The 57671-nt window shown below is 39.4% G+C and carries 53 protein-coding genes (2 of these 53 cut by a window edge); 32 read left to right on the plus strand and 21 right to left on the minus strand.

Annotated elements, in window-relative coordinates:
* The 5 genes in view from FBF61_RS29725 to FBF61_RS29740 are tightly spaced (at most 59 nt apart) and all read left to right on the plus strand, a layout consistent with a single transcriptional unit that may run on beyond the window.
* Window positions 1-92, plus strand: the final stretch of a protein-coding gene (locus tag FBF61_RS29725) for a beta-barrel fold lipoprotein (protein WP_138484415.1). Its footprint begins 340 nt before the window's first position; 92 of the gene's 432 nt are visible here — the last part of the coding sequence; its start codon lies beyond the left edge, outside the window; its stop codon occupies window positions 90-92.
* A gap of 31 nt (window positions 93-123) precedes the next feature.
* Window positions 124-261, plus strand: a complete 138-nt coding sequence (locus FBF61_RS34770; protein WP_166444646.1) for a hypothetical protein — start codon at window positions 124-126, stop codon at window positions 259-261.
* Entirely contained in the window at window positions 258-665 is a 408-nt protein-coding gene (locus FBF61_RS29730; protein ID WP_138484417.1) for a helix-turn-helix domain-containing protein, read from the plus strand. The genes FBF61_RS34770 and FBF61_RS29730 overlap by 4 nt, the downstream gene beginning before the upstream one ends.
* A 59-nt stretch (window positions 666-724) precedes the next feature.
* Entirely contained in the window at window positions 725-997 is a 273-nt protein-coding gene (locus FBF61_RS29735) for a hypothetical protein (protein WP_138484419.1), read from the plus strand.
* The gene (locus tag FBF61_RS29740; RefSeq protein WP_138484421.1) at window positions 994-2133 is read left to right on the plus strand and encodes a hypothetical protein; all 1140 of its coding nucleotides are present in this window, start codon (window positions 994-996) and stop codon (window positions 2131-2133) included. Before FBF61_RS29735 ends, FBF61_RS29740 begins: the two co-directional genes overlap by 4 nt.
* 1758 nt (window positions 2134-3891) lie before the next feature.
* Here the strand turns inward: FBF61_RS29740 and FBF61_RS29745 are convergent.
* From FBF61_RS29745 to FBF61_RS29820, 16 genes are all read right to left on the minus strand, one after another.
* Window positions 3892-4386: a hypothetical protein gene (locus FBF61_RS29745; protein WP_138484423.1), complete on the minus strand. Its 495-nt coding sequence runs from the start codon at window positions 4384-4386 to the stop codon at window positions 3892-3894.
* 20 nt (window positions 4387-4406) lie between these two features.
* On the minus strand, window positions 4407-4979 hold the full coding sequence (locus FBF61_RS29750; protein ID WP_166444647.1) for a conjugal transfer protein TraO: 573 nt from the start codon (window positions 4977-4979) through the stop codon (window positions 4407-4409).
* Between the two features lie 2 nt (window positions 4980-4981).
* Window positions 4982-5974: a conjugative transposon protein TraN gene (gene traN, locus FBF61_RS29755; protein ID WP_138484428.1), complete on the minus strand. Its 993-nt coding sequence runs from the start codon at window positions 5972-5974 to the stop codon at window positions 4982-4984.
* Window positions 5975-6013: 39 nt separating this feature from the next.
* Window positions 6014-7450, minus strand: coding sequence for a conjugative transposon protein TraM (gene traM, locus FBF61_RS29760; RefSeq protein ID WP_138484430.1), 1437 nt, complete (start codon window positions 7448-7450; stop codon window positions 6014-6016).
* Between the two features lie 281 nt (window positions 7451-7731).
* Entirely contained in the window at window positions 7732-8358 is a 627-nt protein-coding gene (traK, locus tag FBF61_RS29765) for a conjugative transposon protein TraK (protein WP_138484432.1), read from the minus strand.
* A gap of 229 nt (window positions 8359-8587) precedes the next feature.
* Window positions 8588-9805, minus strand: coding sequence for a TraJ family protein (locus tag FBF61_RS29770; RefSeq protein WP_138484434.1), 1218 nt, complete (start codon window positions 9803-9805; stop codon window positions 8588-8590).
* A gap of 35 nt (window positions 9806-9840) precedes the next feature.
* A complete protein-coding gene (locus tag FBF61_RS29775; RefSeq protein ID WP_138484436.1) occupies window positions 9841-11022 on the minus strand; it encodes a hypothetical protein in 1182 nt (393 codons plus the stop codon).
* A 30-nt stretch (window positions 11023-11052) separates the two neighbouring features.
* Window positions 11053-13575: a TraG family conjugative transposon ATPase gene (locus FBF61_RS29780; RefSeq protein ID WP_229215282.1), complete on the minus strand. Its 2523-nt coding sequence runs from the start codon at window positions 13573-13575 to the stop codon at window positions 11053-11055.
* A gap of 8 nt (window positions 13576-13583) precedes the next feature.
* The gene (locus FBF61_RS29785; RefSeq protein ID WP_138484440.1) at window positions 13584-13913 is read right to left on the minus strand and encodes a DUF4133 domain-containing protein; all 330 of its coding nucleotides are present in this window, start codon (window positions 13911-13913) and stop codon (window positions 13584-13586) included.
* Window positions 13914-14005: 92 nt separating this feature from the next.
* Window positions 14006-14437, minus strand: a complete 432-nt coding sequence (locus tag FBF61_RS29790) for a DUF4134 family protein (RefSeq protein WP_166444648.1) — start codon at window positions 14435-14437, stop codon at window positions 14006-14008.
* 8 nt (window positions 14438-14445) lie between these two features.
* Window positions 14446-14796, minus strand: coding sequence for a DUF4134 family protein (locus tag FBF61_RS29795; RefSeq protein WP_138484444.1), 351 nt, complete (start codon window positions 14794-14796; stop codon window positions 14446-14448).
* A gap of 91 nt (window positions 14797-14887) precedes the next feature.
* Window positions 14888-15214: a DUF4134 family protein gene (locus FBF61_RS29800; protein ID WP_229214182.1), complete on the minus strand. Its 327-nt coding sequence runs from the start codon at window positions 15212-15214 to the stop codon at window positions 14888-14890.
* Window positions 15215-15457: 243 nt separating this feature from the next.
* Window positions 15458-16240 (minus strand): hypothetical protein, encoded by a 783-nt coding sequence (locus FBF61_RS29805; protein ID WP_138484446.1) that lies wholly within the window; start codon window positions 16238-16240, stop codon window positions 15458-15460.
* A 97-nt stretch (window positions 16241-16337) separates the two neighbouring features.
* Entirely contained in the window at window positions 16338-16883 is a 546-nt protein-coding gene (locus FBF61_RS29810) for a hypothetical protein (RefSeq protein WP_138484448.1), read from the minus strand.
* A complete protein-coding gene (locus FBF61_RS29815; protein WP_138484450.1) occupies window positions 16883-17596 on the minus strand; it encodes a P-loop NTPase family protein in 714 nt (237 codons plus the stop codon). Before FBF61_RS29815 ends, FBF61_RS29810 begins: the two co-directional genes overlap by 1 nt.
* A 29-nt stretch (window positions 17597-17625) precedes the next feature.
* The gene (locus tag FBF61_RS29820) at window positions 17626-18033 is read right to left on the minus strand and encodes a hypothetical protein (RefSeq protein WP_138484452.1); all 408 of its coding nucleotides are present in this window, start codon (window positions 18031-18033) and stop codon (window positions 17626-17628) included.
* A gap of 513 nt (window positions 18034-18546) precedes the next feature.
* Between FBF61_RS29820 and FBF61_RS29825 the strand changes: the two genes are divergently transcribed.
* The 5 genes from FBF61_RS29825 (at window position 18547) to FBF61_RS29845 (ending at window position 23141) form a co-directional block, all read left to right on the plus strand.
* Window positions 18547-19095, plus strand: a complete 549-nt coding sequence (locus tag FBF61_RS29825; RefSeq protein WP_138484454.1) for a hypothetical protein — start codon at window positions 18547-18549, stop codon at window positions 19093-19095.
* Window positions 19092-20525, plus strand: coding sequence for a relaxase/mobilization nuclease domain-containing protein (locus FBF61_RS29830; RefSeq protein ID WP_138484456.1), 1434 nt, complete (start codon window positions 19092-19094; stop codon window positions 20523-20525). The genes FBF61_RS29825 and FBF61_RS29830 overlap by 4 nt, the downstream gene beginning before the upstream one ends.
* Window positions 20526-20672: 147 nt before the next feature.
* Complete coding sequence (locus tag FBF61_RS29835) at window positions 20673-21623, plus strand: AAA family ATPase (RefSeq protein ID WP_138484458.1); 951 nt, start codon at window positions 20673-20675, stop codon at window positions 21621-21623.
* Window positions 21624-21633: 10 nt separating this feature from the next.
* Window positions 21634-22740 (plus strand): ParB N-terminal domain-containing protein, encoded by a 1107-nt coding sequence (locus tag FBF61_RS29840; RefSeq protein ID WP_138484460.1) that lies wholly within the window; start codon window positions 21634-21636, stop codon window positions 22738-22740.
* 95 nt (window positions 22741-22835) lie between these two features.
* Window positions 22836-23141 (plus strand): hypothetical protein, encoded by a 306-nt coding sequence (locus FBF61_RS29845; protein WP_138484462.1) that lies wholly within the window; start codon window positions 22836-22838, stop codon window positions 23139-23141.
* Window positions 23142-23203: 62 nt separating this feature from the next.
* Here the strand turns inward: FBF61_RS29845 and FBF61_RS29850 are convergent, their stop codons facing one another.
* Window positions 23204-23683 (minus strand): hypothetical protein, encoded by a 480-nt coding sequence (locus tag FBF61_RS29850; protein ID WP_138484464.1) that lies wholly within the window; start codon window positions 23681-23683, stop codon window positions 23204-23206.
* A 108-nt stretch (window positions 23684-23791) separates the two neighbouring features.
* Here FBF61_RS29850 and FBF61_RS29855 point away from each other — a divergent pair, with 108 nt between their 5' ends.
* Both FBF61_RS29855 and FBF61_RS29860 read left to right on the plus strand, forming a co-directional pair.
* On the plus strand, window positions 23792-25960 hold the full coding sequence (locus tag FBF61_RS29855) for a YWFCY domain-containing protein (RefSeq protein ID WP_138484466.1): 2169 nt from the start codon (window positions 23792-23794) through the stop codon (window positions 25958-25960).
* A gap of 182 nt (window positions 25961-26142) precedes the next feature.
* Window positions 26143-26652 (plus strand): hypothetical protein, encoded by a 510-nt coding sequence (locus tag FBF61_RS29860; protein ID WP_138484468.1) that lies wholly within the window; start codon window positions 26143-26145, stop codon window positions 26650-26652.
* 2 nt (window positions 26653-26654) lie between these two features.
* On the opposite strand, the gene FBF61_RS29865 is transcribed toward FBF61_RS29860, so the two are convergent.
* Window positions 26655-27356 (minus strand): M23 family metallopeptidase, encoded by a 702-nt coding sequence (locus tag FBF61_RS29865; protein WP_138484470.1) that lies wholly within the window; start codon window positions 27354-27356, stop codon window positions 26655-26657.
* A gap of 81 nt (window positions 27357-27437) precedes the next feature.
* Here FBF61_RS29865 and FBF61_RS29870 point away from each other — a divergent pair, with 81 nt between their 5' ends.
* The 4 genes from FBF61_RS29870 to FBF61_RS29885 all read left to right on the plus strand — a co-directional run bounded on the left by FBF61_RS29870 (window position 27438) and on the right by FBF61_RS29885 (window position 34382).
* On the plus strand, window positions 27438-28583 hold the full coding sequence (locus FBF61_RS29870; protein WP_138484472.1) for a hypothetical protein: 1146 nt from the start codon (window positions 27438-27440) through the stop codon (window positions 28581-28583).
* A gap of 240 nt (window positions 28584-28823) precedes the next feature.
* On the plus strand, window positions 28824-31772 hold the full coding sequence (locus tag FBF61_RS29875) for a toprim domain-containing protein (RefSeq protein ID WP_138484474.1): 2949 nt from the start codon (window positions 28824-28826) through the stop codon (window positions 31770-31772).
* A 26-nt stretch (window positions 31773-31798) separates the two neighbouring features.
* On the plus strand, window positions 31799-33931 hold the full coding sequence (locus FBF61_RS29880; RefSeq protein ID WP_138484476.1) for a type IA DNA topoisomerase: 2133 nt from the start codon (window positions 31799-31801) through the stop codon (window positions 33929-33931).
* Window positions 33932-34088: 157 nt separating this feature from the next.
* Window positions 34089-34382 (plus strand): single-stranded DNA-binding protein, encoded by a 294-nt coding sequence (locus tag FBF61_RS29885; RefSeq protein ID WP_138484479.1) that lies wholly within the window; start codon window positions 34089-34091, stop codon window positions 34380-34382.
* 654 nt (window positions 34383-35036) lie between these two features.
* Here the strand turns inward: FBF61_RS29885 and FBF61_RS29890 are convergent.
* Together FBF61_RS29890 and FBF61_RS29895 are read right to left on the minus strand one after the other, a co-directional pair.
* A complete protein-coding gene (locus FBF61_RS29890; RefSeq protein WP_138484481.1) occupies window positions 35037-35678 on the minus strand; it encodes a DoxX family membrane protein in 642 nt (213 codons plus the stop codon).
* 61 nt (window positions 35679-35739) lie between these two features.
* Window positions 35740-36354 (minus strand): hypothetical protein, encoded by a 615-nt coding sequence (locus tag FBF61_RS29895; RefSeq protein WP_138484483.1) that lies wholly within the window; start codon window positions 36352-36354, stop codon window positions 35740-35742.
* A 472-nt stretch (window positions 36355-36826) separates the two neighbouring features.
* Here FBF61_RS29895 and FBF61_RS29900 point away from each other — a divergent pair, with 472 nt between their 5' ends.
* From FBF61_RS29900 to FBF61_RS29935, 8 genes are all read left to right on the plus strand, one after another.
* A complete protein-coding gene (locus FBF61_RS29900) occupies window positions 36827-37690 on the plus strand; it encodes a DUF932 domain-containing protein (protein ID WP_138484485.1) in 864 nt (287 codons plus the stop codon).
* 242 nt (window positions 37691-37932) lie between these two features.
* Complete coding sequence (locus tag FBF61_RS29905; protein WP_138484487.1) at window positions 37933-38394, plus strand: hypothetical protein; 462 nt, start codon at window positions 37933-37935, stop codon at window positions 38392-38394.
* 25 nt (window positions 38395-38419) lie between these two features.
* Entirely contained in the window at window positions 38420-43549 is a 5130-nt protein-coding gene (locus FBF61_RS29910) for a helicase-like domain-containing protein (protein ID WP_138484489.1), read from the plus strand.
* Between the two features lie 152 nt (window positions 43550-43701).
* A complete protein-coding gene (locus FBF61_RS29915) occupies window positions 43702-44016 on the plus strand; it encodes a hypothetical protein (RefSeq protein WP_138484491.1) in 315 nt (104 codons plus the stop codon).
* A 256-nt stretch (window positions 44017-44272) separates the two neighbouring features.
* Complete coding sequence (locus tag FBF61_RS29920; RefSeq protein WP_138484493.1) at window positions 44273-44857, plus strand: GNAT family N-acetyltransferase; 585 nt, start codon at window positions 44273-44275, stop codon at window positions 44855-44857.
* Complete coding sequence (locus FBF61_RS29925; protein WP_138484495.1) at window positions 44844-45857, plus strand: helix-turn-helix transcriptional regulator; 1014 nt, start codon at window positions 44844-44846, stop codon at window positions 45855-45857. Before FBF61_RS29920 ends, FBF61_RS29925 begins: the two co-directional genes overlap by 14 nt.
* Before the next feature lie 857 nt (window positions 45858-46714).
* A complete protein-coding gene (locus FBF61_RS29930) occupies window positions 46715-47272 on the plus strand; it encodes a hypothetical protein (RefSeq protein ID WP_138484497.1) in 558 nt (185 codons plus the stop codon).
* A 2-nt stretch (window positions 47273-47274) separates the two neighbouring features.
* Window positions 47275-47646, plus strand: coding sequence for a hypothetical protein (locus FBF61_RS29935; RefSeq protein WP_138484499.1), 372 nt, complete (start codon window positions 47275-47277; stop codon window positions 47644-47646).
* Window positions 47647-48044: 398 nt separating this feature from the next.
* On the opposite strand, the gene FBF61_RS29940 is transcribed toward FBF61_RS29935, so the two are convergent.
* Window positions 48045-48869, minus strand: coding sequence for an XRE family transcriptional regulator (locus tag FBF61_RS29940; protein ID WP_138484501.1), 825 nt, complete (start codon window positions 48867-48869; stop codon window positions 48045-48047).
* Between the two features lie 70 nt (window positions 48870-48939).
* Here FBF61_RS29940 and FBF61_RS29945 point away from each other — a divergent pair, with 70 nt between their 5' ends.
* From FBF61_RS29945 to FBF61_RS29980, 8 genes are all read left to right on the plus strand, one after another.
* Entirely contained in the window at window positions 48940-49677 is a 738-nt protein-coding gene (locus FBF61_RS29945; RefSeq protein ID WP_138484503.1) for an ImuA family protein, read from the plus strand.
* Between the two features lie 2 nt (window positions 49678-49679).
* Complete coding sequence (locus FBF61_RS29950) at window positions 49680-51179, plus strand: Y-family DNA polymerase (RefSeq protein ID WP_138484505.1); 1500 nt, start codon at window positions 49680-49682, stop codon at window positions 51177-51179.
* 19 nt (window positions 51180-51198) lie between these two features.
* Window positions 51199-54432 carry an error-prone DNA polymerase gene (locus FBF61_RS29955; RefSeq protein WP_138484507.1) on the plus strand — a complete coding sequence of 1078 codons (3234 nt, stop codon included), beginning with the start codon at window positions 51199-51201 and terminating at the stop codon, window positions 54430-54432.
* A 12-nt stretch (window positions 54433-54444) separates the two neighbouring features.
* On the plus strand, window positions 54445-54921 hold the full coding sequence (locus tag FBF61_RS29960) for a hypothetical protein (RefSeq protein ID WP_138484509.1): 477 nt from the start codon (window positions 54445-54447) through the stop codon (window positions 54919-54921).
* Between the two features lie 562 nt (window positions 54922-55483).
* Complete coding sequence (locus FBF61_RS29965) at window positions 55484-56023, plus strand: YciE/YciF ferroxidase family protein (RefSeq protein ID WP_138484512.1); 540 nt, start codon at window positions 55484-55486, stop codon at window positions 56021-56023.
* 381 nt (window positions 56024-56404) lie between these two features.
* Entirely contained in the window at window positions 56405-56767 is a 363-nt protein-coding gene (locus tag FBF61_RS29970; protein ID WP_166444649.1) for a YtxH domain-containing protein, read from the plus strand.
* Entirely contained in the window at window positions 56767-57198 is a 432-nt protein-coding gene (locus FBF61_RS29975) for a YsnF/AvaK domain-containing protein (protein WP_138484516.1), read from the plus strand. The genes FBF61_RS29970 and FBF61_RS29975 overlap by 1 nt, the downstream gene beginning before the upstream one ends.
* Window positions 57199-57244: 46 nt before the next feature.
* Window positions 57245-57671: the 5' portion of a YsnF/AvaK domain-containing protein gene (locus tag FBF61_RS29980; RefSeq protein WP_138484518.1), read on the plus strand. 455 nt of this gene lie beyond the right edge of the window; 427 of the gene's 882 nt are visible here — the first part of the coding sequence; it begins with the start codon at window positions 57245-57247; its stop codon lies beyond the right edge, outside the window.

The raw sequence follows: 57671 nt of genomic DNA on the forward strand, positions 1-57671 counted from the left end.
ACGGTAAACGAATTGATAACAAATCTTTTAAAGTAGCAGGGAGCGGAGTAATGAATCATTCATGGGAGTACAAAGGAGGTTTGATGCTATAGTAAAATTCATCATAATTAATTAGGTTTTGATATGAGAGACTGGAATGAAATAATACAAAATGCAATCTTAATAGCGATGGGATCTGCTGTTTTAGGTTTTATTGCTATGCTCATGAGAGATATTGTTCTTTCTTTTTTTAAGCGTTCTGCTAAAAAAGATCTAAAATGAGTAACATAGACGAACTGGACTTAAATAAGCTTATTGCTAGTCTTCCTGAGGAAGAACAGAAAAAGATTAAAATTAAGCTTTTAAGGTCGCTTAGGGAATTCTACGCAAGTTTAGAAACTGAAAGTCCTACTGTCGAGAATAACGAATTACAAATTGAGGATATAGCTGCAAAAGCTCAAAAGGATCTTTCAGAGGTGCTTAAAGGTATTCGAGAGGATTTTGGTTGGACGGTATATGCGGCTTCTAAAAAGGCAAAAATTCGTCCTGAACAGGTTAGCTCGATAGAAGGTGATCCGAAGGTAAATAATAATTATACGTCCAAATTTCTGTTCAGATACTTAGCTGCTTTGGGTGTTCAGCTGACGGTAGCAGATGTGTCTACAAAAAATGTCGATAGTATATAAAAATATATATACATATATAGAAAAATGTATATCTTTAAAGGATTTTTAGAATTATACTCATGAAGGATATCACAAAAGTTTCACATTTGATAAGTCACGGGAAGATCAATAATCTCAATGATCTTTACGAGCAGGTATCAAAAGCTGATATCGCGCGGGCTTTAAATCAAAATCCCACAAGCTTTACTAATTACAAGTCTAATAATCCTGAGTCTTTTAAACTTAGCGAGTTTATAGCCTTGTCTAAATTCTTAAATGTTAGCCTTGAATCTATTACCACGATTTTTGCAAACTCGATTGATACCTATTCACAACTATCTGATAAGCAATGAACGAACAATCTTTAGCTTTGACGCTGCCTCTTACTGATACTCGTGTCATAAGTAGAATCGACAGAGCAATAGCGGATAACCTTGATGCGCTTAAAAAGACCTACGGAAGGGATCATGAAATCGCCAGGGACTTTATCATATTTATTAGTACTAGTCTGAAAACTGATATGTTTGGATTCACAAGATTCACGATGTCAGACTTCATTAAAGTTGTCGGTCGAGATAGACGTGAGCTATCTTCAAAGCATTCTTATCTTACTGACAAGAGTGCGGAAATTATTGAATACAAAGGCCACCAGTTCATTTCTGTATTTGATTACGTATTGCACCTCTTACAGAGTCGAAATCTCATCTTTTCCAAAGCATATTCCTACCTTAACCAAGGTAGGACAGTTGAAATGGAAGGTATCCAAATTATTAAACAATTAAAGATCACAACGGATACTAAAAATGGTAATAGCAAAGTCTATGATATCAGATTAAGTGAAGACTTTTTAAATGGATTTATAAGTAGATACTACACCTTCGAGGTAACGGGATATCCAAAAGTTGGAAAAGGGAAGGGGGGAGATGGCCGGAAGACATTGTACCTCATGCTATCCAAGGCAATGCATCAAAATATCAGTGATAGGGTAAAATATTCATGGTATTCTGTGGATTTTCTTTGTAAGATCTGCGATGTTCATTTTTCGGAACCTGCTGAACGTAAGCGCCTAATCACAAAGTATCTCAATAATTTGATTGAAAAGGGAGGATTGAAGATTGCCTATGAATTTGTGATAAAACACGGAAGTGACGATAAGCATATACGTGGGTTTTGGATTAAAGTGGACTTTATGCCAGAAGGTGTAGTCCAATTAAGAGAAACCAAGGCCGATCATCATTTTCATAGCATACTGTCCGCTGATTTAAAAACAGAATTCTCAAACCTTTATGGGAAAAGAGTCTTGAATTTCAACGAGGACGAATCAGATCCTTTCCAAAGATGGGTAACAAATCCTCGTGCTGATTGGGCCATAAAAAGAAGTGTATTCATGAATTGTTATTTATTAGCTTATAAAAAGCATATTTCCATTTGGGATGCTGACTTAAAAATGTCAAATACTTCAATTAAGGCTCATAGCATCTTAAATTAAGTGCATCGTCATTCTTAGTAGGGAGATGTAACTAGTTTACACCTCCCTTTTTGTTTAAAATGCCTTTACCCCTGGACTGAGGTCTGCATTCGCCTGAAATCGCGCTTTCGTCTTAGGTTGTCGGGTATACTACATGTAAGTGCTTATTTTTCAAAGTTATCCACAAAAAAGCGAAAATCGGTTGTCAGAAATACTACATGTAGAGTAAGTAGGTTGTCGGGAATGCTACGTGTAATCAATTTTGGCTGTCGAGAATAGTACATGTAAATTTTGCCGGCTGTCGAGAATGCTACATGTAAGGTAAAATCGCAGATCCGTTGTCGAGAATACTACATGTAAGAAACCTCAATTTATTGCGTTTCCAGCGAATTGAGCGGGGGGTATGTCCAGAATACTACATCAATATTATATTAAAATTATAAAAATTATAAAAAGAAAGAAGAAAAGCGGTATTCGCTAACGCTCATGATTTAATTATTTGAACAAATGGGGAAAAGAAATGTGAAACCTTTCGAACTAATAACATAGTTGGTTGATTTTTTTTTCAGCAGCAAAACTTACCAAAGAGTATAATTTTAAAATAAGCTAAAATTCGGTAATACAATATATTGTATATTACGTTTCATTGTATTAGATTTAGTTGAATTTTAAAACTTGTATCATGGAAAGGAAAATAGACGCCGGAGGCCGATGCATTTTTGTTTTAAGTTGGATATCAGCCGGATTTTTAAGTTGCATGTGGATCAGTTTGCTAATACTGGATCTGTCTTACGATCCTATGTTGTTTTTAAAGGCTCATATTGTCGCTCTGGTGACATTTGCAATCAAATATGATATAGATTTCAACCTTAAACACGTAAAGCCCGGTGCAGACGATAAAATCGGCTGTAAATATTAAGATGATAATTGAGATCTCTGACTTTTAGAAGTTTTTAATGCTAAGCAGATTTCAATAAAATATTTTTCTAAAGCATGATCCTTCTGTACGCAAATCTTAGCGTTATGTTTGGATGGGTTTTAGACGGAAATGCAGTGTATAGGTTGTCCGAAATACTACATGTAAGCTTTTAAGAAGATGATGTCCATTGCTCCTAAGCGAGCATCGGCTCCTGATGTGATCCATACTAACCACAATGTTAGAAGAAGAATGGGTTGTCCGAAATACTACATGTAACCCGTTTTATAAGATGCTAACCTTTGATCCTTAGCGAGAAACGTTTCATTGTTTTTACTTGAAAAATTTCAATCTGGTTATTGATCCGGTTCAGCTGTTTCATATTAATTTATTACCTATCCTAATTTTAGGAGGGTTGTCGCAAATACTACATGTAATTCATTTTCAAAGTCTGATTCTGGCGGCTTTTGGAAGGTTAATACATGATGATCGCCGTGATATAGCTGTTTATAGAGGTAAAACTTCATTTTTTTGCAGCACTTGGTCCGAAGCCCTGCAACGCAATACCCGTTGTCGGGAATACTACATGTAACCTTTCTTAAAAAGCCTAAGCTTTTGCTAATCAACTTCCCTAGCTCCCGGCCTGATCAGTGAATCAGCGCCTAAGAAAATTCTAATCCTGCTCAAAAATCTTGTCAATTTCTCTAAGGTTTTCAGCTGGCCACACCTGGTGCCGGCGCACAAAACACTAGCAAATTAAGTAGGGTAGGGGAGATTATAAAGTGCCCCAAACCTGACAGGGTATTGGGGCGCGAAAAATTAAACCTCTTAAAATTTAACATTCGTAAGTCAAAATTAGGTCTTTATTTGACTATAAAAAAGCTCTTTTTAAAGGTCTTTGACTTCTTTGCATCGTCAGTACAGGTAATGCTTGCTGATGTCTGCCCAAGGGTTATGGGAATGAATCGAATATATAGTTTGTCTTTGGCAAAATTCGATGTTGTCACGTTGAGCCAGTCATTCGCTCTTATTTCTTGCGACCTGTATACCAAGCTAGCGTCAGTACCTTCATCGACTTGATAGGTTATTTTATAATTTACATTTTTGCTGAAAGTAAGCTGTTTTAAGTACAGTTCAAGGAAGGTAACTCTACTTTTGCTAATTGTATCTGTTGGTATTACGACATAGCTTGTATCCCGGCCCAGCTTCGCATCCATTGCCCGAAAAGAAAAGTTGTATTCAGGAAAGCCTGGCGTTGCACCGTAATCTTCCATAGGCGTTAGGCTTAATTGTCCTTCGCATCCTGTCAGTATCGCTATTCCGAAGAACATTGCGAACATATATTTTAAATTTTTCATAGCTCTAATTATTGTTTACACTATCTATTGAAACGGTAACCGATTCCCAGCTGGGTGTGGAATATCTTTGTACTTGACTTAGGGAGCCAGCGCTGTTTTGCCTTGATTGTGAAGTGTTCTATTTCAATTTCTATTCCGACCATTCCACCAATCAGAAATTTATTCTTGTTGTTTATGTGGTAATTACCGGCTACGCTAACATTGTTATTAATACTTTCATAACCAGCAAGTAACTGTGGAATGGCATTGAGATAAAAGACTCTTCTTTTGCTTTTGATAAGCTTGAAGCCATGTCCAAATTGAACACTGTAATGACGTACCGGGATTGTTCCTGTATTAAGTCCATCAGGGCTGAACAGATACGTCTTCTGCAAGTAGTCTAAGTTCCACCTCCAAGAATTTTCAAATTTGTTATATCTACCTGTGCCAAGTGATACCCAAAAACCTGAGTTGTCATTTTTAAGGTTATGATCAATGCCATCAACAGTACCAGCTGCAATGTCAAAGAATCTACTGCCTTTAACATGTACCTGGGAAAAAGAATAAGTAACCGAAAGGCACAAAAATAATATTGTGAATTTTATCAATTTCATGATCATAGATTTTTTACCTGAAGTAATGTCTGATTGTCCAACTGGAACTTTACATGGCGGCCACCGGCTTTTTCATAGACTTCAATTTCTAGTATTTTACCATCCGCGAGTGTGTAATAGGGGAATGAGATCACTTTATCAATGTCTGAGTAGCCGTTTAGCTGGTCAGGAGTAATTGGATAAGACATTAAAGTTTTAATTTCTTCCTCTTGTACAGCCATTCTCTTGACGTAGTTTTTATCTCTGACAAACACCTTGATAAAATCAATTTTATAAGGCATATAGCTTTTGTTCCGGAGTTGAAGCTTCATGAACAGGACATTATTATTGTCTAGGTATAAACCCTTTACGAGAGCTTCAAAATTGTCCTTTTTGGCCCCCACATGCCGGATGAAATTCTTCTTATCTACAACTTTTTGAGAGGAAGCCTTCAATGCTTCTTCTACATAATTGCCTTCCGCAAGTACATAAGTGTTTGGAGAACTATTCGAACCAGCACCTATTCCTAATGCCTTCGTTGCTTCATAATCAGCGATTATATTGTTTGAAATATTAATGTTGAACACCGCTGGGTTTTCATTATAACGCACTAAAAAACTGTAAAGTCCTCCATCCTCTGTTAGAACAGTCATATTTGTTTCTTCCACAAAGCCCTTTACATCACTTTTAACACGAAGAACATTGAGCACAGCTTCCGGAACAGTAGCAATTACAACGTCACTTCCGGCATCGAAATCTTTTATTTTACTAGGAAACACTATGTGAGTGGTTTTGTTAAATGATAGCTCGACAGGGTAGCTCCCTCTTACCGATGCTTTTGCAATCGGCAAGATGAAAGGGTGGGGGTCAATTACTATTGGTTTTAAGTTACTCTTTTTTGATAAACTGTTTGGTATCAGTGAATCTAGTGAATCGCTCACTATCTGCGCATTATCCTGAGCAACTACGCTTTTACTCAAAACTAGCATTAGTACAATTGAAAGTATTTTTTTCATGACTATTGATTTCTATTTTGGTAAATTTTTGATGTTTTTTTATTCAATGATCTCAGAATCAGTTTCTTCTTCTGTCTCAGATTCTTCGTTATTTTTACCCGCTCTTAACAGAATCTGGTAGTTGGGTCTTACCTGAGCCTTTGGCTGCTGCATCTTTCTTTGAAGCACATTTCTACCTGTTTGCATCACCATATTAACGCCCTGACTGGCGAGCTGACCTCCAACTTGTTGTGCGACCGACCCGCCCATTACATATGAAGGAGACATCATCTGCGTCGAGCTTTGTGCAAGTGAGTTATTTACTTGTTGCTTAATTCTCATATCAGGAACGTACAAACCCTTGCGGCCATCCAAATCATAAGCTACAAGGCTTACATTGTAGATGAAGTTATTCACTCTAATTGTGCTAACGGATATATCTATACGATCTCCGGTAATTCGGGCAATTCCGTATACCAAAGTATTTTGTGGCAGGATTAGTGGTTCTCCTTCTATCATAATTTTGGTTTCATCCTGCATCCGGATAGAAACTGATGAACCATTTGTTACTATAATCCCATCTCCGTCACCATGTACTACGGCCCGGATAGATCCTTTAACTTTTGATGGTCGATTGTTTTTCACCTTACTGCCGTTCAATCCGTAAAATCCATTCCCACCTTCTCTCCCATTTGTTCCGATTGAAGAAGTGTTAACTTCTACGCTATATTCATCACTGCTTTGAGTATTCTGTCCTTTATTTCTTCCAGGAGAATAATTTCTTGGAACTGCGTTTTGGGAAACATTCATAGGCCGCTGCACCGGCTGGTTTTGTTGGTTCATTTGCTTATCTAGCATGGCCAGCAGTTTGTCATTTGCTTTAAGTCGTTGTTCTTCTTCTCTGATCGCTCGTGCCTTCTCAGCTCTTTCTTCTCGCTCAGCAGCAGGATTATTATACATATTGTTAACTGTCCGGTTAACATCTCGATTGTAGGCATTTTGCTGCGCGATACTGCTTTGTCTCACCTTGTTTTTTCTTTGCTGGCTGGTCAATTTCATATCCTCTGAACTCAAAGTGCCAGTCCCTTTATTTGCTGCCCCAATTGATTTTGCAAAATTTTCGACATCACTTTTGGTATTCGGTTCCAATCCACTAACGTTATTATTATCACCTGCCATCATGCGGGAATTGATGTTCGCATTGTCATCTAGCGTTATTCCCAGGCCAGAAACCGGCTGCATATCTCCCGGTAAACTGGCTGCTGCATCATACTTCTGGTCTTTCTTCAACTCTTTAACTTTTGCATCCGGTATGGCCAGATCCAGACCTACTTCTTTGTTTACTTCTTGTTTAGGGCCTCCAATCCATCCTTGCTGGTTGCCGACAATACCTATTCCAACTAGAAAAGGAAGGGGTAGGAGTATCATGAATAAGTGCTTCGATGGCTTCGAAAGAGCCTTAGCTTTTTCAGCCTTTATTTCGGTAGTTGCTGCCATTTTAGTGTTTGATTATTACTGATAAAATAGAATATAAGAAGTAGCAGAAGGAGGTAACCCACAAGAAAATGACAATTCCACTTGTCGTTTTTTTTCCAATTATGTCCTGCCAAGAATTTAGCTTGTTTCCTGTTATCTGGAATTGGGCATCTATCTTTTCACGGATAGTCGAACCTAACTGATAACCAGATAGTTGTTTCTCGTCTGCCGGTTTTTTATCTTTTCTTTTAAAATTGTTGAGAATCATTGTTCAACCAGGGTTAATTTTTGAAGACATTTTTTTACCTGACAGCTCCCACATTTTCTTCCTTAGGATCACTTCTGTGAGTAATTGTAAAGTTTCTTAAAAGGAAACCTTGGGGATTCACCTCTGATCGTGTAACGTCAACCAAGGTTGCTTCTGAGGCCAATATGCGGGTACTTCTATTGGTTGCTCGTTCTTGGGTTATTTTAAAAATTGTCCTTACCGTGTAAGGATATTTTTTCAAGTCTACATCGACGCTTTCAACTGTAACTTTCTGATTTGTATTTGATTGAATCAACTTTTGATAAAATTGATCTTCCTTTAATCTGTCAAACGTTCGCTTTGCAGATTCGTCTGCTAGAAAGGAAGCTTTAACAAAATTCGCTTCAATTGACCTTGCGTCAGGCGGACAAGTGAAAAACAGCTCGTGAAAGCGAGTTACATGGAATTTTGCTTCTGCAGGTCGGTTTTCTAATACATTTGCGCTAAACGCTTCTAGTGCAACACCTCTGTTAATCACATATATCCGATTACTTGAATCATGAACTTGTTTAAAAGCGAGCACTACCGAAACAATGCAAATTAATATGCAACCAACGATCACTGTAATTACCAGTAGTCTGTTCCGTTGATGCCCCTTCTCCATATTTAATAGCTCATTCATTTTTTTATTTTTTTGATGTTTGGAATGATGATCTCAGTTCTATTTTTTGTCTCGTCGTACACCTGTATAGTGACACCTCGGTTATGCACATAGAACACTGCTGTTTCGTCTGCATAATATTTGTAGCACCAGGCTAAACATCCGATAGTCAAGGTGAAAGCAAGAATTGTAATAATTATCGCTTCCAGTTGCACTCGGAGATACGATTGGTATAATGATGGTTTTTTCATTAGCTAACTGTTGCTGTTTTTGGTGCTGGCTTGGCCGAAAAAGATCCGGATCTTCCTGATGGATAGCCGCCACCATTTTGGCTACCACTATCATTATTTTTTGATCCCATTATATTACCCATACCGCGTGATGCTCCTGCTTGCTGTACAACTGATCCCATTGGTCCAGCTCCACCCATACTAGCAGCACCCATTGAACCACCGCCCATTCTCATACCTCCGAACCGTTTTGCAGCCATACCACCAGCAGCAGCTTTTCCCGTAAGTCCCTGAATCATCCCGGATGATCCACCGACAACCATTATCATGTTTGTAATGGATGGTATTTGTGTGTAGAGTACTAAAAGGATAATAAGGACTCCGGTATAAACTAACCCAAAGGCAAATGGATCTTGTCCTGGAAGCGTGGAAGACATATCACCAGAAATCATCATTTCATCCAGAAACCCCATGTTTAGAGTGACAGCGATATTTTGATATATTCCAGCCACCATCGGCAAAAGGGCATAGTTAATGTATTTGCCAAACCATTCAATTACGTTGTTGGATAAACCATCGAAAATGGCAAAAGCAATGGCTAATGGAGCAATAACTCTTAGTATTATACGATATATTGCTGAGATCAAATACAGGATTATGTATGCAATATCTCCCAGTAATGCGAGTATGGCTTGTGTGAAGTCATATAAAGCTGATTTGAAATCATCTGCCATTTTTCCAGTTGCAATATTAAAAGCCTTGCTGACTGATTTAAACATATCGTCTTCTGGCTCCCCAAATTCCATGTTATATGCATCTTCATTTTCTTCTATTTGCTGCCACTTCTTTTTAACAGCTTGTTCCCTTTTTTTCTGTAATTCAGCAACTCTTTGCTTAACTGACTCACTGTCCGCTTGCGCAGCAACAGCAACTTTCTTAAACGTTGCATCTATTAGATTAGTAATCTCTGGAATCAAGCCTATTAAGATCATTAAGGCAAATGGCCTGAGTAGGGGGATAAAATTGATTCCTTCGTTCCTTACAATCTGACCGGATATTTTTGAACCAATGTAAAATAGGCCAGCGATTCCGGCAATTCCCTTGGATGCGGCCATTAGCTCAGTACCAATAGCACTACCATAAGTATTGTCAGCTACCTGCTTCGTATACATTAAATCTATTACTCTCAATAGATCGGCGCTGCCGAAACTGTCAGCCAGTAGCATAAATGTGCTCATATGATCAATGTTAATTGTGTATGTTAGAGAAAGGGCTATTCTTTCTCTTTAATTTTTGTCGTGGACTGCCCTTTATATTTCTCTGCAATCGCGGCTTCGGCTGCGGTCATTTTCTCGTTCATTTCTTTTGTGTACTGATCTCTGAGCGGAGCTACCGTTTCCTGCACAAGCATGTTGCGCTGCATATCAATTCCTTTCTCGTAAGCTTCCCAAAGTGGCCCGCATATTTCTTCCATTTGGTATTCCCAATCTGCCATAGCTTTCTTGAAATCATCTTTCCCTTTGTCTTCATATTGAGTAGTTACCGTTACTCCGGACGTTGAATCATAATGCATGGTCGTCCCGAAAAATGTACCGTTTCCAGTTGGAGTAGGAACCATTGGACAGGCTCCCTCTCTCATTTTTATTGCATAGAAGCCGTTCTCAGTTGTTTTTGGTATTCGCATGTTTGCAAGTGATTGAGCCTCTAATTCGGCAATTTGAAGTTTATTATTAAACTCCTGATAAAGTTGCTGTTGAATCATGGCAGCCTCCTGAGCCATCTTTTTTTCAATGTCAAAATCGACTTCTTCATTATCATATTCGTTTCCGAATGTATAACCTGGGAACTCATCAACACCGGAAAAGCCACTTCCACCTTCTCCTGATACATTACTGGCAATCTTGTAAAGACGGGCAGTGGCACTTTTATCGTCCATACCGAATGCCCTTCGTTGTGAGATATAGTTTATCTTTCCGACGTATGACTTAATTTCCGAATTCAAGTTGCGCAGTCTTTCGGAAGCTTTGTTCACTCCCTCAAGTCTTGAACCATCATCCATCGTAGAGTTTTTCTGTTGCACCACTTCGGCCAAATCCTTAGTGATATTTGCTACTTCCTTAGAAAAACTTGTAAAGTCTTTCGATATCACGCTATATTCTGATGATAATATGTGCTTATCAGCAGCAAGCGCAGCTCCATAGTTATTGATCAGCTTTAACGTAGTCGTCGCTTCCTGAGCCAAGCTTACACCCCTTCCAACTTGACGTATGAACTTACTGATTTGAACCAATTTCTTCACATTACCTACCAATTGTACAAAGCTGGGTTCTTGGAAGAACTTGATAATGGTTGTAATTACAGTGTGGATAGGATCGTTCGTAATCATTTGTGAATACGCACCGCCCGATAAGAAGAAAAATAGTAATGCTGCAAAAACGTGTTTTTTAAGTTTCATGATTGCTATGATTTAAAGTGGAATTGACTTTTAGTTGTTGCTTGTTGCTAATTGCGGGAGTGGCCGTTCTCCATCTGCCCAAGCAGTTGTAGCTCTGGTCATATCATTATGATAAACCTCTTTGGCAAGTCTATGTATTTCTTCCACTTCATCTTTTCTAGTAGTAAAGGCAGCATACGCGGTTGGGCTTACTTCAATACCATACACTTTGGCGTAGTCCTTTAAAAGGATACACACTTCTCTGTAAGGTGGCCTTTTATGATCAATGGATCTGTTGACAGATTGTACAATGGAAGCCTGTTTTTCACTTAATCCGAGTAAGCCTTCAATCTCTTTAAATCTGTTTTCGTAATTTTTCTGATCTAAAAGGATTTTAATATCAGAGTTATTGATAATTGCATCTTTTACAACTTCACTACCGATAAGATCATCAAGTTCCTGGGTAACAACTATCAAGGAACCATCATGCTTTCTAACTGTTTTAGATGCCCAACGCAGGAAGTTTGCAAATTTTTCTTTCGTCAAAGCTTTCCAGGCTTCTTCAATAATTAGAGCCTTAATTGTTCCCTTTACGTTGAATAACTTACGTACATAAGTATTCATAATCATGATTGTTGTCACCGGAAACAATACAGGATGGTCTTTAATGTTGTCCAACTCGTAGATCACAAAAGGGAGATCCATCAAATCAATGTTCTTCCTGGAATTGAGCAGGAAACCGTATTGCCCATCATCATAGTATGGCTTCAATACGTAAAGGAAATTTTTTAAGTCAAACTCGACATCTTCTCTGCCGCCGTTTTTATGGAATACTGCGGGAAACTCAACTTTTGTATAGTCGTAAAAAGTATCGAAACAAGGATAGTACTTCTCTCCAGATAATCTTTTAACTCTTAGGAACACATAATATGAGTGAACAATATCTCTGATAGTTGTTAGTTCAGCATTTGTTACTCGCTCATTATCTGTTTTCCAAAGGCTTAATAGCAATTCAGACAGAGCGTCTTCATCTTCCTCTGATGGATTGAGTGTTTTAAAGAAGAATGGATTAAAGGCGATTGGATCATCTTGTGAATAGGTGATATATCTACCACCCATTGTTTCACATAATTTTTTGTAACTGTGCCCAACATCTACAATACTTACATGCATCTTGGCTGTAAGCATGTAATAGACCATGTTATTTGTGAAAAAGGATTTTCCTGATCCAGATGGACCCACAATAAATGTATTTCTATTAGCGATCGCACCTTTCTTCAAAGGGGCATCATACAGATCAACCATTAATGGATAGCCAAACCTATCTGTCATTCGTATCCCGGAGGGAGAATATCCAGCGTCATTGTAGTTTGTTTCCATCGCCAGTAAACTAACGGCTTCGTCAACAAATGATGTTAGCAAATTGTCTATTCCGATTTCTGCAATGTTACCCGGTATGCAACTCCAATATATTGTAGATATGTCGTGTCTAGCTTGTCGTGGGGTGAACCCCAAGTTTGCAATAGAAGAAGCCGTAGTTGATTTATATGCTTCCGCAGTTTCTCTGTCATTTGCCCAAATCATGACATTAAAATGCGCCTTTACAGGAACCCTTCCATTTTTTTCCATTTCTAGAAGAAAATCATCTTTGTATGCCATTGATACCTGATTCCCTTTTTCCCACTCAGAAAAGGAGTTGTGTCTTTTAATTTCCTTCACAAGGTTTTTGTTGATACTCCCACGATCTTCAATCATTATTACTTGATTGAAGATATGATTGTAGGGCATTCCAATACCTAGGACTGCACCAGTGCTTACTGGTATTTGGTATCTATCAGAGGAATACGGCTCGTAGGTTATAGAATTGGTTACAGCTGGTGGAAAGTCATTCAATTCGGATATTACGTACATGTATACCCATTTGTTACCAATTTTTAACGAGCCATCTTTTGATGTTTCCGTTTCTAATAAACTTCTGTCTTCATAGCTTAGGCTGCGGTAGTTATCAAGCAGTCCGGTTTCTTTTTCAGTACCTAAAATTTCTGATGGTGATAATCTCCGAGCCTTAATTTTACCAGATCCATTCAGAAGATATTCGAATTGTGCGCATGAATCCATGAAAGCATCCCATGTGCTTTGCTGTAACATTTCTTTTGGGACAAGATGCCTTTTTAACAAAGATGAGTTCTTGCTCGATCTTGTTTTTGCATCCATTGAGGGCCGGGTTACATATATGTAACATTTATGTATTACGTGAGGTCTTTCACCAAAATGCTTTTCGTTTGCATGAGCAAGGTAGTTTCCGTTTTTAATGGTTGGATTGTTAAAGTCAGCAGTATATTCAGCTTCAACATACCAGTCTTGCTTATGAACAATATATCCGACAGGGAGTGTTTTAATCGCATTAACGTATGCGTCAGAAAGAATATCAATTTCACCATCCGAAGCTGTAAATACTTCTGGATGTGTTAGCTCAAATGCAAGGGTAATGTCAGCATTAGCTGATACCATAACATCTGTGTGTGAATCTATTGCGAGAATTGGGAAGATACTTTCTTCCTCCTTGATTTTCATTGACATAACTAATTTCTTTTAACTGCTCTAAGTTTTACGACATTACGCGCGGCTTTTCGTCTTACTATAAACTTGGGTTGCATGGTAACAACAGGCAACTTGCTAAACCCCCATTTTCCATGAGATTTGTTGTAGTGCTGGGGTACAAAAAAAGAGGTAGCTAAACCGCCAACAAGAAAGACAATGCTGATAATGATCGGCAGTCCAACAATATGGAAAAACAAAGTCAGCATGATCGTTATAACAGCTCCAATTGCTGCATAATAGAAGAACTGTCCTTTGAGACCTTTGAACTCGATCTCGTTGTCGATTCCTCGATAAATGGTATATTTTTTCATGGCTAATAGATGGTTATGTTAAAGTGACACACTGTCACTTAATACCTTTGGTGTTGATTTCGAAATTATTGAGTTAAGTAACAGATTGTCACCTAATTGAGTATGCTGTCAATGATCCATCCCATCATAAATAGGAACATCAATGAGCCAAACCATTTGAGTCCGTAGTCATAAACATCATCATCTCCGTCCCGAACCTTCTTATATATACGGATAAGACCGATAATTGAAAATAGAATTCCTAAGTATAGAGCAGCTTGATGAGCTTCCGCTCCGTAGCTTATTGCTACTAAGTGTGGGGCAGTACCTGAACTTGCCCACCCAGCGCTATCAGTATAAATGAAAGCTTCCACAGCATATACAAGTGCAGATGCTCCCACCAGTCCCGCTCCCCATCTAATTATTGGACCTTCAAACTCTTCTCCCTTTTGCATATTTTGGAAAATGCGCAGCCCTGCTATTAATCCGGCAACAGCAATAATAGTCAGTGCTATAATTTTTGCCATTACCCATGCACCACTCATTGACATAGCTATTCATTTATAAAGTTTTGAACATTCGAATCACCCGACATGGCTTTTTGTTGTGAAGCAATTCTTTGCAACAATGTTCCTACAAGGAGTACTGCGATGATTGCACCAACCCATCTAAACCCATATCCTTTAATATCATCATCGCCATTCATCCACTTCGAATAGATCTTAAAGCCGCCAAGCAAACCCATAAATCCGCAGATTACGTAAACAAATGTTGTGAAGAGCTGTAAATTATCTGATATAGGGTTTGTTACGTATCTGTCAATTATTGACCCATCAATAGCACCTTCTCCTGTTCCAACGTAATGTTGCATTTGAACTAAAATTTGGCCCGGCATACTTTTCATAACTTTGATGGTTTATAATTTGTAAGGTTAAGAATGCCAAATGGCTATTAACCATTTGGCATGTAATTGTTCTGTTAATTACTTTACTTTCTTAGGTGAAGAATACTGCCTGCAATACAGCTGCGATTGCAAGAAGGAATAAAACAGCACCAACCCAGCCAATTGCATGTTTTTGTACATCTTGATCTCCATTTTGCCATTTAGAGTAAATGCGGAAACCTCCAAACAAACCTACCAAGGCGGCAATTACATAGATCAGAGTTGTCACCGGCTCAAAGTATGCCTGCAAATCAGTTGTTGCTTGCTGAATTGCAGCAGCTCCGGCCTGAATACCTGCATTACCCTGGGCTAAAACACTACCCATTCCAACCAAAACCATTGCTGATGCAGCAGTCACCTTTTTAAAAATCTGTTTCATAAATCTGTTTTTGAATTGTTAAAAAATATATAAAATGAACTGTTAAAATGCTTGTTTGACTTTTAGGACACGGTTTTTTTGAACTGTTTATACCCCCAGCACCCTATTAAAATTCCAATGGTGGAGAAGACACAATAGAAAAATGTTTCTTCAATTGTGACAAGAGATAGGGAGCCTTTGAATCCAACATAAAAGATCAATAGTGCTCCAAGGAGTACACCAAGGGCTAATTCGAAGTTTAGTTTATGCAGCTTGTTCATATTGAAATTGGGGGAATAAATTAAAAACGACTCGTTCGCGAGAGGTAAGAAGTTTGCTAACGATAAGCTCTATACGATTACCTGTGTCAGCTTCGAGTTTGTTGACCGTATCATTGACTTGAATGCATTCCTGGGTTAGAGCTATTCTTATTTCTTCACTTTCGTGCATCTGAATTTTTAATGAACTATGAAGAATCAAATCCTCTGATGACATTTCTCCAATGAATTTTTCTTCAATGCTGATAGGCTGAGATTCATCTTCATCATCTTCGTTATGGATCACAGGATCAAAACCATCGCCTTCATCTTCCTCTGAATTATCGGTTACGCCAATATTTTCTTCCCCACCTTGTTCTTTGCCTTCTTCTAAATTATTTTTAGATCCATTAGGAAGCTGTTGACCCGTTAAGAGCTTTTTTTTTTCGTAATCTTCAATATCTACAATCGTCTCAGAGGTTTGCTGTTCAGGTAGTTCGGCAGGCTGGTTCCCTCCTATCCTTGCATTTTCATCAAACATGAATCCTTCATTGTTCTCTTCATGACCTCCATTCTTTGCCATTTCAATGTTCCTACGGTCAGCTTCTGAGATGGGGCCTCCCCTACCGCTTTTTAGTGAATTGAATGACTCAGCCGTCGGTTTCTCGCTTAACTTGTTCTGATTCTTAGATAGCAGCCCATTTAATGAAGTATAGGCAAATACATATCCGATGAACAATACAAAACACAGAATTATGTAAATCGAATTACTGATAACGATAGCTAGCATAGTTTGTGAGGTGAAAATATTAAATTGATATTTTGTCAAAGGTATTAAATATAAAATCTATAATTTATATTTAATTGCAAATTTTTTTTATTATAACTTACTTAAATGAAAGTGGAATTAAGATTTTTGATGCTTCCTTGTTCATAGCCCTATCAGGATCTTGAACATATGTATTACCAAGTAAAAGTTTCGTTGTAGCAGGTTTTATCTCCAAGAAGAGACCTCGTTTATTTTCCACGACGCGACCATTTTTAATGAGGTGCTCAAAGGCTACTACATTTGGATAGCGGTCTAACACACTACTGGCTTGCCTATACTCAGACGTTGTTGATTCTCTTGTATGATGTAATAATACACCTAATAACAAGGCAATTGCGGCTACCCAAGTCCATGCGAATTTGCCCAGCCCATACAGAAACGCAATCTTACTTTGATTTGTAAGAAAGGGTTTATATAAGTCTTTAATGGATTCAATATCGTTGTTAATCTTCTCAAGGGTCATGTCTCTTTCGACTAATGAGCTTTTTTTTATCTCTTGAACCTCATTCAGGAGCATTGCAGTAGTAGGGTCTATGGATTCACCATATTTTTGAAGATAGTACCCCTGTATTCTTTTGATTTCGTCTTTGGAGATACTTTCCATTAGATATTGATTTCAGAGATTAACCGATCCATCTGCGTTTTAATCATGTATCCGGACTTCTTAATCCCTTCGCTGCCAAGTCCATCCTTAATGTTTGTGCCAACTTTTGTGTCAAACACGCTTCCAGAAAGAATATTCCCAAATCTTTGAATTTCAAACTGCAACACCTTGGAAGCTTCTTCCAGGTCCTGTATCTGGTTTGAATAATTCAAAAATGTATTTTCGTTTACCCATGCAACAATCTTGAACTCTGTTCCAATTACTTTAACAATCTGCTTTAAATAGTCTGTGCATGCTGCATATGCAGTCCCACCAGCTATGATTACATGGAAAATAAATTCACTTTCTAAATAATCAGCAAATCCCTTTAAATCATTTTCTTGGATATCTCTTGAAAAGAGTGCGGGGAGCTGTTCCGACTCTGGTGCGCCGAAGTCAAGGATAAATTTAGTGTAAGGCAAGGTTGCTGTTTCTTCGATACTTCCAAACAGTAAGTCTCTCGCAATACGTTGTTGTGCATCTAACAGATGGATAGATCCTATTCTCCTTTCTTCCCAGAGGAATTTCAATTGGTTGGTACTGGTTTTTGTAGAGCCATCCACATCAAGGAAAAGTGTCTCCTTAATTTCTTCATGTTTAATTCCGATTAGGTAAGTAAAGAATGATTTTCCTACTCCTCCTTTTGATTGGATAATAAAGTTGAACTGTTTCATTTTCTTTGATAAAAATTGGTTATTAATTATTAGAATCTTAAACCCGATACTCGAACTTCTTTTTCCGATTCACTAGGTTCGATGGGTTTCCAGTTTTTGAGATATTCCATTTTTTTGTCGAACTCTTTGGAGTTCTCGGCTTGGTCTGGCTCTTTAGTCACTCTTGATATTGTCAATTCATCGGCACTTTTATCCCCTTCGATTCTTTTAAATTGATTTTGTATCAATTTTTTCTCGCGAATTTTTCTGATCGTGTTTACGCTAACTTTTACTCCTATGTCGACACTGATTATTTCAGCAGCAGAAATTATAGATCCGTGACAGATGATATCACCATAAACTTCTACAAATAATTTATAGAGATCTTTTCTCTGACCATTCAAGATCATATTTCGTAAATGGCTCTTCTTAATTGAGTCTAACTCTTGTGCATTCATAAACCATAAATTTATTTATCAAATATTAAATTTATAATTTATAAAAACAAATATTTTTGTTTCGATGATTATTGAAATAATGCAAGGAGGTCATTGTGTTAATTTAAAGTACACGCATGGTACATGCATGGTACATGTATAGTACATGCATCTACGCATTTTGAAGAATATTGTGAGTAATTTTTCTTCTTCTTAAATTATAGTACACGCATAATACTCGTAAAGTACCGGCATATATCATTGTTTATTATGCGAAAAGGGGTTTGATCAACCTGCCGAGCTTCATTACTTATTTTTGTACAATTTTTTGAGTCACATTCTATCAGAAGAAGGATATTTTATTACAAGAGGTGTTAATCGAAGACCTTTTTTAAGGTACTTTTGCTTAAACTTTTTAGAGTCGTAATAGCAAGCTATGTTTTCACCCGGTTAAAATATTACTTCGTTTATTTTACCCTCCGAAAACCGCTTGCCCCCTGGGAGTCAATTCGCCCTCCGGCTCATTGTAGAAAAATGGAAAAGAAAGAAAGAGCTAAAAAAGCGGGGAGACCTAAGCTCGCCGCAAACCAGGTGAGAGTAAAAGTGACCCTGATGCTAACGCCTGATGAGATCGCTAAGTTGAAAGCTGAGCAGGAAGGATCCATGGTTGACTTCACTGTTTTTTGCAGAGAGAAACTGCTTAACCGAGAATCTAAGATATTGCGCCGGCCAATTCCGGAGGATGTCAAAGCTGAAATGACCAACATTCTTCGTATGGCAGGAAGTGTGCTTTTGCTTGCAAAAAATACATCTGCCGACACCGTAATTTCGGATGAGTTTCGAAACATGGCGGCTGGTCTAAAACGCATGGTTCAAAGGGCAGATTTTTCGATCAATGAAATGGTTCTAAGCCAAAGTCTGATTGCCAGTATTGCTTCCTTATTTATCAAAATTGAAAAATTGGTCAATAAGCTAGACAGAGACTTAGAGCCGGTGGCCGAGATTGATCTACTGCTACAAAAAATCAGGGAAAAGCTGCACTCATTTACTGATATGTATAATGTTACCAGTGATTTAAAATGATTGGAAATATTGGTAAATCTGGTGGTGACTTTCTAAACGCTATGATATACTGTAAGTATGATCGAAGCAGCGTTGATGAAAACGGGGATTTAAAAATCAGGGGTGAGCTGGTTTATTTTCAAAACATCACCGCATTAGAATTGTATGGTCCAGACATAGACCTAAGTTACATCGCTGATGAACTTCATGCTGTGGCAGACCAGAACACCAGGACAAAAAGCCCTGTTGCGCATGTTAGCTTTTCTTTCCCGCCAGGTGAAAGCCCATCCAATGAAGTTTTGCAAAATATTGTGAAAGATTACGCAAAGGAATTTGGCTTAAAAGAGAATGGACTTGTTGCTTATAAACATGTTGACAAAGAACACGAGCACATACATATTATAGCAAACAAGATAAATGAGCTGGGAAAGAATACTGTTTCAACCAGTTATGATTTTTTAGATATGGGCCATTTTTCCAGAAAAATGGAGAATAAGTATGGCCTTCAATCCACTAAACAAATGGATAGTTTATTGATTGATGGCAAAACAGAAAGGAAAAGCAACCCGATCCATGCGCAGCTGAGAAACCATATTGATAAGATGATTCCCGAATCAGAAGACTTAGAATCCCTACGTGTGAAGCTTCTACAAAAGGGTTTTAAGACCAAGGTAGGCAACGGCATTACATTTATTCAGAAGTCGTCAGGTGTTATTATTAAGGGATCTGATTTAGGACGAGAGTATTCTAAGCTCAACCTTGAAAAAAGGATAGCTGGAAGCTATCTGCCCGATGATAAGTTTGGTGTCGATAACCCCAAAACCACTGAAAAGGATAAATTGAAACAGTTGATTAAAAGTACAGCGCCTGTTTCTAAAACATTCCGAGATTTTGTGACTGCATTAAACAAGGAAGGTTATGGCGTTCAAACGAAAGACATGATTAATAAAAAGTCGGGGAAACCTTTTACAAGTATTCTCTTTACAAAAAATTTCAGTATCCCTGATGAAAGCAAAGCTGATCTGCCAACCAGGAATTCGAAAATGATCACGGGAGCGCAGCTTGGGCCTGAATTCAAATATTCTGTCATCGATGACAACATTAATAAGGGAACCTGGAACGATATCGGACACGGTTCTCCAATTACGAAATCTAACGTCAAACCTGAAAGCGAAAAGCCACTGATTAACAAACCGAATAAATCTGCCCTTGAAACTTCCAGTAGCGCGGGAAGCCTAGGATTAGACTATACAATTGAACGATTGCTAACCAGCAATAATGCAGGACAAATTGAAGCCGATTCAGCTAAATCACGTGGAAAAATTGCAGCAGAAGTAAAACGAAATGCTTCTGGTTATGATAATGAGTTTGGAACACGAGGACTGGAAGAAATGAAAGAAGAAAAGAAGAAGAATCTTCGGGCAAAACCCAAGAAGAAAAACAAGCTCTAAAAGTGACACGCTGTCACTTTATGACAAAATAACAAAGGGGAAACAAATCAATACAAAGTATATATAAAATATTAAATCTATAATTTGGTACTATGTAGTTCTTTTTATACATTTGAGTATAATATTTAGAACCAAATATATCTTTTTATGGTGACCTCAGAAAAAATAGTTGCGTTCATTCGATCTAGGGACGGTCTTAATGTATCAAAAATTGAAAAGGATGCCAAAGTACCTGCTAAGACTATTGCAAAAGCAATGATTGCTGATCCAATAGAAATTCCTTCAAAGCACTTAGAGGCTATCGAAGCTGCATTGGCTAAATATGGGTACAGCGATGAACAAAGGAAAAAGAATGCAAACATCATTTCAGTAGTTAACCATAAAGGAGGAGTTGGTAAAACTACAACTGTAATTAATCTAGCGAAAGCGTTAAGCTTGGAAGGGTTTAAGGTATTAATGGTGGACATGGATGGACAAGGAAATCTATCGCAGTGCTTTAATATAGGAGAACCAAAAGAGCAAGTTATTGATAGCTTATTAGGAAGGACTCCCCTACCTATATTAAGAATTGACGAAAATTTGTTTCTAACGCCATCTGATATACGCTTGGCTGAAAAAGAGAAAGATTTGGTTAGTGCAGTCGGAGCCGAGACTAGACTTTCGAGAAAGTTGGATGCTTTAAAGGGTGACTACGATTACATTTTAATTGACTGTCCACCATCGCTAAATATTTTAACAACAAGTTCGCTTATTGCGTCTGCATCTTGTATTGTACCGATTCAGCCTGAAGCATCAGCTTATCATGGAGTAAATAACTTGATAACATTGATTTCAGAAATACGGGAGCATTCAAATACAAATTTATCTCTGAAAGGCTTTGTCTTCACTATGGTAGATAAACGAACTAAGATACACTCAAATATGATGGACTACATTAAAGAGTCATTTAAGGGTATCCATACATTTGAAACAGTTATTACTCAGTCAACTGCAATCAAAGAAAGTCAGGTAGCGAAAGAAGATTTGTTTAAGTATAGCCCGCAGAGCGCTCCTTGGAACCAGTATGTAAGCCTAGCAAAAGAATTAATTAACTTATAATCAAGATATTATGGCAAAGGTCAAAGTTAATCCAATGGATAAATTCAAGGAAAAGACAAGCGATGTTAAACCATCTGCATTTGTAACTGAATCTCTTATTAAATCTGAAATAATTATTCTTCCTGAGTTAAAGGACTTGATTCCGGCCCTGGCAGAAGACGAATCCAAGCAATTAGAGGAAAACTTAATCAAATATGGTATCAAAGACCCACTTTCTGTTTGGGAAACTGATGTAATAACGGTTCTTAATGGATTAGAGGCAAATAGCCCATCCCATGAGCTGTTTGCAAACTTAGATAATGATTCGACCGTATATGTCCTTTTTGATGGCCACAATAGATATGGAATAGCAAAGGAGCGAAATTTAGATTTTAAGGTTAACAAAATGAACTTCAATGGTCTTTCCGAAGTGAAGGATTATATGATAGATTATCAACTTGGCCGCAGAAATCTTACACCAGAACAGATTTCTTATTTACGTGGATTAAAATATAATGAGCTAAAAAAAGCAGGTAAGGCATCTGGAAAATCAGTTAAAGAAAAAATAAATGTTGCAGAAGAACTTGCTCAGGAGTTTGATGTAACTCCCAGAACTATAAAAAGAGATGGTGAATTTGCCGAAGGAATGGACAAATTAACACCCGAATTTAAGAAGGATGTTCTTTCTGGAAAATCTAAGTTGGCAAAAAAAGACGTTCAAGCGTTAAAATCGGTCAATCCTGATGCGCCAATAGACTCGATGGAAGGTGTGCTGCAACTCCTAAAAGAGCAGGAGGCAGAACAAAATGTTGAGCAAAATCTGCAATCCGTACAAAAGGTCGATGAACTGGTTGATAGTACATTCTCTAATTATGTAGACTCAGAAGATAGCATAAGTGCAATTCAAGCAGAGCCGAATCAACTTGATGCTTTCAATTTAGATGAATTTAAAGACGATTCACAGCAATCTACGCTAATCGGAAATTCGGAATCTGCTGATATTCAGGAAGCTGAGCCTGTCTTAACAGTAGAAGAGATAGAGGGAGATTTAAAGCAACTCTTCGAGCAACACCTATCTAAGGATGTTCTAATTCAAATCATTAATAAAGCAGGAGAGCTTCTAAGTCTAAGGGATTAAAGTGACACGCTGTCACTTTTAAAAATTTCTCTGCGTGTAAATCAATATTTTTTATTTATTTAATGCTTTGATTGTAAAACTTAAAGAATTTAAAGATGAAACAAATATTGATCATACTATTGGGACTTTTTATGATCTCCTGTTCAGGGAACTCTGAGGGTGACAGCGTGAAAGATAAATACTTAGGCGAATGGGATAAGATGAAAGGGAAAGCAAGCACACTTACAATCTATGAAGAGAATAATGGACTATTTCTTAAATATAGCAAAGGAGACAAGTACCCTCTTAAATTTGAGAAAGAAGGAAATTATTACTCTGCTGTAACTGGATTTGGTGCTACTCCTATACTTATTGAAAACAACGTGTTAGAAATTAACGGCACGAAATATCAGAAAAGGTAAGTTACAATTATATAGAGGGGTTTATTATTTAAAAAAGGGGGCTGATATTCAGCCCCCTTTTTTTAGTTTTTGAGATTCCTTTCTTGCATTCTCCTGTTAAATTCCTCCTTGAAGGATTTTCTTGATTTCTCGAAATACATCGGATCAGACTGTTCTTTGTACAATTTGGCCGCAGACTCTTCCTCTATCATTCTTTCCTGTTCTGCACCACTAATAATTTTCTGGTACTGAAATTGTTCTGGAACTTCCGGAGCTGGATCGGGCATGTATTCTAAAAGAAAGTAGCTTCTTAAAATCTTCACTTTTGCGAAAACTTCAAGATCATATCCCAGGCTGGCCGGATAAGATTTTTTATAAGATTCTGGGATCACGTAATCGAGGCGATTACTTTCGACCTCTTGTCTATTATCTGCGAAATAATTTCGGACGACATTACTTTCAATCTCCTTCCCGGTAAGTTTTTCCTCTTGTGCATGTGCTGCAAAGGGAATTGATGCTGCGAGTAAAAGAAAAACCCATACCCGTTTTCGTGTTTGTTTCATAGCTGTAATTCAAGCTGTTTAAATTTTTAAAATAATTGACATTTTAAATGTAAAATAAAAATTATAGATTTGAAAATATATAATTTATAATATATAATTCTTTTAGCTATGAGCGCTACTAATTCTGAAAAGGAAGGGCGTGCTAAGGGTGTTGAACTCGTGCTCACCCTTGCACTCTTTTTGGTTTTCTTACATCATTACTGGTACAATTTTTCATTCTTTTCGCAAATTCCGTCAATTGGAGGAATTAACCCAACTGAGTTTTTTTCAAAAATATTGCTTAGGCATAATGAAAGATATAGCCTGTTTTTTCATCCACTCATTACTAAAATAACTGTCTATTTCCTTCTGATAATCTATTCAATTGGGTCAAAAGGTCGGATTGATCCAAGCATAACAGTAAAAGATGTATACAAATACGGGGCGCTTGGAACAATCATTTTTTTCGGCAACATCTTTATTCTCTATACAAAAAGTTTATTTCCAGGCTATATAGGAGACTTTTTATACTTGTTCAGTACATCCTTGGGTATTTTCTGGGTTATTAAAGCAGGACAATATGCTTCACGCATAATGTTCTTCAAGAATAACAATGACATTTTTAACAATGAGAATGAAACGTTCCCGCAGAATGAAGAATATATGGAGAACGATTATTCTATCCACTACAAAACCTCGTACTACTTCAACAAAAAATGGAGAACTGGCTGGATTAATATCATAAATCCATTTAGGGCCAATATGATCTTAGGTACTCCCGGATCTGGTAAGTCTTTTACCATACTTAATCCGGCTATTTGGCAATCAACTTGGAAAGGGTATTGTCTCTACGTTTATGACTTCAAATATCCCACGTTAACTATTGAAGCTTATAATGCTTATCAAAAAACCTTAAATGAAAATCCAACGGCGTGGGGCAGGAAGCCGAACGGCGAGTTGCTAATCCCCAAATTCTGTGTGATCAATTTTGATGACATTGAATATTCTCACAGATGCAATCCCTTGCTTCCATCGACAATGACCGAAATCTTGGATGGTTATCAGAGTGCTTCCACAATTATGCTCAACCTTAACAGAACTTGGGTAGATAAACAAGGAGACTTCTTCGTTGAGTCGGCAATTAATTTTCTTGCATCGGTCATTTGGTATATGAAAATGGTAAGTGATAAGTACACAAAATTGTATAACGTCGAGCTAGCGAAATCACCTGCGTCTCAAAATGCTGAGAACCTTGCGCTATACAAGCGCTTTCGAAACGTATGCACTTTTCCTCATATTTTAGAATTTGCCTGCCAGAAAGATTACGAAGAGATGTTTCGGATTATGGCATCTTATCCGGCACTAGAAGCCTATGTGCGGCCTTTTGCTAGCGCTGCGCTAAATGGGGCAGCTGAACAGCTTGAAGGACAAATTGCCTCGGTTCGAATACCTCTTGCTAGGCTTTCATCTGAAACTTTATACTGGATCATGTCAGGTAATGACTTCGGCTTGGATATCAACAATCCGGACGATCCAAAGATTTTGTGCACAGGAAATAATCCGGAGAGACAAGAAGTCTATGGGGCGGTATTCTCATTGTATACTTCCAAGATGATTAAAATGGTTAACAAGCAAGGTAAGTTGAAGTCAGCCCTTTTTTGGGATGAATTACCAACAATGTTCCTGAAAGGAATAGATACGCTTATAGCGACAGCTCGTTCTAATAAAGTAGCTACTTGGCTTGGTTTTCAGGATTTTGAACAACTTACCAGTGCATATGGCGAAAAGGCAGCAAAGGTTGTAATGAACATGCCTGGTAATGTCTTTTCTGGTCAACTCGTTTTTGAATCTGCGAAAAAACTTTCAGAACGTTTTGGGAAAACTCAACAAGAACAGGAAAGCATTGCTTTTGGCAGAGAGGATACAACTGTAACATTGTCTACACAGCTCAATGATACGATACCACCATCAAAAATTTCAACCTTATCCCAAGGCACATTTGTAGGCCAGTTTGCTGACAACTTTGGTGAAGAAACTGAGCTTAAAACATTTAACGCCCTAATTACAGTTGATCAGGATGGGATGAAAAACATTCATAAAAAGCCACCAGTAATTAAAGACATAGAAAAGTTAGTTGCTAGTTATTACCCCGGCGCTAACTACGCTACGATGTCCAAGCAAGACTGGAAGAAAAAGCTTTTGGAGGATAATTATATGAATATCAAAAATGAAGTGAGGGAACTCGTGAGAATTGAAAGTCTAGAATTTCCCAAAGAAAGAGCAGCTACGCCAGCCTAACGAACCACTTATCTTCTAATTCTTTCTTAGGCTTTTAATAAGCTCAATCCGAAATATTGGCTATCGAAAGTGATTTTTATAGCTTTTAACCTCCCGTTTGATAGCTTTTTACCGTGTTTTCTTAGTGTTTCTATAAAATTTAAATCTGTAACTGCAGCATTCAACATAAATTATATAATTTTATGACAAATTATTATCTTAGTTCACCGACAATTGATCAAAATGATGTATTAGAAGAATACTTTTCTTTTATAACACTCGATCACCAAAACGACAATATGAATCCTGAAATTTTTGAAAAGCTTGATGCTATTTATGAAGAACCCGAAGCACTTAGATATTACTACAAGATAGTATTCTCAATGTGCCTTAAATTAATAGTATTGCATAAATTCGAAAATGGTGAATTGACCCAGGAAGAATTTGACCAACAGTCTAAAAAACCCAGCGAGAAAAACCTAATGGAGCCTTATGGGTTATCATATCTACAATACAGAGCTTTGAAGGATGCGAAAGGAACTGGTCCTAACATGCTGACTTTAAAAAGGACAGTGGATAGATTAGGGTATAGCTTTGACAAGATCCTTTATTCTGAGAAAGTGATAAAGGTTGTATCAGATGAGCTTGAAAAGATTAAAAATAAGAATCGTGTTATGAATGGTTTGGGTTTAGACATAAAGCCTAAAAAGTAATGCTACCTACCCACAGATTTGGAAAGAGACGCCTTTAAAGCGTCTTTTTTTTGTTTAAATTCCTGATAAAGTGTTAGATAGGGTAGTGGGTTAATTAGTACTCCATTTTTTTTCACAGCGTAATGTAAATGGATGCCCTTTGCAAGGCCAGTTTCTCCCATTACACCGATTACAGTTCCAATTCTTACTTCTGAGCCGCTACGAACATATAATCCGCTCAAATGGCCGTAGATAGTTTCAAAACCACTTGGATGCTTTATTGAGACACTCAATCCTAGGCCACCATTGTACCCAGACTGACTTACAATTCCATCTGCGGTCGCATAGATAAATTGAAAGCCTTTTCGACAGGCAAGGTCAATTCCTTCATGTTTAATGTATCTTTTTTTGATGGGATGAATTCTATGGCCATAAAGGCTTGTAATAAATGGCTTTTCATTTATCTCAATAGGATTTATGCTTGGTATTGCAGTTAAATATGTGCTGTCTACAATGCCTAGATAAATGTATGATTCTAATATCTCCTTCAAATTAAGCTCGTCTCTCAATAGGTTAATAACCGCACTTTTATAATCGACTGAATCATTCTGCTGATTTTCATAATGTCCGTCTTCCTGGTCAATAAAAATTTTTTCTTGCCCTTTTCCGGACAATGAAAGGCACATCGCTATCAAAAAGCTACAAAATCGAATAATCTTATTCAAGGCTAATTTTTTTATGTCTAAACAAATTTATAAATTTATAATTTAATATTTGCTAATATGTAATTTATAACTTTCATAACCATGCAAAAGAATATTAGTCAGCAAAACGACTCAAAAAGACCTATTACAAGAGAGGAAGCGGAAAGTTTAGCTCCGTCAAAAGGAATGGCAGCAAATGACGGTGTTATTATCAACGACCGCATTGAGCATGCCAGAGACATTCAGTCTGCGGGTACTGTAAAGGCCGAAATCAGCAAAACTCAGATTGATATCGCTAGGATAGCACAAATGTATAAAGGTGTTGACCTTTCCCAGGCCATGAACGATCTTGCTCAGGACAAGCAATCCCTTCAAATCCTTTCTCAGAAGAATGTGTATCAAAACTTGATGCAAGGAGAAGTTGTACAAGTGAAGAATGTTTCGAGAGACGGGGAAGGCAAACCGCGACATTTTTTTGGTGTTAAGCTTTTCCAACTGGATAAGCAGATTAATTCGAATATTCCTGTTTTAAAGTTGGGATTTTCCACTTTCGATTCTGTAAATCTGTCAGAGAGCAAGAAGGGATTGAGTCACTCCTTAGTAGTAGATCCTCGATTTGATATTAAGTTGTCAAGCCTGTTAAAAGAAAAGACACACACAAATGATGGCCAGACTAAGGAGCTGGTCAGGGAGATCAAAGATACACTATCATCCAATGCTACTTCTACGCAGAAAGCGCACAAGGTTAATCAACAGTTAAATAACGTTGGTGACTACTACTTATCCAATGATCCAAAGGGAAAGAAGCAATTTTTGGATGAATCTGGAAAACTATTCGTGCTTGAACAAAAACAGAAGGTTGCACTAATAGGAGAGAATGGCGCACCTGGGGGAATTCACAAACGAAAACATGAGATTCCGGTAACTGATCTACCAATCAAATATAAAGGTGTTCAGTTAACAGAAAAACAAGTTCATAATCTACTGATAGGCAATCCTATCGAATTGTCTGGTCTAAAAGACCCAAAGCTCGACAAGCCATACTCAGCAACGGTGAACCTGAATTTACTAAGTGGAAAAGTAGGAGAATCGGATAAAGCAAGTGGAATTGAGCTTCCGAAAGGGAATAATATAGACGCCAAAAAATCACTTTTAAACAGCACTGCCTCCGAAAGTTATAAAACACCTGAGCAGGCCAAAAAGACCATTGACACGCCGGAAAAGCCTGCTGTCAAACAAAGACTTTGAACTAATCCACAACACCGATGAAAGCCAAAAACATTTTAACACTGGATTATATTTTCGAAACATACGGGCCTGATGCGCTCGAACCCCAATTTATTCCTTCACGGGAAGACGATGGAGAAGACATATTTATTCCGAAGATCCGGGGAGATATGTCTTATGAAGATTGGAGCCTTCTCCCACAAGAATTTAGACTGTTTGTTACACAAATTTTCATTATGAAATTTCAATAAATATAATCAGATGTCAAAAACTATCTATTTACAATCTGAAAACAACCAGGAGGTTGCTCATAGCTATGAAAAGTTATCTGACTTGAAAGGCGAATTTGAAAAAAGGAAGATTACCATAGCACCCAACGCAAGTATCGGTACTGAAGTTAGGCTTGGTAATAATATAGCCGTAGGTGAGAGAACAATAATCCGGTCCGGATCTAGTGTTGGTTCAAATACTACATTCGGAGATGATATAGTTGTCGAAAAGAACGTTAAGATCGGGTCTGATTGCCGGTTTGGTGATAATTCAACTGTTTTTGAATCAGCAAGAATAGGGGATAGGGTCCTAATTAAGCAAGATTCTGACATTGGTGCAAGGTCTTCCATTGGTTCTAGTTCTGTAATTGATAGCCATGCAAGTATCGGTAAAGAAAGCATTATCGGAACGAATGCAACCATTGGGTCGAGCGTTATAACAGGGTCAAATTCATCTGTTGGTACAGGTGCAGCTCTTGGTGCAAATGCCCATATCCATGATAATGGTGTTGTTTATGACAGCGAGATTGTCAGGGCAAATTCGGTAGTGCGGCCACCTATAAAGCCAGTTAATTTGGTTAACGACGAGCAGGTTGAAGTGTTTAATAACATGAATGCAAAAGGTGTCAAGTATGTTGCCTTCGGAAGCTTTGCTGTTGACGCTTATGAGCAAGCAAGAAGTGTAGGGTCAATTAAAGTTTGGGTTGAACCTTCAACCGAAAATATTAACAAACTTAATGAAGCACTTAAAGAATCTGGAAAGGATAGAATTACGACAAACTTTGATCCGGATATAAAACGTCCAATTAAAAGTGAACTTGACAAAAGTACTTCTCAATCTTTTGGAATTGATTTTTACCCTTCCATCAATGGCTTTAAATCAGAAGAATTTCAAAAAATCCATGATCGGAGTGTACTTGTTCAAGGAGCTGAACAAAACCGTACTCCACTATATCCTGATTCTAAAAAAGAGCAGCTTCCCATAAACCACATGTCCTTGCAGGATCTGTTCCATAATGTTGGAAGTACTCAAAGCCAAGCCAAAGAATACAATTTAAAAGTGCTACACAAGACGATGGTCGATCTCAAAAAACAAGGCCAGGAGCTTGATATCATTGATCCTTTATTATATTTAGATTCTAATCGAACAAATATGGCAACTAAAAAATCTTATATATCCTACCCTGGGCATGAAGATAAGCCAAAGGAGTTTGTTCCTAAATACGAAAAGCGAGATTTCGCGCAGCTGAGAAAGGATTTGGATTTAGAGCTGGTACTAAACCACTACGGGTACTCTTTAAGTGATAAATCAAAGCCTAATGACGTTTACCGCGTTTATAAGTCAGGTATCGAAGGAGATAGCCAGCGTCTAGCCGTAATGAATAATCCAAAAGGGGATTATAAAATGTACGTTGATTTGAACAATACAAATTTTAGAGGAGACTCAATTGAATTTGTTAAATTCAAAGAAGGTGGATACAAAGAAGCATTCCCTGTAATGGATTCAATGCTTGGCAATCCAACTTACAAGCAATCTGTATCTCAAATACTGCCAATGAAGCCGGCCACCCCAGGCCAATTTTTAAATGACGAGAAGTTACGTCAAGCAGATATCCTAAAAGAATATAACGCAACCCATATTGGAGAAAAAAGGGCAGGGTATTTAGTGAACGAGAGACAGTTAGATATTAAAACTGTTTTGGCTCCTGAATTTAAGCATCAAATTTTAAGTGTAAAGAAGAATAGCGAGTTTGAAAATATAGCTTTTCCTTTAACGTCTCAAAAAGGAAATATTCTTTCATTTGACATCCGAAATAAGGATTATAAAGCTTTGCCGGTCGGCGGCAAATGGGATGGAGTCTGGAAAACAAACGATCATGCTGTATTGCTGAAAGATTCAGAATTCACATTTAAGGACAAGGCAGTTCAACTTGAAAAGGGCACTATTGGTACTTTAAGCAGATCTGCCGGAGTAGCTTCTTTTCATACTGATCATGCAGTTCATGGTCCAATTTCCTTGGTAGTTGATAAAGACAAGCATCAATTTGAGAAAATCCCAGCTAATCGGATTATTATCTCTGAGTCTCCAATAGACTCACTGTCTTATCACCAACTATCCCCTCCGAAAGCAGGCGAATACAGGCAGTATATATCGCCAGCCGGAAACCCTTCAAGGGAACAAAAAATGCACATCTCAAACCTAATTTCCTCCAATCCGCAGGCTCAGTTTGTAATAGGGATGGATGGAAATGCACCCGGTAACAGATTTGCAATCAACTATCTAGCAGTAGATCACCCACTTAGGGATGTAAACAATAGTATTGTACCTAACATTTCCTACATAAATCCTACAAAATCAAAAGTCGAAGACAAAGCACAAAAGGACATTGGATACAACATTTTGAAAGTTGAGATCAATCACCCCAAGGTGGATGGCCAAGACAATGCTAAGAAATCAAGCGACTCAATCATTGATCGTTTGGTAGCGGCTATCAATGTGCATTCAACAGATGATTCCAAATTAGCGAAGGAGTCGTTTTTGAGTAGAAAGATTGTTGAAAAACCTTCGGCATTTTCCAGTTCCTATGAGATTAAATTTCCTAACATATCCAAAATGCTAAGTTCTGCATTGGATTATTTAGCAAAGGAGATCACTTTGAAAGACGGAAAGCCGCTAATTGCTATTCTTAGACCATCATCGGTTCAAAATGATTTCAATGATGTTTTAAAAGACCGCAAGGGTCAACCATTGCCTGAGTCAAGTAATTTGTCCCTATCTCGTATTCCTTTGTTAAGTGACTTTGCTCAAAAGAATGAGCAAAGTCAAAATAACAGTATCGCTCCATCACCATCGGTTTCTCCGAAAGCTTCATTTAATGAGCCAGCTATGAAAGCAGCTACTCCCGAAGCTCCAACCCCAATCAAGAAGCAGAGAATTTAATCCAATTCTTATCTTATTTATTAGTCATGAAAACTGTAATCGCAGAAAAACCTTCTGTTGCTCGCTCTATTGCTGAGTTTTTAGAAGCAACAAATAAAATGGATGGATACTTCGAGGGTAACGGGTATCGAGTAACCTGGGCAATCGGTCATCTTGTATCTCTTGCCGAATTAGATACATATCGCGGTTTCGGAGAAGTAAATGGACAAAAACAAACTTGGGCATCTTCCATACAGCGACTTCCATATATTCCCACGCCCTTCAAACTTGATTGTTCAAAAGATCCCGGATTAAGAAACCAGTATTTCAAAATCAAATCTCTTTTTGAGTCTGCTAATGAAATTATAGTTGCAACAGACGCAGGGCAGGAGGGAGAGTTAATATTTCGCTACATATACGCCCTTACGGGATCTCGGACACCATTTAAGCGACTTTGGATCTCTTCCTTAACAAACGAAGCATTTCAAAAAGGGTTTAGTAATTTGAAGCCAGGACGAGACTATGATAATCTTTATTACGCTGCCAAAGGAAGAAGTGAAAGTGATTGGATCTTAGGTATTAATCTGACTCGCGTTTACACCGTAAAATACGCAAATAACGACATTAAAGTGGTTTCCATAGGCCGGGTTCAGACGCCAACATTAAATCTTATTTGTCAGCGATATTTAGACAATGTAAACTTTAAAAAGACCGCTTTTTTCATTCCCACATTGTTGCTAAAACACGAGCACGGGAAGTTTCCTGTAAAGTATCACAAACAATTGGCAACTAACGAAGAAGCAGAAGCTGTTTTAAAGTCTGTTGCTGGATCAATTGTATGTACAGGCGTTGATAAGTCAATTGTAAAAACAGCACCTCCCAAGCTTTTTAGCTTAACACACCTGCAACAGCATGCGAACAAAAAGTTTTCTATTTCTGCCCAGTCTACGCTTGACACACTTCAAAGCTTATATGAGGCAAAGTATGTGACATATCCGCGTACTGATAGCAATTACTTGTCGGACGACATGGAAGATGATGTAATTAAATCTTTTCAGTTTTTAAAAACACTTGGTTCTCTTTCTGGCCCCGTAACCTCAATTCTTTCAAAAAAGCTTAACAGAGCGCCTTTCGATAATAGCAAGGTTACTGATCACCATGCAATAATTCCAACCGGTGTGAAGCCTGATCTCGGCAAAATGACCAAGGAGCAGCAGCTCATATTCCTGTCGGTTGTTGAGCGCTTTATTCAAACTTTTTCCGATGAATGTATTGAAAGTAAGACAGTACTATCTTTTAAGGTTGGCTTAGATGGATTGTTTAGAGTTGGAGGAAAAGTCGTTATCCAAAATGGCTGGAAGGCAATAAATCTTCTTGGTAAAGTTGCAGTGGATGAAGATGATTTGATCCCGGACGATGAAAACACGCCTTTACCCGATGTGAAAGAAGGGGATATTTGTTTCGTAGAGAAGAAGGAAGTTCATAAAGGGTTTACAACACCCCCGCAATTATTTACAGAAGCTAGCTTGTTAAAGCAAATGGAAAATGCAAGTGACACGCTGGACGATACTGAAGAAAAATTTGGCATTGGCACGCCGGCAACCAGAGCTAACATTATTGAAACAATTCTTAAACGGTTTTTCATAAAAAGGGAAGGCAAAAAGCTTATTCCTACCCAGGCTGGTTTAAGTGTGTATAAGTTGACGCATAATGAGTTGATTGGAAAGATCAAACTAACAGCGAAGTTTGAAGAAAAGTTAAAATTGATTGCTTCCGGTGAGTATAGCTATTTTACATTCATTAATGAGATTGCTTCATTAGCTGCAACTTCTGTATTATCTGTTTATACGAATGAGGTAGATCCTAATACTATCTCTATGACTTCTCAGACGGATAAGGAGAAAGTTTTATGTCCTGCTTGCAAGAAGGGATCTTTAACAGAAAATCAAAAAGGTTTTGGCTGTACCGAATACAAGAGCGGAGCTTGCAAATATGTAATCTGGAAGGAATTTAGAGGCCGCACCCTAACTTATGTAAATGTCGAAGATTTGGTTTTAAAAGGGAAAACCAAAAAGCTGACTTTTCATTCGAAAGAGGGTAAGCCCTACGAAGCCTTTGTCGTACTTAAAGATGGAAAATTAGAAATAGAGTTTGAAAGGAAGTTTCCAGTCAAGGCATAATGCCTTTTAATCGAACATTTGGGAAAAAAGGTATATCTGTGTTGATATATTACAATATATTGTAATACTCAATTTTATTTTATATCTTTATTGTGTTGAAACGGTTGACAGACCACAACATAAACCTCTAATTTTTAACTGTTTAACTTCAAAAATCATGCAAAATCTAACAATTATCGGAAATCTAGGTGATGATGCCAAACAGGTGGATTTGAAAGATAGGAAACCGTTCCTTGCTTTCTCAGTTGCTTGCACTCGGAAAAATAAAGCTGGCGAATCCATGACGCAATGGTACAACTGTCGAACTTCAAATCTTGCACTATTGGAGCACTTGACAAAAGGAAAAAAGCTTCATATATCAGGAAGACCGGATTTCTCTACATTCACGGATAAAGATGGGGAAGCGAAAGTTTCTGTAAACATTTCAGTTGATCGAATTGATTTAATCTGATATGAAGAGTCTCGTATATTGCATGACGTTAGCTTGTCTAATGTCATGCAGCGCAAGCGTTATCCCACATACTGTCTCCAAGTGTTTATCAAATACCGATGTTATGCACATGAGCCGAAATAGGGTGAGTACGGATGTTATGCTATCATCAATAAACAATAATTGTTGTCGATGCTTTACAACGGCTCCGGACGACCTGATTGATTTAAAAGACCAAGGTGTTCCAGACATTGTGATAAAAAGGATGATTCAGCTTAATAATCCCAAACTGACTAAACCTGTTTCCGCCAGACCGAGAAGCCCTCGAATTCCTTCTTCATGGTATAAATAATGCGATGCTGTAAAAGTGACACGCTGTCACTTTTACAGCGTTTAAGGTTGTCCGGAATACTACATGTAACAATTCTGCAGTTACTATTTGATCAAAAGAAATGTTCAGAAGTTATGATAATACTTCATACCAAATGAGAATAATTTTATAATGCTACAGTGGTTGAGAATGTTATCAAACATTCCATACTAAGTAAGAAAATGCTACAGTGGTTGAGAATGTTATCGCAGTTAGGTTGTCGGGAATACTACATGTAAGTAATTTTGAAACTAGGATACGTTGATAAATGGTAGTATTATCAGACGTCTCTAAGTTCTGAGAGATTATTTAACTTTTTGTTTAGACACATACATTTTAAATACAAATAGACCGACAAGGCCACTGAGCAGGCACAATATGCTCCACAGTGAAAATTTTTCTCGATTACCAAAGGAAATGGAAATTATAAAGATAAGTAAGCCCAGGGTTTCCCAAATCCGGGGCACACCAAGTTGGTCCGATGTCTCAACAATGGTAATCTCGACGTCTCGGTTCGGATAGAGCAGCACTTTTAGCCTCGTATGATCCCAAAATAGCAACCATATATTGCCAAGTAGAACTAAACCGGTTACTATCGGCGTACCTCGAAAATCCATTGAAATGGTGATAAAGAATATATTTAAAGATATTGGAAAGAACAGAATAGCACCTAATGTACTCCACCGCTGGGTAACTAGCAGCAAGCCGGCAAAGACTTGTCCGAATCCTAGGAAGCGCCACCAAATACCTGTCCTAAATAAAGTCTCAAAGAAGACATCTAATGCCATACCCTCAATCGGAATCTGCATAGAGCCTGCTGGAATGAATCTACCCCCCATTAGTTTTCCAATACCGGAAAATACAAATGCTCCACCAATCAAATATCGAAGATATATTGTAAGAATCTGAAATGTCTCCTTGTTTCTAACGTGTTGCAAAATAGGCATTTATGTACTTTTAGTGATGGGAAAGTAGATTGGATAATAAGCTTTACTTCACAGTTCAGCCTCAATCGCTTGATAATACCCTGAGCGTATTCTTATTGTTGATTTTAATAGTATGAGATGACAATTTATGGCAAATCAGACCGGCTAGCATCAATGTCCCGCCAACAATGAAAGCAGAAGCATCCGTTGTAAAACGCTTATCATCGATGCCCTTGTTAAAAAAATCTGCTCCTATGTAAAGTAAACCGCCAATTGGAAAATAGTAAGCCGCTTCACTTACGAAGGGAATGCGCCTTGAAATCTTGAATAGCCTTAATTCACTAAGCATGATTTCTCTAGGTTCAATACTTGCGGCTAAGTCATTGTCGATTGTAAAGGACGAGTCAGAAATGCTAAGAATTTTTGTTTTAAAACGCTTTCTCTCATTTTTAACCTTGAAGTTTACCTCTTGCCCTGCTATGAACCGGTAGCGACGGAATTTTCCAATTCTTGGCGCTTTATTTAAAACCAGATATTTTTTGCCTACATCGGTAACAAAAGTTTTTTGTTTGTCTTGGCTGGACGAAACTGCTTCACTTGTAAGTGGCAGCTGCTGGCCAAATGCGCTTTGCATTCCAGCAAGCGGGCAACTTATTAGCAATACATGCAATATGACTATCAGTAGTTTTTTTATCATCAAATGAGTTGTAGGTCCTGTTTATTAGTGTTCGCATAAGTCATCGATAATGTTGCATGTCGGATGAGAAGCCACTTTAAGATTAATGAGTTGTTGACTGAATGCAAGAGGGCATTATACGCTTTCTTTGTATTTTGGGTTGTCGAGAATACTACATGTAAGTGCATTCTTAAACACTAAGCTTTTGACAATCGCATTTGTTAGCACCTGGACTGATCACTGATTACTCACCTAAGAAAATCCTTATCCTGGTCGAAGATCTTCACCAAAAACCTTAATGATTTATCCAAAGCAGCTGGCGGCCAGGTAGTGGAACGCTAGCTTTTTATGATTTGTGAAAAATTTGAAAAGAACAGATGGGAAGAAAGGTTTACTATTACAATATATTGTATTAATTAACTCTTTTCCGTATCTTTAGAATGTTGAAACGGTTGACAGACCGTCATTATAAACCTCTTAAAATAAACATTTTATGGAAAATTTAATCAGTTCTTCGGTTCTTACAACATTATCTGACTGGGACATTGTTACATCAACTTTGGACACGAAATTCCAAGATTCAGTAGTTGGTTTGTCTGACTACAAAACGATTCTTCGTGGTGACAATGGAGACTTATTGAATGTTTGCAAAAACAGTTACACCCCACAAACGAACGCACAATTTATTGATGCAGTAGAAAGGTTTGCAAGTGTTACCAACTTCCCGGTCGAAGCTATTTATGAAGTGGATAGAGGCAAAAAAATGCTAGGGTATCTTAGATGTACGGAAACCTTTGAAGTTGGTGGCTTTGAGTTTAAAGACTATCTCATGTTAGGCAATTCCCATGATGGCAGCACAGGATTTTTTGTCGGGAATTCTAACATTATGGTTCGATGCAATAATCGTTTTGCCCAGCAATTCAGAATGCTAAAAGTTAGACATTGTAGCAGTTTACATAACGGAGTAAATCAGATTTTATCAGGGTTTGAAAGTTATAAAAGAGAATTGTCAGGTTATTACAAAACGTTAGATGAATTCTCAAAAGTTGAAGTTTCAGACGAAATAAAGCAAAGTCTGATTGCGCGTCTAGCCAATTTGAGCAATGAAGAAATTCTAGGAGACAAGGAGGTCAGCACGCGCAAAAGAAATATTATGACTTCAATTGATGAGAGTCTAAGTAGTGAAATGGAAGACATTGGCTTCAATCTTTACGGACTTTTCGGCGGAGTTACTCATTACACCACCCATGTATTGAAAGGCGCTGATGAGAGTGGCATGTTTGGTAGCGCTAAAATTTTGAACCTCGAAGGTTACAACTATTGCAAAAGTGTAGCAAGGCAAGTTTTAAGCTGTTAATTTTTACTGAGTAAGTGGCTAGCGCCACTTACTCTAATTTTGCCGACCGGAGCCTTTGGCTCCGGGTTTGGACAATGATTGTATCAGATTTCTTTAATAAGAAACATTTAGGTTATGTTTTCACTAGGAAAATTCACGTAACATGAGCTACAATCAGTTTTTGAGTTTTAATTTCCTAAGTTTTAGTAATTTGATAAAGTTTAAATTATATATTTGATATATTATAATTTAAACTTTATTGTATGGATACTATAAATGAAAATAATTTCGAAGCCGAAAACGGCTACTTTCAGAATCGTATAAGAAATTATATCCAGCAGTATCATCCCGACCTGCTTGATAAAGGAGATGATTTTGAAGAAAAGATTAAAGCCTGGTCCGAGGATACAATAGATCATGTTCTTACTCTTGAAAAGGAAGGCTTCCAAAGCACAGAGGCTATTGAACAATCGTTAGCCAGGACACTTGAAAGCATATCATCACCAATAGGAACTCTTCGTGATTTTATTATCGAGAATGAGGATACCATCCAACAACTAACCGGAATATCAGATGCGTCTGATAGAGAACTTCTATTGAAGTTACTGCCACTTGTTCAAACGGAAATCGAAACTGTGGAATTTTCTACAAATCCGAGTGACGTAAGCGACGCTAAGGCTCACTTACTCCGGAAAATTTCTCTGACACTTCTCCAACGAAACTAATCAGTTTCCATTTCCCATTTGTTTAATGAATAAGTTCGACGTATTAACTAATAATATAGCGGCTTTATCGACTGCTTTTGAATTATCAAAACAAGGACGTAAAGCAAACGCAGAAGAACGCGAAGTTCTATCTGGTTATTCTGGTTTCGGCTCAATAACTGAGATTTTATTAGATCCAAAAATTGACCAGTTATGGACTGGAAAAAAGCATCGTGTACAGCCATACGTTCAGGAAATATACGATTTAATTGAGCAATACAGACCCAACGAAAAGAAGCGATATGTTGATTCTGTTAAGAACAGCGTCTTAACAAGTTTTTATACGCCGGTTCCCATTGTAGATGCTATTTCAAACGCACTTAAAGACAATCAGGTCAATATTAAATCTATTCTTGACCCTTCCGCAGGGAGCGGATTGTTTGTTGACCGTTTGAGAAAAAGCCATTGTCCTAATGATGTTGTCATGTTTGAGAAGGATTTGCTTACTGGCCTTGTACTTTCCGTAAAATCTAATGACAGAACTAGGGTTGAAGGCTTTGAAAATATTGGTGGGAGGTATCAAAATCATTTTGACTTAGTTACTTCCAATATTCCTTTTGGAGCAATATCGGTATATGATCCTGCTTTTCAAAAGAAAGGGCACGTTGAAGCGCGAGCAGTAAATCAGATTCATAATTATTTCTTTTTGAAATCGCTTGAACAAGCTAAACCAGGTGGATTAGTAGCCTTTATAACCACTAGTAATTTTGCTGATTCGGGATCCAACAGGGATTTTAGAGAAAGTTTATTGCAGCAGGGAAAGCTTGTTTCAGCGGTCAGACTCCCACAAAATTTATTTGAATCAGCTGGTACGCAAGCAGGCTCCGATTTGATTGTTATCCAAAAGCGGAGCAAGCCAACCAATGTTTATAGTAAAACTGAAAAAGCGTTTTTGGAGACTACTTCACATGCCTCTGACTTGGCCAGCCTGAGCAATGGCAACGATGTCTTATCAAACGACTACTTTGATAGCAACCCTAAAAGTATAATTCACACAAGTAAAGTTGTCGATACTAACCAGTATGGAAAACCTGCATTTATATATAAACACGATGGAGGTGCAGAAGAAATAGGGAAAACCCTGCATGGAATCCTCGCAAATGATATTCAAATCAACTTTGATAGTGAAGCATATGGCAAGATTAGTAAGCTTCCACGCAAAAACTCAGTCTCAACTGGCCAGCTTGATCTTTTTGCTCCACAACTTGATCTGTTTGCTCAATCACCAGAGGTTGAAGTAAGAAAACCTAACCCTTTGCCATTTACCGGCAAATTGTTTGACCATATAAGTGATGATAGTATTGTGTCGCAAGGCGGTAGGATAGGTAAGGTAAGTAAAGACGATAATGGCAATCCCCTGGTTGAAGATTTTCAATTATCACCAAAGCAAACCAAGCAATGGGAGGCACTAATTGATATTCGTGATGCTTATTTTGGGCTTCTTAAAAGTGAGAGGGATAATCAAATTGAAGATAGGGAGTCACGACAGAAGTTAAATGAGTCGTATGACCTATTCACAACTTTTTATGGCCCTTTAAAGCATAAAAGCAACATGGATACGATCCTTCTCGACCCTGCCGGAAGAGAGTTGCTTTCATTGGAAAAATTTGATAAGGATAGAAATGATTATGTAAAGACAGATATTTTCTTTGAGCCGGTACACATTGCTTCGGCCAAAATTGATGTTTTTACTCCTAATGAATCACTAGCCGCGTCTTTGAATCTGTTTGGTCGAGTGAATTTTGATTACATGGGTAGTGTTTCCGGACTCGACACAGACCATCTCAAAAAGGAATTGAGTGATAAACTGTATTTCTCACCATTAGACGACGAATACCAGGTCAAAGATGTTCTAGGTTCAGGAAACATTTTGCAGAAAATAGAGAACATAAAAGATCTGGCTAATCACAATGATCCAGAAATTCAAAGGACTTTGGCATTTTTGGATACTGTTAAACCTGAGCCAGTTCCTTTTGACTTGTTAGATTTTAATTTGGGTGAAAGGTGGATCGATCCAAAAATCTATTCTCGGTTTGCTACCAACTTTTTTTCTTCTGACGTCGAAGTAAACTATTCACCGGCAATTGATGATTATGCTATTAAGTCTTTTGGATACAATTCTAAAATTGGCACAGAATATGCGGTTCAAACAGATCGTCGTACTTACACAGGGGTTGATCTACTAAGATATGCGCTACTAGATAATGTTCCGGATATCACAAAAACAGTTGAAGGTCCGGATGGAAAAGATGTAAAGGTAAGGGATGCTGAAAATGTAAGGTTAGCTTCGCAAAAAATTGATTTGATTAGAAATGGTTTCTCTGATTGGATTCAAAATCTTCCCGAAAAAGACAAGCAGGGCATTGAGAGTACGTACAACAATCTTTTCAACGCTGAAACTAAGCCTAAGTATGATGGTTCTCATATGACTTTCCCAGGCTTAAAGCTTCAAAATGTTGGTCTTGAAAAATTATACGATTCTCAAAAAGACACATCTTGGATGTTGTTGCAAAATGCAGGAGGTATAGTAGATCATGAAGTTGGAACAGGGAAAACCTTAACAATGATCGTAACTGCTTACGAAATGAAGCGCCTAGGTTTGGCAGCTAAACCAATGTTAATTGGCTTAAAAGCTAATGTAGGAGCGATTGCAGATACATTTAGAGCAGTGTATCCTGATGCAAAAGTACTATCACCCAATGAAAACGATTTTGCAAAGCCTAACAGGGAGAAATTGTTCAGCTCTATCGCCAATGAAAATTGGGATGCAATCATTTTAACTCATGATCAATTTTCTAAAATCCCACAAAGTTTGAATGTTCAGAGAAGAATTTTGGATAAAGAAGTTGATAACCTTGAAAAGGACTTGCGCGAACTGGAAAAATCGGGTTTGTCTGTTGGCACTTCATTGATGAAGGGGCTGGAAAAAAGGAAAGTTTCTCTATCGAATAACTTGAACGAAGTTGTAACCCAACTTAAAGACAAAAAGGACAATGTGATAGATTTTGAGAAAATGGGAATTGATTCCCTGATGGTCGATGAAAGCCATAAGTTCAAGAATCTGATGTTTACGACAAGGCATGACCGTGTTGCTGGCTTGGGTAATCCTATTGGATCGCAAAGGGCTTTAAATATGCTTTTTGCAGTTCGCACAATTCAAGAGAAAAGGGGAAGCGATAGTGGCGTTACATTTTTTTCAGGAACACCAATTTCCAATTCTTTAACGGAGTTGTACCTTCTCTTCAAGTACTTACGGCCAAAGGAATTAGAGAGAAGAAAAATCGAAAATTTTGATTCATGGTTATCTGTTTTTGCTAAGAAAACGACTGACTACGAGTTTTCTGTAACCAATCAGCTTATTGAGAAATCAAGGTTTAAGAATTTTATAAAAGTACCGGAACTCGCTTTGATGTATAGTCAGATCACTGACTATCGCACCGCGGAAATGGTAGGGGTTGACAGACCGAAAGCGGCACATAAATTGGTGAATATGAAGCCGACGGAGGATCAAGCAGCTTTTACAGATAAGCTAATTGAATTTGCTCAGACAGGAAATGGTATGTTGTTGGGACGAGCGCCGTTAAGCAAATCCGAAGAGACTGCTAAAATGCTGATTGCAACTAACTACTCAAAAAAGGCTGCATTAGATATGCGCCTTATTAATCCGGATCTTTCTGATCAGCCCAACTCCAAGGTAAGTGTATGCGCAGACATCATTGCAAAACATTACAAGGAGTCAAATTCTTATAAGGGAACGCAGATGGTATTTTGCGATTTAGGTACTCCTTCGGCTAACTCAAATTTTAATGTATACGATGCACTGAAAATCAAGCTCATAACGGAATTTGGTATTCCTGAAAAGCAGATTCGATTTATTCACGATGCGAATAATGATAAGCAAAGGCAACAGATAATAAAAGAAACTAATGAAGGCTCAATTCGTGTATTAATCGGCTCGACTGAAAAGTTGGGAACCGGTGTAAATGCACAGCAGCGCATTGTGGCTCTTCATCATTTAGATGTGCCCTGGAAACCAAGTGACCTGGAACAGCGTGTAGGACGTGGATCAAGAGCAGGTAATGAAGTTGCTAAAAATCATTTTGGAAATGAAGTTCAAAATTATGTCTATGCGGTCGAAAAAACCCTTGATAACTTCATGTTTAATTTGGTACAAAATAAGTCTCTGTTTATATCCCAAATTAAGAACCAAAACATTAACATTCGTAGAATTGACGAAGGTAGTGCTGATGAAAGCAATGGTATGAATTATGCCGAATATGTAGCCCTGCTTTCTGGAAACAAAGATTTACTTGAAAAAACTAAAATTGAAAAGCAAATAACAGGTTTGGAGGCGGAGAAAAAAATCTTTGGCAAAGACATATCATATCAAAGGGCAGTTTACTTACAAATGGGTGTATCATTGGAGAAGACAGAAGAAAATATTTCCAAAGTTAAAGCGGATCAAAAAGCCGTTGTTCGATATGATAAGGATGGTAAACTAATCCCATTTGTCGATATGGACAAAGTGGAAGATCTAGGTCGGCTAATGTTACAAGCTGAAATGACAAACAAGAAGCACGGCACAAAGTTGATTAGCCATATAAAAGGCTTTGATCTTACCCTAGACACTTTTCAAGCTTCTATTGTAGACATCGATGCAGGCACTCAGAAAATGTCACATCGATGGGAACTGAGATCGTCTAACGACATTGGCTACAAACACAATTCGGGATATCTGCAAAGTGATAAGGTAAAAACAGCAGGGGAGTGGGTAAATAAATCTGTTTCCCCAGAAACCTTTGAAAAGTTAATTAAGGGAATGGAAGAACGAAAGGCCAGTTACATCAAGGACATGGAAATGACCAAAGATGTTTTGTCCAAAGCTTGGCCAAAAGAAGAAAAGTTGAAGGAGTTGAAGGATAGCCTTGTAGTCATTGAGAAGCGCCTGACTGAGAGCCTTAATCCAAATAAGGATAAGGAGCAAAATGCCGGTAAGGAAAATGGAATGAAAGAAACTGAGACCGAAAAAATTATTCCCTTAAATGGGAAAGTGGATACTCCACCGGGGGATGAATCACAATTCAGAAATAGATCCTTCATCCGCAGGGGAATGTAACTTAAAATTTCGAGTCCAGATAATTGGAACAAGTGGGGAAAAAACTTAATTCTATACCAACTATTACAATATATTGTAATAGTTGGTATTTTTTTATATCTTTATTCTATCAAAACGGTTGACAGGCCGCTTTAATAAACCTCTTATAGTTTATGTCTAAAGAATTCAAAACGATCGTTGTTGAGCATCTTGACAAAGAAGAAAACGAAGATGTTGTCAATATCTTGAATCAAATCATTGATCAGGGAATAGTTGGTAGTGGGAGTAAAGCCTTTATGTATGCTGTTCGCCAATATCCAAATAACACTCAGGTTATAGCAAGTCTCAAATTGTCTCTTGAACGGGTTAAGACCGAGTTAGAAGACTATCGACGAAATGCTAGAAGATTGAAAGAGGTTATTTCGTTCGTTTCTAGCCTTGATAGCCACGATTCCGATAGTCTATCACACCGCTTCAAGGAGCTCTGAATAAGTGACAGGCTGTCACTTTAACGACAAATTTTTCCTAGTGGGAAAATTAAAATCTCATTCCTTGTGCCTGTAAAAAGGGCTGACCAGTACGTTGGCTTTCTTTAAGTGGCTCACTTTTTTACATTGTGAGTTGCTATTTTAAATAGGCCTATTAAGCGAGGAAAAAGGAAGATTTGTGGCTTTTTTTCCGTTTTTCCGTTAAAATGCGTCTTTCGACGTATATCATTATTTGAAAATTAAACATTTATAAATTATGAAATTAGCGAAGCGTAGTGACAAGGATCTCATTGTAAAAATACTAACTGACTCATTTCAAGACAATAAAAGTATCAATTACCTTATTCCGAATGATTCAAAACGTTTGAGCAGAATTTCAGAGCTAATGGCGTACTCATTCGAGGTGTGTATGGCAAGTGGTAAAGTACTTCTCTCCGATGATGAACAAGCATGCGCATTGGTTTCAGCTCCTGAAAAAAAGAAAACGACACTTTCTGGACTATTAAATGAAGTTCGGCTGGTCCTTTTTGGGATCGGATTAAAAAATGCTCTCAAAGCTATGAAAAGAGAAAAAGCAATTTCTGCTAATTACCCAGACAGACCGATTTACTACTTGTGGTTCATAGGCGTAAAACCGCAAGCGCAGTCCAAGGGAGTAGGAGGAAAGCTATTAACGGAGATTATTGAAGATTCCAAAATTGAACACCGTCCAATTTTCTTGGAAACATCTACAGTAAAGAATATTCCTTGGTATGAAAGGTACGGACTGAAAATCTACAAAGAGCTAGATTTTGGATATACACTATATTTAATCAGTAATAAGACAAATGACAATATCTAATACAGATATGCATGTGGTAACTGCAATCTTTATAGTTTTTGAAATTATAATGTTGTTGTTCCAGTTGCCTTTATATCTGGCGAAAAGAGAAAAGATGCGGAAGTATTATTTAATACTCCTCATATTATTGATAGTTAAAAATGTTGCAATGGGTTTCTTTCCAGACCCAAGAATAAATTTTATTCCCATTGGCGTTCAATACATATTAACGTACGGGGCTGGGTTTATTATGGCTTCATATTTTCCGTTTTATTTTTATAAAGCGTATGACATCAGTGAGTTAAAATGGCATGCAACAAGAGGGATTTACTTCTTTTTGCATCTTCCGTTTTTGTTGGTAGCCGGGGTAACATACTTATTGAATAAGAATATTGATCAGGCCATTGATAATGGCCTGATCATACCCGCAATTTATGGGATCATATTAGGGTACGTTCTGTTTAGGTCTATCCGCGAGAAGTACAAAAATGTAGAAAGGAAGGATTACCTTCAAATCATCGGAGTTTACTTTGCAGTGATACCTTATGCAACCCTTGCCTTTCTTGCATACTTTCGAATTGAGCAGGTGAACGAAGCATTATTAACCAATGGTGGGTTTGCTATCATTACACTTTTATTTGTGAGGCAGTCAATTCGTGATGTACGAACCGATCTCGAAAGATTAAAAGAAATCGACAAAGCTGAAGAAGCTTTGCCTGCTGTGTCATTGGAAGAAAATAAAGCTGTGGTTATGCCGCTGGAATTTGCATACGAAGAAGAAGCGGTCGTAGTTAATGATTCGTATGATCCAGGGATGAGATTAGAAATGAATATGAATGAATTTGGTCTTACTACTAAGGAGAAGGAAGTCGTTAGGCTTTTAAAATTGGGCTATACTAACGAAGAGATAGGAAATTCACTGAATATTCAGGTGGGTACAGTCAAGAAACATTTAGAAAATACCTTCAGAAAGGTACTTGTTAAAAACAGACTTGAGTTGATCCATAAATTAGAGAATTAGACACAAAACTGTACTTTTTTCATCCATTTCGGTATTTGTCTTATATGGTACGTCTTAAGACGTACCATTTTTGTTTAAAAATATTTCAAAAAAAATATCAAATTAGACTTTTTTCGTATTGTCACAGAAGAAGTTTTCTACCAATTTTGACGAAGTACTTTCAGCCACCAATATTTCCTACTTTACTCTTATGGAACCTGCAATTCAAAATGCAACGAAACATTTTCGGTCCTTGAACTGTGTAAATACAATTGAAAATGATCGAATCTCAATCCCTTCTTATTCTGTTGAAAGCATATTATTAAAGTTTGGCAGCGATGCTTTTGAACCTAATATTTTAAATAGTAGGGGATCCAGTTTAGAGCTTGTTCCTAAAATGAGACTTTATTTTACGACCAAGGAATGGTTCGGATTAGATTTTGATTATCGACTTTTTATTATGAAAGCTTTTTACGACAACCTTTAATTGCTGAACCAAGTATCGAAGCAGCTTGGTTTGTATGCACATTTTCTATTTTCACCATACATCATAGAGCCGAACTGTATTATTACAATTTAGGCGAACCACCTACATCCTCTAAATACATCAGGAAATTTGTAAGTTAAATTATGAAATATTAGATTTACATTTTATAATTTAACTTACTTTTTTATGCGATCCCCTTATAAGACGACAAATTGTTTTGTGGTAAGATATATTACGAAATTGCAAGCCTGTCGAGAAGCTTTTCCCCAACTACTCTCACCTTGATACAAAATACAGATCCTAAAATCTGCATTACCCTTACGAAACGTATAATGGCTATAGTTACTCAGTTTGCTGCAGTTAATAATGAGTCACAAAAAATTAGATAGCCATGTTACTATCATCTAAAATTATTTTACTTGTGGTCGTCATGCTTTTCATCATTATTCAGATGAGAAAGAATGATTTTCCTGATGAGATAAGGTCTAACCTTCAAGATTTGCTTCGGATTGCGAATAGAAATGGTATTCAAATTCAGGAGCTTGGCAAGGCGGTGGACTTGCTGCGTAAGGATTTTGCCTACAGCACCATGCATCTGGAAGATTTTAATGAGGAATACAAGCGATTTTTAAAGCATTTGAATACATACTACAAAGAATCCGCTAAGAGCCAACAAGTTAGCGAGCAGATACAAACCGATATTGAAACGTTAAGTAGCCTGTTGAAGAATATGGATTTGACAAGAGAAAATTTACAAGGTATAACCAACTCTCATGAGAAAAGCATTGGTCAACTTGTTTCTGGTGCAGAATCTAATCTTAATGAAAGTATTGAGAGGGCTGAAAAATCCATGATCCGGATTCTAACTACTATAAAAGAGAATGCGAGATTGAATGTCAAGAACCATTACACACTTGAAGAATTTGAGCGCGACTTAAACGGAAATTAAATATGAAAACCATTTTGTATTCACTTATGCTACTAGCCCTAGCCTTTGTATTAGTAACTGAGCTGTTAAATTCTAAGACTTTGGTTAAACCAATACCCATTGGGCAAATGATTAGCAATGCGCCACTTTCTATTGTTAAATCAGATAGTGTAAAGGCGGCTATTTTAGAAAAAATCCACATTCCTAAAACAAAACTTAGTGATGAGCAGTTTCTATTGATTTATAAAAATGTTGATGGTGAAGTTTGGAAGATAGAGAACTCGCTACCCTTTTGGGGTGCGGGAGAAAAAAATGATTCTGTATGGGTATATTTTTCTAACGTTAACAGGAAGAATGGTTATGTTTCATACTCAGACGTAAAACCGATGAAGTAGACATGAATACTCAAATCACTCACGGAGAACAGTTTTTAGCCTTCTCCGCTATCCGAAATCATTACAATGGCATCATTATTCTAAGTGTAAAGGATTTATTTACATGTAACAGAATTTGCGATTTGTACGCTGCAAACAAGAAAGTGCCGGATGACCTGTATCATGAATTTAAAGCGATCGTTACAGAACATAATGTCAACTAAGAGTATGATATGACATGTTAGAAATCTACTTGCATATCATGAGAGTTGGCTTATCAAAGCAGAGGCTGCTTTCCATAGATTAATCTTTGAATGTTAGATATGATACCGAAATTCGGTTGTCGGGAATACTACATGTAAGTTCACGGGGCAAATGAGGCTGCTTCAAATTGATAGGGCCATATTCACTTATGACTTTCATAAAGAGCTTCCAACTTTTTCTTCCACAACCTTCATTCGCTCCAATATTTCGTTAACTGTCTGGGCAATGTGGTGCATTTGTGAAACAGGCTCTGGCAGGTCTTTGGACTGATAGCTATGGTATTTCCAGATTTCCAACACGTCACTGGCCACAACCTGATAAGGCTCATACAATGGGTTGAGTGATTCTAAAAGCACTGTTTTATTAACCGGATCAACAGTGAGCCTTTTGAAGACAAAATCCTGCTCCCCGCGCAGCATGGCAATGCATAGTATGCCTGGTTTTAACTGTGTCCAGTCTTCCACAAACTTACAAATCACATCAGATCCTTCCGGAAGTGGCAGCATGGAATCACCAATCGTAGGAAACATCCGGAAGGTGCCGCCAGCAGGAAGGTTAGGCATAGAAAACTTGGGTAGCTTGGCAATGAAGTCTGGGTCAGCATACCCATGACGATAGCCCGCCTTGGCCTTGATGGGTACATACTCGACATTTTCTTTACTTGTCTGATCAGTTGAAATAGCCAGTACCCGCAAATTGCTGCCGGTAATGTAAACATCACTTCCAGACTCCAATTCTCGAAGCTTCAACTCTGAGATTTTCGTAAGGTCAACCCGGAAAAGCGTGTCAATGCTGATATGAAAGAAATCTGAAAATTTCATCAGGTCAGCTGCGGTCGGGTTTTCTGTCCTTCCTGCTTCAAGGGAAGCCAGTTTAACACGGGTTAAACCAAGCTTTTGTGAAAAATCTTCCTGGGTCAACCGCTTGCGGTCACGCAGGAAACGGATGTTAGTGTGGAAAAAAAGTTTTGCGCTTGTCATGGCATAATGTTATTATTGAAATCACAACTTTGTTATTAATAATATCAAAGCTAATAATAAATGCTATGATATGGAAACTGCAACTGATAAGAATGAGCTGATAACCAGGCTGAGAGCTGAAATCCTTTCCTTGCAGGGCATGCGTGTGGCTTCACACCATAAACAGATGGGGACAGGATTGGGGCCAATCCAGGATGCGTTTCCCCAGGGGGCATTTCCAGTTGGGGCTATGCATGAATTTATCAGTACGGACCAGGGACAATCCGCAGCAACGAGCGGTTTTATGGCTGCGCTTGCAGGTTTCCTAATGAAGCAGGATGGTATCTGCCTTTGGGTCGGGATGCAAAGGACTGTTTTTCCACCAGCTTTAAGCTTCTTTGGGCTAGCACCGGAAAGGGTCATATTTATTGACGTCAAAAAGGAGCGTGACTTGCTCTGGATGATTGAGGAAGGGCTTCGTTGCCAGGCACTTTCAGCAGTAGTTGGCCAGGTACAGGAAATTGGGCTAACCGCATCCCGACGGCTTCAACTTGCCTGTGAGCAGAGTAGGGTGACCGGCCTTTTGCATAGGATAAATCCACGCAGTATGAATCCAGTTGCCGCCGTCTGCCGGTGGCAAATTAGCCCACTCCCGACAGAGGGGCAAAACGAGCTTCCAGGTGTCGGGCATCCCCGCTGGAATGTGCAGCTGCTAAAAATCCGCAACGGCCAGCCAGGCAGCTGGCAGGTAGAATGGCAAAATCAGAATTTGAAATCCATTATAACGCAGGATAGCCAGGATAAGGGCGAGCTGCTTCAAGTAGGGTAGGTATGGCGCGCTATGTATCCATATGGTTCCCTCATTTAACCACAGACCGGCTTGTGTTAAAACGGCCTGAGCTGGCAGGTACTCCTTTTGTTTTGGCTGCGCCCAGCCGCGGACGTGTTGTAGTGAAAGCAGCTAGCGCACAGGCCCGGGGCTGCGGAATCATGGAAGGCATGGTTGTGGCAGATGCCCGTGCTGTTCTGCCCTCGTTGGAGGTGATCGAAGACGATGCAGAGCTGGCAGAAAAACTTCTGAATGCACTTGCAAAATGGACGCTACGCTACACGCCACTTGCAGGGATTGATCTTGATGACGGTTTGATTTTAGATGCAACCGGCTGCACGCATTTATGGGGTGGTGAGATGGCTTACCTGAAAGATATCGTCGCCCGCTTGAAAGGCAGTGGTTATGATGCGCGCGCGGCCATGGCAGATACGATAGCCACCGCGTGGGCTGTTTGCCGGTACGGTAAATCCGAGCGTATCGTTGCGCCTGGCGCACAGCTTGATGCACTACAAGCCTTACCGCCTATGGCGCTGCGCTTAGAGCAGATTACCATCGAAAAGATGTATAAGCTTGGGTTTTATCAGATAAAAAGCTTTGTGTATATAGCGCCATCTGTGCTTAGACGGCGTTTTGGGCAGGCGCTTTTAGACCGGCTAGGGCAGGCGCTTGGCCATGTCCATGAAGCCTTCGAGCCAATCCAACCACCTGAGCCATTTACTGAGCGATTGCCTTGCCTGGAACCCATTCGCACCGCACCGGGCATCGAGATTGCCATGCAAAAGCTGCTGGAAATGCTGTGCAGCCGGCTTGCCAAAGAAGGGCAGGGGGTACGCAAAGCAGTACTGAAATGCTACCGGATTGACGGTGAAATGCAGCAGGTGGAGATTGGCACCAGCTTTGCCAGTTGCAGTGCAGGACACTTGTTCAAACTCTTTGAGTTAAAAATCCCAACCATTGAACCGGCATTGGGCATTGAGCTTTTTGTATTGGAGGCACCGATAGTAGAACCGCTTGGAGAGCAGCAAGACCAGCTCTTTAATTTAGGTGCGGCAAACAAATGGGTGGAAATTGCAGAGCTCCTTGACCGCCTTGTTGCAAGGGCGGGCCCTGACATCAGCCATCGCTACCTACCCGCCCAGCACTACTGGCCAGAGCGCTGCACCATTGAAGCGGCCACTTTAAAAGAGCAACCGCAGACTCCCTGGCGCATTGACCGGCCCCGGCCCGTGCATTTGCTACCAGAACCCCAGAGGGTAGAAGTCTCAGCCCCCGTTCCGGATTACCCGCCCATGCTTTTCCGCTATCAGGGAGAAGTCCACAAGATAAAAAGGGCAGATGGTCCCGAGCGAATTGAACAGGAATGGTGGATACAGGAAGGTTTGCACCGCGATTACTATACAGTCGAAGATGAAGCAGGGGCCAGGTTCTGGATATTCCGGCTCGGCCACTACCAGGATGACAACAAGCCCGAGTGGTTCATACACGGATATTTTGCATAAGTCTTAAACAAATCCAGGCATGGCTTATACCGAATTACAGGTAACGACAAATTTCAGTTTTCTCAGGGGTGGCTCACATCCTGAGGAACTTGTGGAGTATGCATGCGCAATTGGCTACAAGAAAATAGCCATCACCGACCGCAACACGTTGGCTGGGATCGTGCGTGCACATGCTGCGGCGCGTGGAAAGGATATTCAGATCATCCCTGCAGCGCGGCTTGATTTGATCGACGGCCCAAGCCTTCTTGCATACCCAACAGATAAGGGCGCTTACGGGCGCCTGTCGGGGCTTCTTTCAACGGGGAACCTGCGGACCGAGAAAGGCAAATGCGCACTTTTCCGAAGGGATGTATACGCGCATAGCGAAGGGATCATTTTCATTGCTGTTGCACCAGATGAGCTCAATACAGAATTTGATTTTGAACCTGGCTTTGAAAGGGCGCTTAAAGATTATCGGGATGCCCTGGGTGATCAGCTTTACATTTCGGCCAGCCGGGGTTACCTGGGCAATGATGCCAAAAAACTTTACCGCCTTTCACAAATCGCTGACCGGCTTGGTATCCCGCTTGTAGCCACTAACGATGTGCACTATCACCATTCCGAGCGGCGGCAGTTACAGGATATTTTGACCTGTATCCGTGAAAAGTGTACGATCTATAACGCTGGCTTTTTGCTGCACCAAAATGCTGAGCGGTACCTAAAACCAGAGAAAGAGATGTTGCGCCTGTTCAGGGCATATCCCGATGCAGTACGCCGTAGCCAGCAGATTGCTGATGCCTGCCAGTTTACGCTTGATAGTTTGAAATACGTATATCCGGAAGAGATCACCAGTGAAGGCCGAAGCCCACAAGAAGAACTCACCTATCTGGCATGGAAAGGTGCCAGGGATTTCTACGGTGATCCACTGCCCGAAAAAGTAGTAAATGCCATTAACCATGAAATGAAATTTATTAAAGAGATGGATTATGCGGCCTATTTTTTGACTGTATATGATATTGTGCGGTTTGCGCGGCAGAAAGGTATATTATGCCAGGGGCGGGGCTCGGCTGCCAATTCGACGGTCTGTTTCTGTTTGGGCATTACCAGTGTTGATCCGACCAAATTTGATTTGTTGTTTGAGCGGTTTATATCATCGGCGCGGAATGAGCCCCCAGATATCGACGTAGACTTTGAGCATGAGCGGCGCGAAGAAGTCATCCAGTACATTTATGAAAAGTATGGACGGGACCGGTCTGCGATCGTCGCCACTGTGACCCAGCAGCACCAGAAAGGGGCGATCCGTGATGTGGCCAAAGCGATGGGTATGTCTGTCGATGCCATTAACCGGCTCTCTGGCTCAATTTGGGAGTTTACCGACGAATGGTTTGAAGGTAAGCGCATCACTGAGCAGGGCTTTAATGCCGACGACCCGCATCTTGTCAAAGTGCTGGACTTAACACGTCAGTTTATGGGCTTTCCGCGCCAGCTGGGCCAACATACGGGCGGCTTTGTGATCACCCAAGGAAAGATCACAGATCTTTGCCCGATCCTAAACGCTCGAATGCCGGGCCGTACCAACATTGAATGGAACAAGGACGATATCGATACGCTTGGTTTTCTGAAAATTGATGTCTTGGCGCTAGGGATGCTGACCTGCATCCGGAAAGCGTTTGATTTGGCCAAGGAGCATTACGGCCTTTCGCTAACACTAGCTAATGTGCCGCAGGATGATCCGGTAGTATATGATATGATCGGTCACGCAGATACGATTGGCGTGTTCCAGATCGAAAGCCGCGCGCAGCAGTCGATGCTACCACGCATGAAGCCCAAAGATTTTTATGACCTGGTCATTGAGGTCGCCATTGTTAGGCCAGGGCCCATTCAAGGGGATATGGTGCACCCGTATTTGCGACGCCGGAATGGTGAAGAAGCTGTCGAGTATCCTTCCAAAGAGCTGGAAGCAATCCTGGGCCGAACGTTGGGCGTACCGCTGTTCCAGGAGCAGGCGATGAAAATCGCCATCGTTGCCGCCGGCTTTACGCCGGCAGAAGCCGACAAGCTACGGCGCAGCATGGCAACTTTTAAACTATCCGGGATGGTGTCGCAATTTGAAAAGAAGCTGATCGATGGTATGACTTCACGCGGCTACTCGGAAGATTATGCTAAAAGGATCTTCCGGCAGCTCGAAGGCTTTGGAAGCTACGGGTTTCCTGAAAGCCATGCGGCCAGTTTCGCCCTTCTTGTATATGTTTCCTGCTGGCTTAAATGCTATTACCCAGATGTTTTTGCTGCTGCGCTGCTGAATAGTATGCCCATGGGTTTTTATCAGCCTGCCCAAATTATTATTGATGCCCGAAAGCATGGGGTCGTTGTAAAGCCGGTTGACGTGAATTTGTCTTTTTGGGACAACATGCTGGAAGTAGCCGAAGGGAAATACAAAGTGATCAGGCTTGGCTTCCGGCAGGTAAAAGGAATCAGGCAAGATGAAATGGAACTGCTTGTTGCGGCAAGATCTCACCCTTATGCATCTATCCATCTGGTCCGTGATGCTGGCGTCTCCCAAAGTGCCATTGAAAAGCTTGCTGATGCGGATGCATTCGGTACCATGGGGCTTGACCGCAGGCGGGCGATGTGGGAAGCGACTGCGCTTGCAGACCGGCCGTTTGGGCTTTTTACTGGTCAGCAGTCGCAAAGCGCATTTGAGCAACCGGTCGAGCTTCCTAAGCTGACGCCTGCTGAGCATGTTGTCCAGGATTATGCTTCCACTTCACTTTCGCTTAAAGCGCACCCGGTAAGCTTCGTGCGGCAGCAGCTTTCCGCCAAACGCGTGGTTGCAACCCAGGATCTTTACAGCCGCAAAGCGGGCACCATTGTCCGGGTAGCAGGCTTGGTGCTCGTCAGGCAGAGACCGGGGACAGCGGGCGGGGTTTGCTTCATCACCATCGAGGACGAGACCGGAGTAGCCAATTTGGTCGTCTTTCAACACCTTTTTGAAAAGTACCGCAAAGAGATTTTGCGTGCGCGACTTTTGATGGTCGAAGGCAAGTTGCAGATCGAAGGTGAAGTCGTGCATGTGATCGTTCGTCACTGCTATGATGCATCACCACTGCTTCGCGAGCTCAATGCGGCCAGCGGCGCAGATCCCGACGTGCAAACACTTTCACGTGCAGATGAAAAAGATGAATACGCATCTGCGGCAGTAAACAAAAAAACGCAGGTAAGAAAGAAAGACGTCCAACTGGAAATCTTCCCATCGGGGCGGAATTTCAAATAAACAGACCAGTGTATGACTGCATCTTATAACCCATTTTTAGTACTGGATATGCCTTATCTCAAAGCGCTGCTTAGAAGCGGAAAATACTTTATCGTCCTACAACGCTTTAATTGGTCTGGCTTGCCAAAAGGCCAGGCTTTTATAGCGACTCCTTATCAAGATCGGAACGCCGCGCAAAAACACGCAACGAAGCTGACTGCCCAAGAAGGGCGAATGCTGGACGTGCGTACTGAGCATGATAAGTTTAGCAAGCTCTTCAATGACCCTAGGTATGTTGTTTTTGTTAGCAAGTTTAAAGAAGGAGATTGGCAATCGAGAGTTATAAAGCACTACCAAAAGAATATTCACTCTTTTCTAACTGCTAACACTGGTATTGCGCCAGATGAAAAGACCAACATTGAGCTAACCTTTGAGGACGGGCACCTAATGGCCCATGTCATATCAAATGGGGAGCAGTATCATTGGGAGGCTTGCAAGCTGATTGAGTAATATACAGGCAGCATCTAATCAAATTTCATGTGAGCGATTTCGGTTGTCGAGAATGCTACATGTAAAGTCTGTCGGAGTTGTATAGACTCAGGATGCATTTAAGCTGCATAACAGAGCTGTATAATGGGGATGGTCAGTAGAGTTGCATTGGTTGAACAATTTGGTTGTCGCGAATACTACATGTAAGGTTTTCCAGAAAGTCGACCGCTTCCCTGGTAGCAGCTGATCCACGTTAACAAGTTGAAGTTGAAATTGTCTCTTCGCATGCAAAAAGCGGACATAGAGTGCGCAGAAACCGTGGTTTTTTTGCGAATTCATCTGCATGGAAATATCAGTAATAAATGGGTCACATGGGCCGCAAGAGCCCTATTGGGTTCACTAATTGAAAATGGTTCCACCTTAAACTGTACTTTATGACAATGACTCGTTCTAAAAACGGACGTTCATTCTGCATCTTTGATTGACGGGATGCTCATAAGTTCAAATAGGCCACTTCCCGTATATGCAATTACGTTGATATAGTATTTTAGGATTTGATGAAACACGAACATATCAACTGATCATGAAAACAAGTAAAAACAAAAAGAGCAATATCCTTAATGAAGCGGATGGTGAAAAATTGAAAGAACTATTTGTAGATGGTTTGAAAGATATTTACTGGGCAGAGCAGCACCTTGCCAAGGCACTGGTAAAAATGGCTAAAAACACCACCTCAGAAGAGCTAAAATCAGCCTTTGACCTACATACCGAGCAAACCAAACAACACGCCGCTACATTAGAGCAGGTATTCGAAATCGTTGACGAAAAGGCCAAAGCCAAGAAATGTGCAGCGATGGAAGGCCTCATTGAAGAAGCAGAAGAAATCATCGAAAGTACAGACAAAGGCACGATGGTACGTGACTGTGGTTTGATCATGGCCGCCCAGAAAGTAGAGCATTATGAGATTGCATCATATGGGACCCTGAGAAATATTGTCCGCACTTTGGGTTACTCGGAAGCTGCCGACCTTTTGCAACAAACCTTGGATCAGGAAGGTGAAACCGATCATATTTTGACCGGCTTGGCCGAAACCTATGTTAATGAACAGGCTAGCGCTGAGTAATAATAAGAGATTTTGCAGGTGTTGATTCTTTATGGATCAGCACCTGTGTAATCAATTCACGTATATAGACCAGCGTGAATAGACCGTTTCAATAATAACCGGGTTGGCCTACCTGAGGCTTATGTTACAATTTCTGCACACGACAGGGTCTAATTTCTCAGGCAGATTGATAAACTTGAAAAGGTGCCTGGCCACTCTATCCATTTGTAATGGATGATTTTTTTCACGGCTGGGCGCGGCAAAATTCATATCTAGTCCATTGAATAACGATTGTTGGATCTAGTATGGCTTATGCGGAGGATTAACAGGGTGGTTCAAGATCAAGATATTGACACTGGCACATTTTTAGTTCATCGTACTGCTCAACAAAAAACATATAAGATGAGCTGGAAAAATAATTATGAGGAAAGGGATGATTCTAACGGAGGCTTTGTGCTTGGACTTTTCGTTGGCGCTACCATAGGTGCATTGGCTGCAATTCTATTTGCGCCCAAAGCAGGCCAAGAAACCCGTCAACAGCTGAAAGATTTGGCAAACCAGCAAAAAGACAAACTGCGAAACCAGTGGGAAGACACTAAGATTAATGCAGCCATAGCGGTTGATCAGGCAAAAGAAAAACTCAACACAGTTGCTGACCAAACCAAAGAGGCAGTGGATACGTATGCCGATAAAGCCAAAGGAACGGTTGACCACCTGGCCGACGGTACCAAAGCGACGGTGGACAAATTTCAAAAGCGTTATTAATGTCAAGCCCCAGGCAGCAACCGGCAGATGCTGGTATGGATTCGTCTACCATTGAAGCCCAAACAATGCTTGTGATGGAAGAAAAACTGGTCGTCACCACTGAAAATGTTGAAACAGGCCGCATCCTGGTTTCTAAACAGGTTTTTCAGCAGGAGGCAACCTTTACTGGTGAAATCACGAGCGAGGAATTGATAGTGGAGAGGAAAGAGATCAACGAGTATGTACAGACGGCCCCGGCCGCTGTCCGCCAAGAAGGGGACGTAACCATTGTCTCGGTTGTAAAGGAGGTATTGGTTGTCGAAAAACGCCTGATGCTTGTAGAAGAGATGCATATCACAAGGCGTCATCACCACGATCAAAAGACCTTTACCGAAACGCTGCGAAAGGAAGAAGTAACCATTTCAAGAAGCGGTCCTGGCATAGATATTTGATAGCCGGTCGTAATTCAACAAACTAAAACCTTTTAAATCAATAATCATGGCCAATACAGTAGTTGGAATTTTCGAAAACACGAATGATGCGCAAGAGGCTCAAAGTTATTTACTAGCTAATGGGTTCTCAGCCAGCGACGTGGATATTACAACGTCATCATATAATTCGGATGCGACAGTATCAACTGTTAATAAAGATGATGAAGATTTTGGTGACCGCATCGGAAACTTCTTCAAAGACCTCTTTGATGGGGATGAAGATGAAACACGGCGTTATTCTGAGGCAGGACGACGGGGCACAATTGTGACGGTGCACGCGGCCGATGCTGAGTTGGCAGAAACTGCGGCGGATATCCTGGACCAGTATGGCGCAGTGGACGTCAACGAAACCGCTGGCAGTTACAGTGCAAGCCAAGGGCTTGGCAGCTCGGTAACGGATGCTACGGTAGGTACATACAATGATACTTCCATTG

The organism is Dyadobacter bucti, from assembly GCF_005869225.1.
Classification (GTDB): domain Bacteria; phylum Bacteroidota; class Bacteroidia; order Cytophagales; family Spirosomataceae; genus Dyadobacter; species Dyadobacter bucti.

Excerpts from the sequence above, each read along its gene's own strand:
- FBF61_RS34770 (WP_166444646.1), top strand. The coding sequence starts at position 124 with ATGAGAGACTGGAATGAAATAATACAAAATGCAATCTTAATAGCGATG.
- FBF61_RS29730 (WP_138484417.1), top strand. The coding sequence starts at position 258 with ATGAGTAACATAGACGAACTGGACTTAAATAAGCTTATTGCTAGTCTT.
- FBF61_RS29735 (WP_138484419.1), top strand. The coding sequence starts at position 725 with ATGAAGGATATCACAAAAGTTTCACATTTGATAAGTCACGGGAAGATC.
- FBF61_RS29740 (WP_138484421.1), top strand. The coding sequence starts at position 994 with ATGAACGAACAATCTTTAGCTTTGACGCTGCCTCTTACTGATACTCGT.
- FBF61_RS29745 (WP_138484423.1), bottom strand. The coding sequence starts at position 4,386 with ATGAAAAATTTAAAATATATGTTCGCAATGTTCTTCGGAATAGCGATA.
- FBF61_RS29750 (WP_166444647.1), bottom strand. The coding sequence starts at position 4,979 with ATGAAATTGATAAAATTCACAATATTATTTTTGTGCCTTTCGGTTACT.
- traN (WP_138484428.1), bottom strand. The coding sequence starts at position 5,974 with ATGAAAAAAATACTTTCAATTGTACTAATGCTAGTTTTGAGTAAAAGC.
- traM (WP_138484430.1), bottom strand. The coding sequence starts at position 7,450 with ATGGCAGCAACTACCGAAATAAAGGCTGAAAAAGCTAAGGCTCTTTCG.
- traK (WP_138484432.1), bottom strand. The coding sequence starts at position 8,358 with ATGAATGAGCTATTAAATATGGAGAAGGGGCATCAACGGAACAGACTA.
- FBF61_RS29770 (WP_138484434.1), bottom strand. The coding sequence starts at position 9,805 with ATGAGCACATTTATGCTACTGGCTGACAGTTTCGGCAGCGCCGATCTA.
- FBF61_RS29775 (WP_138484436.1), bottom strand. The coding sequence starts at position 11,022 with ATGAAACTTAAAAAACACGTTTTTGCAGCATTACTATTTTTCTTCTTA.
- FBF61_RS29780 (WP_229215282.1), bottom strand. The coding sequence starts at position 13,575 with ATGAAAATCAAGGAGGAAGAAAGTATCTTCCCAATTCTCGCAATAGAT.
- FBF61_RS29785 (WP_138484440.1), bottom strand. The coding sequence starts at position 13,913 with ATGAAAAAATATACCATTTATCGAGGAATCGACAACGAGATCGAGTTC.
- FBF61_RS29790 (WP_166444648.1), bottom strand. The coding sequence starts at position 14,437 with ATGAGTGGTGCATGGGTAATGGCAAAAATTATAGCACTGACTATTATT.
- FBF61_RS29795 (WP_138484444.1), bottom strand. The coding sequence starts at position 14,796 with ATGAAAAGTATGCCGGGCCAAATTTTAGTTCAAATGCAACATTACGTT.
- FBF61_RS29800 (WP_229214182.1), bottom strand. The coding sequence starts at position 15,214 with ATGAAACAGATTTTTAAAAAGGTGACTGCTGCATCAGCAATGGTTTTG.
- FBF61_RS29805 (WP_138484446.1), bottom strand. The coding sequence starts at position 16,240 with ATGCTAGCTATCGTTATCAGTAATTCGATTTACATAATTCTGTGTTTT.
- FBF61_RS29810 (WP_138484448.1), bottom strand. The coding sequence starts at position 16,883 with ATGGAAAGTATCTCCAAAGACGAAATCAAAAGAATACAGGGGTACTAT.
- FBF61_RS29815 (WP_138484450.1), bottom strand. The coding sequence starts at position 17,596 with ATGAAACAGTTCAACTTTATTATCCAATCAAAAGGAGGAGTAGGAAAA.
- FBF61_RS29820 (WP_138484452.1), bottom strand. The coding sequence starts at position 18,033 with ATGAATGCACAAGAGTTAGACTCAATTAAGAAGAGCCATTTACGAAAT.
- FBF61_RS29825 (WP_138484454.1), top strand. The coding sequence starts at position 18,547 with ATGGAAAAGAAAGAAAGAGCTAAAAAAGCGGGGAGACCTAAGCTCGCC.
- FBF61_RS29830 (WP_138484456.1), top strand. The coding sequence starts at position 19,092 with ATGATTGGAAATATTGGTAAATCTGGTGGTGACTTTCTAAACGCTATG.
- FBF61_RS29835 (WP_138484458.1), top strand. The coding sequence starts at position 20,673 with ATGGTGACCTCAGAAAAAATAGTTGCGTTCATTCGATCTAGGGACGGT.
- FBF61_RS29840 (WP_138484460.1), top strand. The coding sequence starts at position 21,634 with ATGGCAAAGGTCAAAGTTAATCCAATGGATAAATTCAAGGAAAAGACA.
- FBF61_RS29845 (WP_138484462.1), top strand. The coding sequence starts at position 22,836 with ATGAAACAAATATTGATCATACTATTGGGACTTTTTATGATCTCCTGT.
- FBF61_RS29850 (WP_138484464.1), bottom strand. The coding sequence starts at position 23,683 with ATGAAACAAACACGAAAACGGGTATGGGTTTTTCTTTTACTCGCAGCA.
- FBF61_RS29855 (WP_138484466.1), top strand. The coding sequence starts at position 23,792 with ATGAGCGCTACTAATTCTGAAAAGGAAGGGCGTGCTAAGGGTGTTGAA.
- FBF61_RS29860 (WP_138484468.1), top strand. The coding sequence starts at position 26,143 with ATGACAAATTATTATCTTAGTTCACCGACAATTGATCAAAATGATGTA.
- FBF61_RS29870 (WP_138484472.1), top strand. The coding sequence starts at position 27,438 with ATGCAAAAGAATATTAGTCAGCAAAACGACTCAAAAAGACCTATTACA.
- FBF61_RS29875 (WP_138484474.1), top strand. The coding sequence starts at position 28,824 with ATGTCAAAAACTATCTATTTACAATCTGAAAACAACCAGGAGGTTGCT.
- FBF61_RS29880 (WP_138484476.1), top strand. The coding sequence starts at position 31,799 with ATGAAAACTGTAATCGCAGAAAAACCTTCTGTTGCTCGCTCTATTGCT.
- FBF61_RS29885 (WP_138484479.1), top strand. The coding sequence starts at position 34,089 with ATGCAAAATCTAACAATTATCGGAAATCTAGGTGATGATGCCAAACAG.
- FBF61_RS29890 (WP_138484481.1), bottom strand. The coding sequence starts at position 35,678 with ATGCCTATTTTGCAACACGTTAGAAACAAGGAGACATTTCAGATTCTT.
- FBF61_RS29895 (WP_138484483.1), bottom strand. The coding sequence starts at position 36,354 with ATGATAAAAAAACTACTGATAGTCATATTGCATGTATTGCTAATAAGT.
- FBF61_RS29900 (WP_138484485.1), top strand. The coding sequence starts at position 36,827 with ATGGAAAATTTAATCAGTTCTTCGGTTCTTACAACATTATCTGACTGG.
- FBF61_RS29905 (WP_138484487.1), top strand. The coding sequence starts at position 37,933 with ATGGATACTATAAATGAAAATAATTTCGAAGCCGAAAACGGCTACTTT.
- FBF61_RS29910 (WP_138484489.1), top strand. The coding sequence starts at position 38,420 with ATGAATAAGTTCGACGTATTAACTAATAATATAGCGGCTTTATCGACT.
- FBF61_RS29915 (WP_138484491.1), top strand. The coding sequence starts at position 43,702 with ATGTCTAAAGAATTCAAAACGATCGTTGTTGAGCATCTTGACAAAGAA.
- FBF61_RS29920 (WP_138484493.1), top strand. The coding sequence starts at position 44,273 with ATGAAATTAGCGAAGCGTAGTGACAAGGATCTCATTGTAAAAATACTA.
- FBF61_RS29925 (WP_138484495.1), top strand. The coding sequence starts at position 44,844 with ATGACAATATCTAATACAGATATGCATGTGGTAACTGCAATCTTTATA.
- FBF61_RS29930 (WP_138484497.1), top strand. The coding sequence starts at position 46,715 with ATGTTACTATCATCTAAAATTATTTTACTTGTGGTCGTCATGCTTTTC.
- FBF61_RS29935 (WP_138484499.1), top strand. The coding sequence starts at position 47,275 with ATGAAAACCATTTTGTATTCACTTATGCTACTAGCCCTAGCCTTTGTA.
- FBF61_RS29940 (WP_138484501.1), bottom strand. The coding sequence starts at position 48,869 with ATGACAAGCGCAAAACTTTTTTTCCACACTAACATCCGTTTCCTGCGT.
- FBF61_RS29945 (WP_138484503.1), top strand. The coding sequence starts at position 48,940 with ATGGAAACTGCAACTGATAAGAATGAGCTGATAACCAGGCTGAGAGCT.
- FBF61_RS29950 (WP_138484505.1), top strand. The coding sequence starts at position 49,680 with ATGGCGCGCTATGTATCCATATGGTTCCCTCATTTAACCACAGACCGG.
- FBF61_RS29955 (WP_138484507.1), top strand. The coding sequence starts at position 51,199 with ATGGCTTATACCGAATTACAGGTAACGACAAATTTCAGTTTTCTCAGG.
- FBF61_RS29960 (WP_138484509.1), top strand. The coding sequence starts at position 54,445 with ATGACTGCATCTTATAACCCATTTTTAGTACTGGATATGCCTTATCTC.
- FBF61_RS29965 (WP_138484512.1), top strand. The coding sequence starts at position 55,484 with ATGAAAACAAGTAAAAACAAAAAGAGCAATATCCTTAATGAAGCGGAT.
- FBF61_RS29970 (WP_166444649.1), top strand. The coding sequence starts at position 56,405 with ATGAGCTGGAAAAATAATTATGAGGAAAGGGATGATTCTAACGGAGGC.
- FBF61_RS29975 (WP_138484516.1), top strand. The coding sequence starts at position 56,767 with ATGTCAAGCCCCAGGCAGCAACCGGCAGATGCTGGTATGGATTCGTCT.